The sequence below is a fragment of the Affinirhizobium helianthi genome, from assembly GCF_042680945.1.
In the GTDB taxonomy this organism is placed as follows: Bacteria; Pseudomonadota; Alphaproteobacteria; order Rhizobiales; family Rhizobiaceae; genus Neorhizobium; species Neorhizobium helianthi.
The window spans coordinates 228,959-286,629 of sequence record NZ_JBHUEQ010000026.1 but is presented as its reverse complement, the minus strand read 5'-3'; the positions used below and the strand labels follow the sequence as shown (position 1 = coordinate 286,629).

41 protein-coding genes, 1 tRNA gene and 1 pseudogene (2 of these 43 running past the window's edge) are annotated in these 57,671 nt (G+C 58.1%); 26 read left to right on the top strand and 17 right to left on the bottom strand.

The window, feature by feature from the left end; translation table 11 throughout:
* On the bottom strand, window positions 1-3 hold the beginning of the coding sequence (locus ACFSE1_RS15740; RefSeq protein WP_377403299.1) for a glutamate synthase subunit beta. The gene continues 1,455 nt to the left of window position 1, outside the view; the window shows 3 of its 1,458 coding nt (coding positions 1-3); its start codon is at window positions 1-3; the stop codon falls past the left edge of the window.
* 160 nt (window positions 4-163) lie between these two features.
* A complete protein-coding gene (gene gltB / locus ACFSE1_RS15735) occupies window positions 164-4,837 on the bottom strand; it encodes a glutamate synthase large subunit (RefSeq protein WP_377403337.1) in 4,674 nt (1,557 codons plus the stop codon).
* A 460-nt stretch (window positions 4,838-5,297) separates the two neighbouring features.
* Between gltB and ACFSE1_RS15730 the strand changes: the two genes are divergently transcribed.
* Window positions 5,298-6,350, top strand: a complete 1,053-nt coding sequence (locus ACFSE1_RS15730) for a threonine aldolase family protein (RefSeq protein WP_377403297.1) — start codon at window positions 5,298-5,300, stop codon at window positions 6,348-6,350.
* A gap of 263 nt (window positions 6,351-6,613) precedes the next feature.
* Window positions 6,614-7,090, top strand: a complete 477-nt coding sequence (locus tag ACFSE1_RS15725) for an SgcJ/EcaC family oxidoreductase (RefSeq protein WP_377403295.1) — start codon at window positions 6,614-6,616, stop codon at window positions 7,088-7,090.
* Between the two features lie 143 nt (window positions 7,091-7,233).
* Here ACFSE1_RS15725 and ACFSE1_RS15720 read toward each other — a convergent pair whose 3' ends face one another.
* A complete protein-coding gene (locus ACFSE1_RS15720) occupies window positions 7,234-8,118 on the bottom strand; it encodes an N-formylglutamate amidohydrolase (protein WP_377403293.1) in 885 nt (294 codons plus the stop codon).
* Window positions 8,119-8,294: 176 nt separating this feature from the next.
* Between ACFSE1_RS15720 and cpdR1 the strand changes: the two genes are divergently transcribed.
* The 4 genes from cpdR1 to ACFSE1_RS15700 all read left to right on the top strand — a co-directional run bounded on the left by cpdR1 (window position 8,295) and on the right by ACFSE1_RS15700 (window position 11,505).
* Window positions 8,295-8,657: a response regulator CpdR1 gene (gene cpdR1 / locus ACFSE1_RS15715; RefSeq protein ID WP_377403291.1), complete on the top strand. Its 363-nt coding sequence runs from the start codon at window positions 8,295-8,297 to the stop codon at window positions 8,655-8,657.
* 106 nt (window positions 8,658-8,763) lie between these two features.
* Window positions 8,764-8,838: transfer RNA gene (locus ACFSE1_RS15710), tRNA-Val, on the top strand.
* Between the two features lie 169 nt (window positions 8,839-9,007).
* A complete protein-coding gene (locus tag ACFSE1_RS15705) occupies window positions 9,008-10,546 on the top strand; it encodes an Eco57I restriction-modification methylase domain-containing protein (RefSeq protein WP_377403289.1) in 1,539 nt (512 codons plus the stop codon).
* On the top strand, window positions 10,543-11,505 hold the full coding sequence (locus ACFSE1_RS15700; RefSeq protein ID WP_377403287.1) for a BsuBI/PstI family type II restriction endonuclease: 963 nt from the start codon (window positions 10,543-10,545) through the stop codon (window positions 11,503-11,505). The genes ACFSE1_RS15705 and ACFSE1_RS15700 overlap by 4 nt, the downstream gene beginning before the upstream one ends.
* Window positions 11,506-11,511: 6 nt before the next feature.
* Here the strand turns inward: ACFSE1_RS15700 and ACFSE1_RS15695 are convergent.
* Both ACFSE1_RS15695 and ACFSE1_RS15690 read right to left on the bottom strand, forming a co-directional pair.
* Window positions 11,512-11,775 (bottom strand): annotated as a pseudogene (locus tag ACFSE1_RS15695) (tyrosine-type recombinase/integrase); the annotation flags it as partial.
* A 255-nt stretch (window positions 11,776-12,030) separates the two neighbouring features.
* Entirely contained in the window at window positions 12,031-12,357 is a 327-nt protein-coding gene (locus ACFSE1_RS15690; protein ID WP_377403285.1) for a GCG_CRPN prefix-to-repeats domain-containing protein, read from the bottom strand.
* 271 nt (window positions 12,358-12,628) lie between these two features.
* Here ACFSE1_RS15690 and ACFSE1_RS15685 point away from each other — a divergent pair, with 271 nt between their 5' ends.
* Window positions 12,629-14,419 (top strand): chloride channel protein, encoded by a 1,791-nt coding sequence (locus tag ACFSE1_RS15685; RefSeq protein ID WP_377403283.1) that lies wholly within the window; start codon window positions 12,629-12,631, stop codon window positions 14,417-14,419.
* Window positions 14,420-14,494: 75 nt separating this feature from the next.
* Here the strand turns inward: ACFSE1_RS15685 and ACFSE1_RS15680 are convergent, their stop codons facing one another.
* Window positions 14,495-15,529 (bottom strand): glutamine synthetase beta-grasp domain-containing protein, encoded by a 1,035-nt coding sequence (locus ACFSE1_RS15680; protein ID WP_377403281.1) that lies wholly within the window; start codon window positions 15,527-15,529, stop codon window positions 14,495-14,497.
* 409 nt (window positions 15,530-15,938) lie between these two features.
* Here ACFSE1_RS15680 and ACFSE1_RS15675 point away from each other — a divergent pair, with 409 nt between their 5' ends.
* The 12 genes from ACFSE1_RS15675 (at window position 15,939) to ACFSE1_RS15620 (ending at window position 36,459) form a co-directional block, all read left to right on the top strand.
* On the top strand, window positions 15,939-16,142 hold the full coding sequence (locus ACFSE1_RS15675; RefSeq protein WP_377403279.1) for a DUF2735 domain-containing protein: 204 nt from the start codon (window positions 15,939-15,941) through the stop codon (window positions 16,140-16,142).
* A gap of 360 nt (window positions 16,143-16,502) precedes the next feature.
* Window positions 16,503-19,826 carry a transglutaminase family protein gene (locus ACFSE1_RS15670; protein WP_377403277.1) on the top strand — a complete coding sequence of 1,108 codons (3,324 nt, stop codon included), beginning with the start codon at window positions 16,503-16,505 and terminating at the stop codon, window positions 19,824-19,826.
* Between the two features lies 1 nt (window position 19,827).
* Window positions 19,828-22,239 carry a circularly permuted type 2 ATP-grasp protein gene (locus ACFSE1_RS15665; protein WP_377403275.1) on the top strand — a complete coding sequence of 804 codons (2,412 nt, stop codon included), beginning with the start codon at window positions 19,828-19,830 and terminating at the stop codon, window positions 22,237-22,239.
* A 3-nt stretch (window positions 22,240-22,242) separates the two neighbouring features.
* Window positions 22,243-23,124, top strand: coding sequence for a transglutaminase family protein (locus tag ACFSE1_RS15660; RefSeq protein WP_377403273.1), 882 nt, complete (start codon window positions 22,243-22,245; stop codon window positions 23,122-23,124).
* 114 nt (window positions 23,125-23,238) lie between these two features.
* The gene (locus tag ACFSE1_RS15655; protein ID WP_377403271.1) at window positions 23,239-24,498 is read left to right on the top strand and encodes a vWA domain-containing protein; all 1,260 of its coding nucleotides are present in this window, start codon (window positions 23,239-23,241) and stop codon (window positions 24,496-24,498) included.
* A 229-nt stretch (window positions 24,499-24,727) separates the two neighbouring features.
* On the top strand, window positions 24,728-27,190 hold the full coding sequence (locus ACFSE1_RS15650) for a glycogen/starch/alpha-glucan phosphorylase (protein ID WP_377403269.1): 2,463 nt from the start codon (window positions 24,728-24,730) through the stop codon (window positions 27,188-27,190).
* Window positions 27,190-29,403 carry a 1,4-alpha-glucan branching protein GlgB gene (glgB, locus tag ACFSE1_RS15645; RefSeq protein ID WP_377403267.1) on the top strand — a complete coding sequence of 738 codons (2,214 nt, stop codon included), beginning with the start codon at window positions 27,190-27,192 and terminating at the stop codon, window positions 29,401-29,403. Before ACFSE1_RS15650 ends, glgB begins: the two co-directional genes overlap by 1 nt.
* A 22-nt stretch (window positions 29,404-29,425) precedes the next feature.
* Window positions 29,426-30,688: a glucose-1-phosphate adenylyltransferase gene (glgC, locus tag ACFSE1_RS15640; protein ID WP_377403265.1), complete on the top strand. Its 1,263-nt coding sequence runs from the start codon at window positions 29,426-29,428 to the stop codon at window positions 30,686-30,688.
* A 55-nt stretch (window positions 30,689-30,743) separates the two neighbouring features.
* On the top strand, window positions 30,744-32,189 hold the full coding sequence (gene glgA / locus ACFSE1_RS15635) for a glycogen synthase GlgA (protein ID WP_377403263.1): 1,446 nt from the start codon (window positions 30,744-30,746) through the stop codon (window positions 32,187-32,189).
* A complete protein-coding gene (locus ACFSE1_RS15630) occupies window positions 32,189-33,817 on the top strand; it encodes an alpha-D-glucose phosphate-specific phosphoglucomutase (RefSeq protein ID WP_377403261.1) in 1,629 nt (542 codons plus the stop codon). Before glgA ends, ACFSE1_RS15630 begins: the two co-directional genes overlap by 1 nt.
* Before the next feature lie 53 nt (window positions 33,818-33,870).
* Window positions 33,871-35,853 carry a glycogen debranching protein GlgX gene (gene glgX, locus ACFSE1_RS15625; RefSeq protein WP_377403259.1) on the top strand — a complete coding sequence of 661 codons (1,983 nt, stop codon included), beginning with the start codon at window positions 33,871-33,873 and terminating at the stop codon, window positions 35,851-35,853.
* 117 nt (window positions 35,854-35,970) lie between these two features.
* On the top strand, window positions 35,971-36,459 hold the full coding sequence (locus ACFSE1_RS15620; protein ID WP_377403257.1) for a MaoC family dehydratase: 489 nt from the start codon (window positions 35,971-35,973) through the stop codon (window positions 36,457-36,459).
* Between the two features lie 26 nt (window positions 36,460-36,485).
* Here ACFSE1_RS15620 and ACFSE1_RS15615 read toward each other — a convergent pair whose 3' ends face one another.
* Complete coding sequence (locus tag ACFSE1_RS15615) at window positions 36,486-38,225, bottom strand: methyl-accepting chemotaxis protein (protein ID WP_377403255.1); 1,740 nt, start codon at window positions 38,223-38,225, stop codon at window positions 36,486-36,488.
* Window positions 38,226-38,626: 401 nt separating this feature from the next.
* On the opposite strand from ACFSE1_RS15615, the gene ACFSE1_RS15610 reads away from it, so the two are divergent.
* Window positions 38,627-40,678 (top strand): methyl-accepting chemotaxis protein, encoded by a 2,052-nt coding sequence (locus tag ACFSE1_RS15610; RefSeq protein ID WP_377403253.1) that lies wholly within the window; start codon window positions 38,627-38,629, stop codon window positions 40,676-40,678.
* Window positions 40,679-40,973: 295 nt separating this feature from the next.
* Here the strand turns inward: ACFSE1_RS15610 and ACFSE1_RS15605 are convergent, their stop codons facing one another.
* The 5 genes from ACFSE1_RS15605 to ACFSE1_RS15585 form a co-directional block, all read right to left on the bottom strand.
* A complete protein-coding gene (locus tag ACFSE1_RS15605) occupies window positions 40,974-41,534 on the bottom strand; it encodes a sarcosine oxidase subunit gamma (RefSeq protein WP_377403251.1) in 561 nt (186 codons plus the stop codon).
* Window positions 41,527-44,484: a sarcosine oxidase subunit alpha gene (locus tag ACFSE1_RS15600; protein ID WP_377403249.1), complete on the bottom strand. Its 2,958-nt coding sequence runs from the start codon at window positions 44,482-44,484 to the stop codon at window positions 41,527-41,529. Before ACFSE1_RS15600 ends, ACFSE1_RS15605 begins: the two co-directional genes overlap by 8 nt.
* Window positions 44,481-44,807: a sarcosine oxidase subunit delta gene (locus ACFSE1_RS15595; protein WP_377403247.1), complete on the bottom strand. Its 327-nt coding sequence runs from the start codon at window positions 44,805-44,807 to the stop codon at window positions 44,481-44,483. The genes ACFSE1_RS15600 and ACFSE1_RS15595 overlap by 4 nt, the downstream gene beginning before the upstream one ends.
* A gap of 10 nt (window positions 44,808-44,817) precedes the next feature.
* Complete coding sequence (locus ACFSE1_RS15590; protein WP_377403245.1) at window positions 44,818-46,071, bottom strand: sarcosine oxidase subunit beta family protein; 1,254 nt, start codon at window positions 46,069-46,071, stop codon at window positions 44,818-44,820.
* Between the two features lie 177 nt (window positions 46,072-46,248).
* On the bottom strand, window positions 46,249-47,229 hold the full coding sequence (locus ACFSE1_RS15585; RefSeq protein ID WP_377403243.1) for a zinc-binding dehydrogenase: 981 nt from the start codon (window positions 47,227-47,229) through the stop codon (window positions 46,249-46,251).
* Window positions 47,230-47,526: 297 nt separating this feature from the next.
* On the opposite strand from ACFSE1_RS15585, the gene rpsU reads away from it, so the two are divergent.
* Both rpsU and ACFSE1_RS15575 read left to right on the top strand, forming a co-directional pair.
* Window positions 47,527-47,754 carry a 30S ribosomal protein S21 gene (gene rpsU / locus ACFSE1_RS15580; RefSeq protein ID WP_071004399.1) on the top strand — a complete coding sequence of 76 codons (228 nt, stop codon included), beginning with the start codon at window positions 47,527-47,529 and terminating at the stop codon, window positions 47,752-47,754.
* Between the two features lie 205 nt (window positions 47,755-47,959).
* Complete coding sequence (locus ACFSE1_RS15575; protein WP_377403335.1) at window positions 47,960-48,763, top strand: tetratricopeptide repeat protein; 804 nt, start codon at window positions 47,960-47,962, stop codon at window positions 48,761-48,763.
* Window positions 48,764-48,942: 179 nt separating this feature from the next.
* On the opposite strand, the gene ACFSE1_RS15570 is transcribed toward ACFSE1_RS15575, so the two are convergent.
* The gene (locus ACFSE1_RS15570; RefSeq protein ID WP_377403241.1) at window positions 48,943-49,167 is read right to left on the bottom strand and encodes an aa3-type cytochrome c oxidase subunit IV; all 225 of its coding nucleotides are present in this window, start codon (window positions 49,165-49,167) and stop codon (window positions 48,943-48,945) included.
* A gap of 305 nt (window positions 49,168-49,472) precedes the next feature.
* Between ACFSE1_RS15570 and ACFSE1_RS15565 the strand changes: the two genes are divergently transcribed.
* Window positions 49,473-50,042: a TRAP transporter small permease subunit gene (locus tag ACFSE1_RS15565; RefSeq protein WP_377403239.1), complete on the top strand. Its 570-nt coding sequence runs from the start codon at window positions 49,473-49,475 to the stop codon at window positions 50,040-50,042.
* Window positions 50,035-51,903, top strand: a complete 1,869-nt coding sequence (locus ACFSE1_RS15560) for a TRAP transporter large permease (RefSeq protein ID WP_377403237.1) — start codon at window positions 50,035-50,037, stop codon at window positions 51,901-51,903. The genes ACFSE1_RS15565 and ACFSE1_RS15560 overlap by 8 nt, the downstream gene beginning before the upstream one ends.
* 214 nt (window positions 51,904-52,117) lie before the next feature.
* On the opposite strand, the gene ACFSE1_RS15555 is transcribed toward ACFSE1_RS15560, so the two are convergent.
* Window positions 52,118-53,224 (bottom strand): TRAP transporter substrate-binding protein, encoded by a 1,107-nt coding sequence (locus ACFSE1_RS15555; protein WP_377403235.1) that lies wholly within the window; start codon window positions 53,222-53,224, stop codon window positions 52,118-52,120.
* Window positions 53,225-53,471: 247 nt separating this feature from the next.
* On the opposite strand from ACFSE1_RS15555, the gene ACFSE1_RS15550 reads away from it, so the two are divergent.
* Window positions 53,472-54,230: a gamma-glutamyl-gamma-aminobutyrate hydrolase family protein gene (locus ACFSE1_RS15550; protein WP_377403233.1), complete on the top strand. Its 759-nt coding sequence runs from the start codon at window positions 53,472-53,474 to the stop codon at window positions 54,228-54,230.
* On the opposite strand, the gene ACFSE1_RS15545 is transcribed toward ACFSE1_RS15550, so the two are convergent.
* The 3 genes from ACFSE1_RS15545 to ACFSE1_RS15535 form a co-directional block, all read right to left on the bottom strand.
* Window positions 54,231-55,190: a 2-hydroxyacid dehydrogenase gene (locus ACFSE1_RS15545; RefSeq protein ID WP_377403231.1), complete on the bottom strand. Its 960-nt coding sequence runs from the start codon at window positions 55,188-55,190 to the stop codon at window positions 54,231-54,233.
* Window positions 55,191-55,208: 18 nt separating this feature from the next.
* Complete coding sequence (locus ACFSE1_RS15540) at window positions 55,209-56,231, bottom strand: LacI family DNA-binding transcriptional regulator (RefSeq protein WP_377403229.1); 1,023 nt, start codon at window positions 56,229-56,231, stop codon at window positions 55,209-55,211.
* A 74-nt stretch (window positions 56,232-56,305) separates the two neighbouring features.
* On the bottom strand, window positions 56,306-56,821 hold the full coding sequence (locus tag ACFSE1_RS15535; protein WP_377403227.1) for a MarR family winged helix-turn-helix transcriptional regulator: 516 nt from the start codon (window positions 56,819-56,821) through the stop codon (window positions 56,306-56,308).
* An 88-nt stretch (window positions 56,822-56,909) separates the two neighbouring features.
* Here ACFSE1_RS15535 and ACFSE1_RS15530 point away from each other — a divergent pair, with 88 nt between their 5' ends.
* Window positions 56,910-57,671 carry the 5' portion of a creatininase family protein gene (locus ACFSE1_RS15530; RefSeq protein WP_377403225.1) on the top strand. The gene runs 39 nt beyond the window's last position, so the window shows 762 of its 801 coding nt (coding positions 1-762); its start codon is at window positions 56,910-56,912; the stop codon falls past the right edge of the window.

The window sequence follows — 57,671 nt, the reverse complement described above, 5'->3', positions numbered from 1 at the left end:
CATGTTTCATCCCTCACTTCGAAATGGAAGCCCGGAGCTTCCCGTATCGACGGTCGCCATGCGCGCCCTCATCGATACCATCTGATCCCATTTGATCATGCCGTTCGGAGCCACGCAGCGCGCTTGCCGAACGGTTTGATCCGTGAATGACGGCTGCGGCGCCTTATTCCGCCGCAACGCCCATGCGCATGCGTTCCATTTCCTCCAGTGCACGGCGGTACTCGACCGGCATGACCTTGCGGAACTTCGGACGATACTCGCTCCAGCGATCCAGGATCTCCTTGGCACGGTTGGAGCCCGTGTAGTGCAGATGGTTGGAAATCATCTGGTAGAGACGCTCCTCATCGTGGCGCGTCATGTCCTCGGAAACGTCCACGCGTCCCTTGTGCATGAGGTCGCCACCGTGATGGTGGAGCTTCTCCAGCATGTCGTCTTCTTCCGGAACCGGCTCAAGCTCGACCATGGCCATGTTGCAGCGCTTGGCGAAATCGCCGCTCTCATCGAGAACGTAAGCCACGCCACCGGACATACCGGCTGCGAAGTTGCGGCCCGTTTCGCCGAGAACCACCACGATACCGCCCGTCATATATTCGCAGCCGTGGTCGCCCACACCTTCGACGACAGCCACTGCACCGGAGTTGCGCACCGCGAAACGTTCGCCCGCCACACCGCGGAAATAGCATTCGCCAGTGATTGCGCCGTAGAGAACCGTATTGCCAACGATGATCGAATGCTCGGCTGCCAGCTTGGAATTTTCCGGCGGACGCACGATGATGCGACCACCCGAGAGACCCTTGCCGACATAGTCATTGCCATCGCCCACCAGATCGAAGGTGATGCCGCGTGCAAGGAACGCACCAAAGGACTGGCCAGCCGTGCCGCGAAGCGTGACATGGATCGTGTCGTCCTTGAGACCCTTATGGCCCCAGCGCTTGGCCAGCGCGCCAGAGAGCATGGCACCGGCGGAGCGATCCACGTTCTTGATCGGCACTTCGAAGACCACCGGCTCCTTGTTTTCCAGCGCTGGCATCGATTTTTCGATCAGCTTGCGATCCAGAACGTCGTCAATCGGGTGCTTCTGGCGCTCGGTCCAATAGGTCGCATCCTTCGGAGCTTCCACCTTGTGGAAGATCTTGGAGAAATCGAGACCCTTGGCCTTCCAATGCGCCAGCATCTCATCCTTTTCGAGCAGTTCGGAAGCGCCGATGATCTCGTCCAGCCGGGTGAAGCCCAGCGAAGCCAGGATCTCGCGCACTTCTTCGGCCACGAAGAAGAAGTAGTTGATGACGTGTTCCGGCGTACCCTTGAAGCGCTTGCGCAAGACAGGGTCCTGCGTTGCCACGCCCACCGGGCAGGTGTTGAGATGGCACTTGCGCATCATGATGCAGCCTGCCGCAATCAACGGAGCCGTTGCAAAGCCGAATTCATCCGCACCGAGCAGCGCGCCGATGATGACGTCGCGGCCCGTCTTCAAACCGCCATCCACCTGCAAGGCGATGCGCGAACGAAGGCCGTTCAGCACCAGCGTCTGCTGGGTTTCGGCAAGACCGATTTCCCATGGGCTACCGGCATGCTTCAGAGAAGTCAGCGGTGAGGCACCTGTGCCACCATCGAAGCCGGCAACAGTGATATGGTCTGCGCGTGCCTTGGCAACACCGGCCGCAACCGTGCCGACACCCACTTCAGACACCAGCTTGACCGAGATATCGGCTGCCGGATTGACGTTCTTGAGGTCGAAAATCAGCTGTGCCAGATCTTCAATCGAATAGATGTCGTGGTGCGGCGGCGGCGAAATGAGGCCGACACCCGGCGTGGAGTGACGCGTCTTGGCGACCGTCGCATCCACCTTGTGGCCGGGCAGCTGACCACCTTCACCGGGCTTTGCGCCCTGCGCGACCTTGATCTGCAGCATATCGGCATTGACGAGATATTCGGTCGTGACACCAAAACGGCCAGAGGCGATCTGCTTGATGGCGGAACGCTCCGGGTTCTGTGAACCGTCTGCCAAAGGCAGGTAACGGTCGCTCTCTTCACCGCCCTCACCCGTATTAGACTTGCCGCCGATACGGTTCATGGCAACGGCCAGCGTTGTATGCGCCTCACGGCTGATCGAGCCAAAGGACATGGCCCCCGTCGAGAAACGCTTGACGATATCCACTGCCGGTTCGACTTGCTCGAGCGGCACGGGCTTGCGACCGATCTGCTCGGCGGACTTGATCTTGAACAGGCCGCGAATGGTGTTCATGCGCGAAGCCGTATCGTTCACCATCTCAGCGAACTCGCGGTAACGGTCCTGGCTGTTGCCGCGAACCGCGTGCTGGAGGGAAGCGACCGCATCCGGCGTCCAGGCATGGCTTTCACCGCGCATACGGTAGGCATATTCGCCACCAATATCGAGGTTCGATGCGAGAACCGGATCTTTGCCGAAGGCTGCCTTGTGGCGGGAAACGGTTTCCTCGGCGATTTCCTTCAGGCCCACGCCTTCAATCGTTGTCGCCGTGCCGAAGAAGTACTTGTTGACCAGTTCGGACGACAGGCCGATGGCGTCGAAGATCTGCGCGCCGCAATAGGACTGGTAGGTGGAAATGCCCATCTTGGACATGACCTTCAGAATGCCCTTACCGACCGCCTTGATGTAGCGGTAGACGACTTCTTCTTCGGAGACTTCCTTCGGGAACTCGCCCTTCTTGTGCATGTCGATCAGCGTATCGAATGCCAGATAGGGGTTGATCGCTTCCGCGCCGAAGCCCGCCAGACAGCAGAAATGGTGGATTTCGCGCGGCTCGCCGGTCTCGACAACCAGACCGACCGAGGTGCGAAGGCCCTTGCGGATCAGGTGATGGTGAACGGCAGCGGTTGCGAGCAGCGCGGGGATCGCAATACGATCCGGGCCAAGCTGACGGTCGGAAAGAACGATGATGTTGTAACCGCCGCGAACAGCCGCTTCCGCACGTTCGCACAAACGATCGAGCATTTCCGGCATGCCTTCGGCACCGCGTTCGATGTCATAGGTGAAATCGAGCGTCTTGGTGTCGAAATGGTCTTCCACATGGCCGATCGAGCGGATCTTTTCGAGATCGCCATTGGTCAGGATCGGCTGGCGCACTTCCATGCGCTTGGCCTTGGCCATGCCTTCGTGATCGAGAATGTTCGGACGCGGACCGATGAAGGAGACAAGGCTCATCACCAACTCTTCACGGATCGGATCGATCGGCGGGTTCGTGACCTGCGCGAAGTTCTGCTTGAAATAGGTGTAGAGCAGCTTGGACTTCTGCGACATCGCCGAGATCGGCGTGTCCGTGCCCATGGAGCCGACAGCCTCCTGGCCGGTCGTTGCCATCGGCGACATCAGGATCTTGGTGTCTTCCGACGTGTAGCCAAAAGCCTGCTGACGGTCGAGCAGTGACACGTCACGGCGCAGCGCGCGCGGCTCAACCGGCTTCAGATCTTCAAGAATGATCTGCGTGCGATCCAGCCAGTTGCGATAGGGGTGCTTGGTGGCCAGCTCGTTCTTCACCTCTTCATCGGAAACGATGCGGCCCTTTTCCATGTCGATCAGCAGCATCTTGCCAGGCTGCAAGCGCCACTTCTTGACGATGGTTTCTTCCGGAACCGGCAGAACGCCAGCTTCCGATGCCATGATGATACGGTCGTCGGAGGTGACGACATAGCGGGCCGGACGCAGGCCGTTACGGTCGAGGGTCGCGCCGATCTGCTTGCCATCGGTGAAGGCAACGGCCGCCGGACCGTCCCACGGCTCCATGAGAGCCGCATGATATTCGTAGAATGCCTTGCGCTCCGGCGTCATGGACTGGTTTCCAGCCCAGGCCTCCGGGATAAGCATCATGACCGCATGCGCCATGGAATAGCCGCCACGCACGAGGAATTCGAGCGCGTTATCGAAGCAGGCCGTGTCCGACTGGCCTTCATAGGAAATCGGCCAGAGCTTGGAAATATCGTCACCGAAGAAGGGCGAAGAGACCGACGCCTGACGCGCCGCCATCCAGTTCACGTTGCCGCGCAGCGTGTTGATTTCGCCGTTATGGGCAACCATGCGGTAAGGGTGTGCCAGCTTCCAGGATGGGAAGGTATTGGTGGAGAAGCGCTGGTGGACAAGCGCCACGGCAGACTCAAAACGCGGATCGCTCAGGTCCTTATAGTAGGCACCGACCTGATAGGCGAGGAACATGCCCTTGTAGACAATGGTCGAGGAAGACAGCGAAACCGGATAGAAGCCGGTTTCCTGGCCGCCGAACTGATCGTAGATGCGGTTGGAGATGACCTTGCGCAGCAGGAACAGTTTGCGTTCGAAATCATGGTTCGTCGCGGCGTCGCGGCCAGCGCCGATGAAGATCTGACAGTGATAGGGTTCGGTTGCCGCAATATCCGGCGCCTTTGAGAGCGAGGAATTGTCGACCGGCACATCACGGAAACCGAGGAACTGCTGTCCCTCTTCGGCAATGACCTCAATCATCACCTTCTTGAAGTGCTCGATCTGCTCCGGGTCGCGCGGCATGAAGATGTGACCAACCGCATATTCGCCAGCCTTTGGCAGCGTCACGCCCTGCTTCGCCATTTCTTCGCGGAAGAAGCGATCCGGGATCTGCACCAATATGCCCGCGCCATCGCCCATCAGCGGATCGGCACCAACTGCGCCGCGATGGGTGAGGTTTTCCAGAATGAAGAGACCATCCTTGACGATCTGGTGCGACTTCTGCCCCTTCATATGCGCGATGAAGCCAACGCCACAGGCATCGTGCTCATTGCGAGGATCGTAAAGACCTTGCGCGAACGGCATGCCCGACGGAGACAGACGGGCTGGGATAACGGCTTTCATGCTCTCACCCTCTTGGGGAGTGGATACAGGCTTCGTCATCATTTCCTCCTAGTCACCGCCGGGGCGGAAGTTTCGGTTTCTAGCCCGGCCAACCGACCGACGCCTGAGGCACCGCCACATCCTTCCGGAACAACGAAAGCGGCACCAAGACAAAAATTAGGACAACATATCTGTCCTATTTCCCAAATTTTATGACAGACAACTGTTCAAGGTGCAAGACATTGAGATTGAAATAATTTGTTGACGGACACAGGAAAGTTTCATCACCAAGAGTTCTGGCGACAGAAAGTTTCCCGATCTCAAACCCCTCGTATAAATTCTTGCGAGGAAGCGTGAGCGGAGGGCGAGTTGGAGGCACCGAAATCAGGTCCGCTTCTCAATATGCGAATTTTTTCATTGAACCCCTCGCCGATCTGCTTAGGCTCCAGGCCACCTGCATACAGAACTGGAAAGTCCCTACATGTTTTTTGCTTCCGACAACTGGGCTGGCGCGCATAGCGCCATCAATGAGCGACTGATGAACGAAACGACCCGTTTCGCGGCCGCCTATGGCAACAGCGATCTGGATCGCACCATCGAAGCACGCTTCAATGACATCTTCGAGAAGGAGGTCGCAGTCTTCTTCGTCGCAACCGGCACGGCGGCAAATTCGCTGGCTCTTGCCAATTTCGCCAAGCCCGGCGGCGTGATATTTGCCCATGCGGACGCGCATGTAATTGAAGATGAATGCGGGGCACCTGACTTCTTCAGTGGAATGCGTATTGCACCAGTCGAAGGCACAGCTGGAAAGATTGACCCGGCGCGACTGAAAGCCAGGATTTCCCGCTTCCCGCAAGACGCCGTTCACCACGGCCGCGCCAATTCCATCAGCATCACCCAGGCCACCGAAGTGGGAACGATCTATAGCCTTGACGAGATCCGCGCCATTTCAGCCATCGCGAAAGAAAACGGCCTGCCGCTGCATATGGATGGCGCACGCTTTGCCAATGCTCTTGTTAAGCTTGGCACGACACCTGCGGAAATGACCTGGAAGAGCGGTGTGGACGCACTCTCCTTCGGCGGCACCAAGAACGGTTGCTGGTGCGCCGAAGCCGTCATCTTCTTCGATCCGGAAAAGGCAAAGGAGATGCCCTTTCTGCGCAAACGCGCAGCGCAGCTTTTCTCCAAATCCCGCTTTATCTCGGCGCAATTCGACGCCTACCTGAAAGACGACCTCTGGCTCGATCTGGCCCGCCACGCCAATTCCATGGCGGACTTGCTGCGGGAGGGACTTGCATCATCCAACAGTGTACGCCTTGCCTGGCAGACCGAGAGCAATGAAGTTTTTGCCGTCCTCCCGATTGAGCGCATGCACGCTGCCCACGCAAAGGGTGCGAAGTTCTACGACTGGTCGGAACCGGCAAACATGGCGCAGCCTGTCCAGGAGGGCGAAATGCTGGTGCGGCTCGTTACCAGCTTTGCCACCGAGCGCAAGGATGTGGAAGATTTCCTTGAAATAGTTCAGGCAGGCTAAAACCTTTCCTGCCGCAACGGATGCCCGCCTTCAAGCAATTGGCGGTGATGGACACGCGTCCCTCACCGCACCCGCCCTTGTCGTCATTTACTGCATCCAGCATTGAATATAACTGGAAAATCACAACTATAAATTCACGATAATTAATAAGGTCTAATATAACAAGGATTTTATTTCCGAAAAATACTTGATCGCGATTGTAGTTTCCGGTCCCGCACTCATATGTACCTGTGTCGTCAAGACAGGATACAAAGGATCGATACATGAAGAAAGCTTATGCCGTTGCCAGTCTGGCCCTCGTGATCGCCGCCGGTGGAGGCGTTGCCGCACAGGCAAAAACGGAGACCTGTGAGCCGATTTCGAAGGCGCAGGTTGAAAACCTCTTCAACGACTTCAACAAGGCCTGGGCCACCAAGGACTCCCAAACAGTCACAGCCCTTTTTGCGAAAGAACCTCTGCTGCTTCCAACGCTCTCCAACAAGCCAAGAAGCACTCCCGATGAGGTGAAGGATTATTTTGATCATTTCCTGAAGAACAGCCCCTCGGCGCGCATCGACACATCCACGATCGAGATCGATTGCCACACGGCCTCCAACGTCGGCACCTGGACAATCAGCCTGACCGATCCGGCAACCGGAAAACAATCCGAGGTCAAGGGACGCTACAGCTTCATCTACCGCTTTGAAGACGGGCAATGGAAAATCGACCATCTCCACTCATCGCTGATGCCGGAGAAATGAAGCATGTCGGCCGCAGCCTGACCTGAGGAGCGGCACCTGACATGGTTGCCGGACGATTGCGATGACGACAATCCATCGTCCGGCACGCTGCACGTGATTGTCATCTCGAAGTCGGACGACGGCCACATGTCGGGGATGGTGGTTCACTCTGCCGCGAGCGTTGCCTCAATGGAGAAAGCTTCGGCAAATTCCACCATCTGACGCATGAAGGTGGAGAGTACACCGGCGATCAGATCGAATTCGGGACGCTTTTCAAGCGTTGCCTCATCCACATAAAGCGAACGGTTGATTTCAATCTGCAAGGCATGCAGCCCGCGAACCGGGCGACCGTAATGCTCTGTGATGAAGCCGCCCGCATAGGGTTTGTTTCGGACGGCGTTAAAGCCCATATCCTCCAGGAACTGGATTGCCGCACGCGACAATTCTGCGGATGCACTGGTGCCGTAGCGGTCCCCGATGATGAAATCGGGCCGTGCATCCGTACCCGCGACCTTGATATTGCCGGGCATGGAATGGCAATCTATCAGGATAGAGAGCCCGAAGCGCGCATGGGTGCGGGCAATCAGGCGGCGCAGGCAAGCGTGGTAGGGCTTGTATATGGTCTCAATGCGCGCCAGCGCATCGGCAACCGGCATTCTGCGCGCATAGATTTCCATGTTTTCCGCAACGATCCGCGGCACGGTGCCAAGCCCGCCCGCAACCCGCATCGAACCGATATTGGCGTAAGACGGCAACGGATCTTCAAACATGCGTGGATCGAGCTCGTAAGGCTCACGATTCACATCCAGATAGGCGCGCGGAAAATGTGCTACTAATAAAGGTGCGCCGAAATGGGTCGCATCGGCAAAAAGCTCATCGACGAAATGATCTTCGGAACGGCGTATCCCCAATGCATCAAGACGTGATGCCGCCAGGAATTGCGCCGGATAATGCCTTCCGCTATGGGGAGAATTGAAAACGAAAGGGATTGTCTGCGTTTCAGGCTCGCGGACCTCAAAGGGTTCAAATTCGCCTGTCAGCCAATCCATCCGGTCTTTACCATGTCGTGAACAACTCAAGACGCCATGTTGCCAGTTGCCTGCTCCGAAGTCCATACTATCTCAATGCCTACCCACGGATGTACTTTGACGACCATCGTTTGCTTGCAAGGCAGATTGGCTCGTAACGAGTTGTCCAGAACCACGAGAAATCAATAACGGTCCTGATGATGCAAAAAATACTTCTCGCAGAAGACGATAATGATATGCGCCGCTTCCTCGTGAAGGCGCTTGAGAAGGCCGGTTACAAGGTCATCTCGTTTGATAACGGAGCCAGCGCCTATGATCGCCTCCGCGAAGAGCCATTCTCGCTTCTGCTGACAGATATCGTCATGCCTGAAATGGACGGAATCGAACTTGCACGTCGCGCGACCGAACTGGACCCGGACCTCAAGGTCATGTTCATCACGGGCTTTGCCGCCGTTGCACTGAATTCCGATTCGAAGGCGCCGAAGGATGCAAAGGTCCTCTCCAAGCCGTTCCATCTGCGCGATCTTGTGGATGAAGTGAACAAGCTTCTGGCCGCCTGAGGCCTATTTGCCGGGGGCTTGAGTGGCGCTGCAAAAAAAGCGTCACAAAGACAAAAAAAGCGGTTGACGGATCGGCCGCTTTTATGGTCTATCCGCCGCCACGGAAGGGCGTGTAGCTCAGCGGGAGAGCACTACGTTGACATCGTAGGGGTCACAAGTTCGATCCTTGTCACGCCCACCATCCTTTTCGAGGGATTAGCGAGAAATCGCTAGGCCCTTTTCTCGTTGATGTTGCCAAATGTTGCCAAGTTCGGACACCCGTTTTAGCCCCAATAGCGGGCGGCTTCCCGATCCGGAACGGAAAATTTTCAGGCTTAGATTTCGCGCCACCAAGTTGGGGAAAGCGACGTTTGCCTGATGCGGGTGATTTGCTTTTGGTCTACGTCTCGAGCATGTCAAAGCAAGAAGCGCCTGTAGCCCTCCTCGATAAAGCAGATCGCATCCGTAAGGACGTCTCTGCGTCAACTGAACAGCGTCACAAATCTAAGCTGGGACAGTTCATGACGCCCGCCCCAACGGCGCGGTTTATGGCATCTTTGTTCCCCAACGCCCACGGGATATGCCGCCTCCTTGACGCCGGGGCAGGTGTTGGCGCTCTCACTTGTGCATTCTTAGATCGCTGGGTGGAAGGCGGATTCCAATTTGATGGCGTCGTTGCTGAGGCTTTCGAAATTGACCCCCGCCTCAATGCCCACCTTAGAGATCATCTTGCTGAATACGCGGAGCGGATGGCCTTCCAGCCAAGGGTCTTTGCAGATGACTTCATCGAAGCGGCAGTTCAGCTCTCGCTAGCAGGGCGGCAAACGTTTACGCATGCGATCCTGAACCCGCCCTATAAGAAAATCAATACGGGCTCGCTTCATCGCGTGGCCATGAGCCGAGCAGGTCTAGAGACGGTGAATTTGTACACCGGCTTTGTAGCTTTGGCACTTGATCTGATGGTCCAGGGCGGAACCTTGGTTGCCATCATTCCTCGTAGTTTCTGCAATGGCCCCTACTACAGACCCTTCCGTGACTGGATTTTCAAGCGAGCAGCAATCAAGCGAATGCACCTGTTCGATAGCAGAAATTCAGCCTTCAAAGATGACAAAGTCCTCCAGGAAAACGTCATCATCGTTCTAGAGCGTGGCGGTCAACAGACAACGGTAGAGGTTTCCACATCTACAGACGACACATTCAGTGACCTTGTGATAACGCGGCACGATTTTACGAAGATAGTGCATCCGGGAGACCGGGAGCGCTTTATTCACATCCCCACTTCGGAAGAGGTCGATCCGCTCGACCTTCCCGGACTGACGCATACGATTGCGTCCCTGGGGCTGACGGTGTCCACGGGACCTGTTGTCGATTTTCGCATGCGCTACCACACGCGAAAGATGCCGGAGGAAGGAACCGTTCCCCTGCTGTATCCAGGCCATCAGATTGGGTACGGGCTAAAATGGCCGGTCGAAGACATCAAAAAATTCAACGCTATTGTAGACGATGATGAGTCCCGAAAGTGGTTGATACCTAACGGTTGGTATCCAGTAGTTCGCCGCTTCTCCTCGAAAGAAGAAAAGAGGCGAATAGTTGCGGGCGTCATTGATCCGAGAGAATTGGCAGGCTTCAGCCGCATAGGGCTGGAGAACCACGTGAACTATATTCACGAAAAGAAACAGCCATTGAGTGAGGAGTTGGCCAAAGGCCTCGCTGTGTTTCTAAACACTTCAGCCGCCGACGCTTCGTTCCGAAGATTTAATGGCCACACCCAGGTTAACGCGGGTGATCTAAAGAGCATGAAATACCCGTCTCGGGAGGTTCTGTGTTCCTTGGGTAGGTGGGTGATGGCGCTAAACAGCACCCCCGATCAAGAGATGGTTGACCGCGCATTTGAAGAGGCAATTAGGTGAGTGAAGATCAAGTTGCAAAGCTCGTTCGGGAAGCCGGGGAAATTCTCGCAGCCCTTGGCCTGCCAAGAGAACAACAGAATGAGCGATCTTCGATCTGTCTCCTATCCATTCTTGACCTTCGACCGGGCAAGACCTGGGCTGAGGCAACCGCCCCGCTCATGGGCATAACGCCAATTATGGATTGGGCACGTGAGCATTGCGGAAAGGAGTGGGCACCCAACACACGGGAGACCATTCGAAGGCGGACCATGCATCAATTTGTTGATGCGGGCTTGGCGCTTTACAATCCCGATGAGCCTACCCGGCCCGTGAATTCGCCTCGCGCGGTTTATCAGATTGAACCGTCCGCCCTGGCATTGCTGCAATCGTTCGGCAGCCCAACGTGGGCGACGAATTTGGCTGACTATTTGGCACTGAGGGAAACCCTCGCGGCCCGATACGCTGCCGAAAGAGAGCAGAATAAAATCCCTGTAACGCTTGCCGATGGGCGCACACTTTCGCTCAGCCCTGGCGACCATAGCGAATTGATCAAAGATATCATTGAGGACTTCGCCGCGCGTTTTGTGCCGGGCGGGCAACTGATTTACGCGGGCGACAAAGGAGAAAAAGTCGGGTACTTCGACACCGAAGCTCTTCGGTCGCTTGGTGTCACGGTCGATAAGCACGGCAAATTGCCGGACGTCGTGATCTACTACCCAGAAAAGAATTGGCTGCTTCTAATCGAGAGCGTCACCTCTCACGGCCCCGTTGACGGGAAGCGCCATGGTGAGTTGGCCAAACTCTTTGCTTCTGCAAAACCTGGGCTTGTCTATGTAACCGCGTTTCCGACGCGGCGACTGATGGCAAGGTATCTGTCGGAGATTGCGTGGGAAACTGAGGTCTGGGTTGCAGAAGCGCCCACGCATCTAATCCATTTCAATGGGGTGCGCTTCCTTGGGCCGTACGACACTAAAGAATAGGCATAGCTAAGTCTTGCCTGACCTCTTTTCCGCATCCAGATCGATCATAACAGCGTGCATGTCATCGGTGATGGTGTGGGTGTAGGTTTTGTGGGTGACGCTAGAACCGGGCGCATGGCCTAGCCGGGGCTGAAGCAGCCTGTCAGAAACGCCCCGCACATGCAGCCATGTCGCCATCCCCTTTCGCAAGATGTGCGGGGTCAGATGCAGGGGCTCGCCGTCCCGCGTCACTCCAGCTGTATTGATTGCCGTCACAAGCGCCTTCCTGAAGTCCGAGCGCTTAACGCCGCCCTCCGCGAATCACCTGACGCGGCTTGCGATCTTTGCGATTGACTGCTGACGCTTGAAGTTATTGTCGCAGCGCTCAGCGCATTTACCTGACAAAAGTGTGTAGCGATTTTCGGTTCGGAAATGCGTAAACACAAAGAGTGTTTCTGTTAGATGCGAAAAGGCTCCAGCCGCTCTCGGCAGACCGCCGCACCCTTTTGTGCGACAGGCCTTATTCGGTACAGGATCAATACCTGCTCAGTACCAGCGCGGCGGTGGCGGGCCCCAATCCCGATGATGGTGACGTGGCCTGTCCCAATCGCGATGGTGATGGCGATGATGTCGCGGCGGGCCCCAACCCCAGCCGGGTGGCGGCGGTGGCGGACGGTAATAGCGAGGAGGCGGAGGCCCCCTGCGGGGCACGCACGCGCCCCAGCGGTTCAACCGCCAGCCGGGACCGCAGGCATAATCCACTTTCTCCACCACGCCAGTGGGTGCGATTTTCGGCTTGACCGCAAGAGGCTGCGCCTGCGTGGAAACCGCGCCTGCTGCAAGCATGGCGGCGGCGAGGACTAACGCTTTCATTTTCGTGACCTCAATTTGAATGCGATTTTGAAAATATGAGCATTCACGTGAATGGCAGGTGAACCTGCTATTCATCGTTCTGCGGGTATAGGCCTGCCAGGAATCAAGGCAGACATCATGGCGGGTTGACGACCGCGAATTAATGACCAATTGCCTGCTTGAAGTTGAAGCCAAACTCTGGTTCCAGACAAGGCGACTTCCGCAGTTTAAGTTCCATCGCACACTCCGGCAAAGAGCGGGCGATCAGCCACCGGGAGGGCAAGAGCGCCCCATGCAGACGCTGTCGGCAACACATATTTTCAAGCTCGGCCAAGCCTGGGGCAAGTTATTCAAGAAGAAGGCCTTTGCGCGCGGTTCGGAAATCGGGCTTATCCTGTCCAGCCTGCTGATCGGGATAGCTGCTGGCTGCGCCGTTAGCGGCATGAGCTGGATTTCCCGCGCTCTACACAGTCTCGTCTACGGGATTGAAATGGGCGAGTGGTTGAGCGCATCGCAAATCGAAAACAAGCTGCTCGTTCTGTGTGGACCGATCGCGGGCGGCATCCTGCTTGGCATCTTCCTGTATATACTGGCACAGCGGCGACGGCGCCCGATCGTTGACCCTATCGAAGCAAATGCCCTCTATGGTGGGCGCATCTCGTTGACGGATAGCATCATCGTTGCGGTTCAGAACCTTATTTCCAACGGTTTTGGCGCCTCGGTAGGCCTGGAGGCCGGCTACACCCAGCTCTCTGCCGGGCTTGCCTCGAAGCTTGGCAGCAAGCTGAAGCTTCGGCGGGAGGATATGCGCATATTGGTCGGCTGTGGCGCGGCGGGCGCAATCTCTGCGGCTTTCAACGCCCCCCTCACCGGCTCCTTCTATGCCTTTGAACTGATCATTGGCACCTACAGCATGGTGGCACTGGCACCTGTGGTTATTTCAGCAATCGTCTCCACTTTCGTGGCGCGCAGCTTCTCCGGTGATAGCTTCCTCATCGAGGTTGGTGAAATCGGCACCATTACGCCAGCAGACTATGTGCCGGCCATCGCGCTCGGGGCGATTTGTGCAGGCGTGGGCATCCTGCTCATGCAAGGCGTCGCTTTCATCGAGGAAACGGCGCGCAAGAGCTCGCTGCCCCCTTATGTGCGACCGGCCCTTGGCGGCATCATTGTGGGCCTCCTTGCCATGATCACACCGCAAGTGCTCTCCGCCGGTCATGGCGCATTGCACATCAACCTCGATTCAAATGCGCCAGTGCAGATCCTGATCGGCCTTTTCCTCTTGAAGTCCGTGGCCTCTGCCGTTTCGATTGGATCAGGTTTTCGTGGCGGCTTGTTCTTTGCCTCACTGTTCATGGGCGCACTGGTGGGGAAGATCTTCTCGGTGCCCGCTGATTTCATCACAACCGGTTCGCTGACACCAACGGTTCTTTCCGTTGTCGGCATGAGCGCTCTTGCGGTTGCCATTATCGGCGGTCCGCTGACCATGACTTTCCTGGCTCTGGAAATCACAGCCGACTTCCCCATTACGGCTCTTGTGCTGGCTGCGGTCATCACCTCATCATTCGTGGTGCGCAACATGTTCGGCTACTCCTTCGCCACATGGCGCTTCCACCTGCGGGGTGAGAGCATCCGCAGCGCCCATGATGTGGGCTGGATCCGCAATCTGACCGTCGACAAGCTGATGCGCTCCGATGTGAAATGCGCCAAGGTCGACAGCGGTCTTTCCGAGTTCCGGGAAACCTTTCCACTCGGTTCCGCCAAACGCGTGATCCTGCTCGATGCGGAAGATAAATATGCAGGCATGATCCCCGTGCCTGATATCTATGCCGATGAGGCGGAAAGCACGCGCCCACGCACGGAACTGAAGGATTTCATCCAGTTCCAGAACGATTTCCTGCTGCCAAGCATGAATGCCAAGCAGGCCGTGGAAATCTTCGATCAGGCCCATGCAGAAGCATTGCCGGTCATCAACAATTTGATCGACCGCAAGGTCATCGGCCAGCTTTCCGAGGCCCATGTGCTTCGCCGCTACAGTGAAGAACTGGATCGCCAGAGACGCGAAGCCGTCGGCGAGATGTGAAAGCCTGAACCAGAACGTGAAAAGGGCGCCGGTTGAACCGACGCCCTTTTTCTTCACTATCCTTGGGAGGATGATTTATGCCGCAGCGGAAGCCGCTGTCGGTACTTCGGCAATCGTGGCCAGAACGCGCGAAGCGATCTGGTACGGGCAGCCCTGGGAGTTCGGGCGACGATCTTCGAGGTAGCCGCGATAGCCATTGTTGACGAAGGAATGCGGCACGCGGATGGAGGCACCACGGTCAGCAACGCCGTAGGAGAACTTATTCCACGGAGCCGTCTCGTGCTTGCCGGTCAGGCGCAGATGGTTGTCCGGGCCGTAAACGTCGATGTGCTCTTTCCAGTTCTTGGCAAAAGCCGCCATAAGCGCTTCGAAATATTCCTTGCCGCCAACTTCACGCATGTAGGTGGTGGAGAAGTTGCAGTGCATGCCGGAACCGTTCCAGTCGGTATCGCCGAGCGGCTTGCAGTGGAATTCGACATCGATGCCGTACTTTTCGCAGAGACGGAGAAGCAGGTAGCGCGCCATCCAGATCTGGTCGGCAGCCTTCTTGGAGCCCTTGCCGAAAATCTGGAATTCCCACTGGCCCTTGGCCACTTCGGCGTTGATGCCTTCGTGGTTGATGCCGGCTGCAAGGCACAGATCCAGGTGCTCTTCAACGATTTCGCGAGCAATGGAACCGACGTTCTTATAGCCAACGCCCGTGTAGTAGGGGCCCTGCGGTGCCGGGTAGCCCTGCTCCGGGAAGCCGAGCGGACGGCCGTTTTCGTAGAAGAAATATTCCTGCTCGAAACCGAACCATGCACCATCGTCATCCAGAATGGTTGCGCGGCTGTTGGACGGATGCGGAGTAACGCCATCCGGCATCATGACTTCGCACATGACCAGCGCGCCGTTGGTGCGGGCCGGATCGGGATAGATTGCAACAGGCTTCAGCACGCAGTCAGAGCTATGACCCTCAGCCTGCATCGTGGAGGAACCATCAAAGCCCCAGAGCGGCAGCTGCTCCAGCGTCGGGAACGCGTCGAATTCCTTGATCTGGGTCTTACCGCGAAGATTCGGCACCGGCTTGTAACCGTCGAGCCAAATATATTCGAGCTTGTATTTCGTCATAGGGATCTCTCGTTTCTTAATTCTGCGCGTTGTCAGCACATCCCGTCCGCATCGCTCCTTCATGGGCGCGCCTTCGGGGACTGGTTTCAACGATGCACAAGCCGTGCCAGATTCGAAATGGACCAAAAGAACGAGGCCAACAAAACCGTGATCCCCGTTTCAGGGAAGCAGCCGGTGAACATTGTTCAGAAATTTATAATGGAACGGCATACCCCTCGTTTCGTTCTGAAGAGTACAGCCGCGCAGGCTCGGCCGCAAAGGCGCAAATCCTGCGAGCCCCTTGCAATCTGGATAAAATATGGGCATTATGCTCAAAGAATCCGCAGACAAAAGATGCAAAATAATGCATAGCGTCTATTTTTTATGCAAACAAACATTCCGGGCGGAAGAATGCACCAAGGATAAGATCATGACGACACCAGCTGAGAGAACCACGGCACAGATCATTCCCTTCCCTGCGGGCGGCCTTCGCGCACGGCGCGAATTCGTTCAACGAATGGACAGGAAGGCTCCGGAGGCAAATCCCGCACTTTGCGATCTGGCATTCGGCGGCAGCTGGTATCATGAGGAAGCGGTGCGGGATTCTGCCTCGCCGAAAGGCAAGCTTAGCTAGGCCTACTGCCTAAGCGCAGGGCACAAATGCCCGTTTTATAAGCAGCAGCCGTGAATCTGTGCAATTTTGTAGCTCAACGAATTTGCACTGTGGTTGTGGCGATTCATTGCTGGCATTCGCCCACTGTGTTTGCATCCGGCAAGAATAAGCACATGCGCCTGTTCTGGGCGGCATGAAAGAGTGCACGCAGGTGAAGTCAAAACCACACGGATCGAAAGACTGAACTTTAACCCTGCTTTGCCAGGTTGAAGCGGATGCTGTTTGCGCCAGCAAAACAGCTTGCTTTGTCGCCTTGCATTGCACAAACTCGCCCGGCAATTTGAGGGTGGGCTCGCACGAGAAGCCCCGGCAAGGAGCTTCATGTCGATCAAGGCCGGTATTTATCATCTCACGCATTACACATACGATCGTCCTGTCCGCCTGGGACCGCAGATCATCCGCCTGAAGCCGGCCCCCCATTCCAGAACCCGCGTCATCAGTCACTCGCTGAAGGTCACGCCCGAAAACCACTTCGTGAACCTGCAGCAGGACCCTTACGGCAATTACCTTGCGCGTTTCGTCTTTCCCGATCCGGTGACAGAGTTCAAGATCGAGGTCGATTTGGTCGCGGACATGACGGTTTACAATCCCTTCGACTTCTTCGTCGAAGAGCAGGCGACCCGATGGCCTTTCGACTATCCGGCAGATCTCGCCGAAGACCTGTCGATCTATCGAACACCGGAAGAGACAGGCCCGCTTCTCAGCCGCTTCCTGGACACCATCGATCACGCCCCCGATCAGCCGACTGTCGACATGGTCGTCAATCTCAATGCACGCTTGCAGCAGCAAATCGGCTATGTCATCCGTATGGAACCCGGCGTACAGACACCGGAGGAAACCCTGGAGAAGGCCAAGGGATCCTGCCGCGATACGAGCTGGCTGCTCGTGCAGATCCTTCGCCACCTCGGCTTTGCTGCCCGTTTCGTTTCCGGTTACCTGATCCAGCTGACGCCGGATCTGAAGGCGCTGGATGGCCCCTCGGGCACCGATCACGATTTCACCGACCTTCATGCCTGGGCAGAAGTCTATCTTCCGGGTGCTGGATGGATCGGGCTCGACCCCACCTCCGGCCTCCTGACAGGCGAAAGCCATATCCCGTTGGCAGCAACGCCCCATTACAGGAACGCCGCCCCCATCTCCGGTGGCTATTTCGGGGAAGCGGAGACCAGTTTCGATTTCGACATGAAGGTTTCGCGCGTTGCCGAGCATCCGCGCATTACCAAGCCGTTCTCCGATGAAAGCTGGGAGGCCCTCAACAGGCTGGGCGAACAGGTCGATGCCGTGCTCCAGGCGCAGGATGTCCGCCTGACCATGGGCGGCGAGCCGACCTTTGTATCCATCGATGATTTCCAGTCGGAGGAATGGAACACGGCAGCGGTTGGCCCCACCAAGCGCGACCGCGCCGATGTGCTGATCCGAAAACTGCGGGAGCGCTTCGCGCCCGGCGGCTTCCTGCATTACGGTCAAGGCAAATGGTATCCAGGCGAAAGCCTTCCCCGCTGGACCTTCTCTCTCTACTGGCGCAAGGACGGCCTGCCGATCTGGACCGACCCGAAGCTCATTGCGGTGGAGAGCCAGAATCACAAGGTAACCCACGAGGATGCGGCCCGCTTGCTGCAGGCCATCGCTCTTGAGCTGGATCTCTCGGCAGATAATGTCACCCCCGCCTATGAAGACCCGGCGGAATGGATCATCCGCGAAGCAAACCTGCCGGAAAACGTCGATCCGGCCAATTCGAAGCTGAAAGATCCGGAAGAACGTAACCGCATTGCCAGAGTCTTCTCGCAGGGCCTGACGACGCCCGCAGGCTATGTGCTTCCGGTTCAGGCCTGGCAGACACGCGCCTCAGGCCGCAGCTGGGTGAGCGAGAAATGGCGCACGCGCCGTGGGCGGCTCTATCTTGTGCCCGGCGATAGCCCCGTCGGCTTCCGCCTGCCGCTTAATTCCCTGCCTTATATTGCGCCCTCCTGGTACCCCTACATCAACCCGGTCGATCCGACAGTCGAGCGCCCGCCCCTGCCGGACTTTTCCACCGAGAAGGGTCGCGTCATGCCAGAGCATTCGCTGCGGCCCGATATCGCCCAGCAGACCCAACTCGGCCAATCCTATGAGGAGATCGGCGGTCGCGTACGCACCGCCATCTCCGTAGAAGTGCGTGACGGGCGGCTTTGCGTTTTCATGCCGCCGACGGCAGCATTGGAAGAATATCTCGATCTCATCGCATCGGCAGAGCGCGCCGCAAGCGCGCTGAACCTGCCGGTTCACATCGAAGGCTACACGCCCCCACAGGATGAACGGCTGAACGTGATCCGTGTCGCGCCCGATCCCGGCGTCATCGAGGTCAATATCCACCCGGCCTCCAACTGGAAGGACTGCGTGGAAATCACTACAGCCGTCTACGAAGAAGCGCGCAACAGCCGCCTCGGCGCAGACAAATTCATGATCGATGGTCGCCACACCGGAACCGGCGGCGGCAACCACGTGGTTGTGGGCGGTGCCAACCCGAACGATAGCCCCTTCCTGCGCCGTCCTGACCTTCTGAAAAGCCTCGTTCTGCACTGGCAGCGGCACCCCTCGCTTTCCTATCTCTTCTCCGGCCTCTTCATCGGCCCCACTAGTCAGGCACCGCGTATCGATGAGGCACGGCACGACAGCCTCTATGAATTGGAGATCGCGCTGTCGCAGGTGCCCGCACCGGGACAGGGCTTGCCCCCGCTGCCCTGGCTGGTCGATCGGCTCTTCCGCAACCTGCTGACCGATGTGACGGGCAATACGCACCGCTCTGAAATCTGCATCGACAAGCTGTTTTCGCCGGACGGTCCGACGGGGCGGTTGGGTCTCGTGGAATTTCGCGGCTTCGAGATGCCGCCGAATGCCCGCATGTCTCTGGCGCAGCAATTGCTGGTGCGCGCACTCATTGCCCGCTTCTGGAAAAACCCGGCGCAGGGCTCGTTTGTGCGCTGGGGCACTGCCCTCGCAGACCGTTTCATGCTGCCGCATTTCGTCTGGGCGGATTTCCTCGATGTGCTGGCCGACCTTCGCCAGAATGGTTTCGATCTGCGGCCCGAATGGTTCGAAGCCCAGCTGGAGTTCCGCTTCCCCTTCTTTGGCGAGGTGGACTATGAAGGCACGAAGCTGGAAATCCGTCAGGCGCTGGAGCCATGGCATGTGATGGGCGAACAGGGTGCCATCGGCGGCACCGTGCGATACGTGGATTCTTCCGTCGAGCGCTTGCAGGTGAAGCTGGAAACCAGCAATCCTGCCCGCTATCGTGTGGCCTGCAATGGCCGCGCTGTGCCGCTTGCACCAACCGGAATCTCTGGTGCAGCCGTGGCTGGCGTGCGCTTCAAGGCATGGCAACCGGCATCCGGTCTGCATCCCGTACTGCCGGTCAATTCACCGCTAACCTTCGACATCTACGACACCTGGTCGAGCCGCTCCATCGGCGGATGCGTGTATCATGTCGCACATCCCGGTGGGCGCAACTACGAGACATTTCCTGTCAATGGCAACGAAGCGGAGGCGCGCAGGCTTGCGCGGTTTGAGCCTTGGGGGCATACGGCAGGCCAATATTACCTGATGCCCGAGCTTCCCTCAGCGGAATTCCCGCTGACGCTCGATTTGCGCCGGCCTGTAGGAGTCTAGTTTGTCCGTCGTTCCAGCCGATGACCGAAGCGAGCAGAAAGGCGAGATCGGGGAGGACCCGATCCTTGGCTATCGCGCCCTGCCCGCCGTATCGGACGAGATGCTGGACAGAGATGGACAGATCCGCCCGGTCTGGCAGAACCTGATCGGCTCGCTGAGCCGCCTCTCCGAAAGCGAACTTATGGAGCGGTTCGCCCGTGCGGATCGTTATCTACGCGATGCAGGCGTCTTCTACCGCTCCTATGGTGGCCAGGGCAGTGCAGAACGCAACTGGCCAATCTCCCATGTTCCGGTTCTGATCGACGAGAAGGAATGGCAAAAGGTCTCCGAGGGGCTGATCCAGCGGGCGGAATTGCTGGAAAAGGTGGTTGCCGATATCTATGGCGAGAACCGGCTGGTGCGCGATGGCATTCTGCCACCTGCCCTGGTTGCCTCCAACCCCGAATTCTTGCGTCCGCTGGTCGGCATCAAGCCCTTGAGCGGCTATCATCTGCACTTCTGTTCCTTCGAAATCGGGCGCGGACCGGATGGCAACTGGTGGGTGCTGGCAGATAGAACGCAAGCCCCCTCCGGTGCAGGCTTCGCGCTGGAAAACCGCGTGGCGACCACCCGAGCCTTCTCCGATATCTATGGCGAAAGCCATGTGCACCGGCTGGCCTCGTTCTTCGGCGCCTTCCGCGATGCCCTTCAGGCGCAAAAACGTTATCCTGATGATCGCATCGCGGTTCTTACTCCGGGTCCTGCCAACGAAACCTATTTCGAACACGCCTATATCGCCCGTTATCTCGGCTTTATGCTGCTGGAAGGGGAAGACCTGACAGTCGTTAACGGGCGCGTGATGGTGCGAACAGTCGCAGGGTTGAAGCCAGTCAGCGTGCTGTGGCGGCGACTGGATGCTCCCTACGCCGACCCGCTGGAGCTGAATCAAAACTCGCATATCGGCACCCCCGGCATGGTAGAGGCGCTTCGTGCGGGCTCAGTAACGATCGTCAACGGCCTCGGCTCCGGCATTCTGGAAACGCGGGCGCTTTTGGCTTTCACCCCTGCCATGAGCCGACACTTGCTGGGTGAAGAATTGAAGCTGCCCTCCATCGCCACCTGGTGGTGCGGCCAGAAATCCGAGCGACAGCATGTGGCTGAGAACATCGAGCAGATGGTCATCGGTCCAGCCTATTCCCGCGCACCCTTCTTCGATGACAACGGCCAATCGGTTCTGGGTGCGGCACGCAAGGCGGAAAAGCATTCCCTGGAAAGCTGGCTGGAAGCGCAAGGCCCGCGCCTCGTCGGCCAGGAGGCGGTAACGCTGTCCACCACGCCCGCTTATGTCAACGGCAGGCTCATGCCGCGCCCCATGTCTTTGCGCGTCTTTGCGGCGCGCACCGAACAGGGCTGGCAGATCATGCCGGGCGGCTTTGCCCGCATCGGCTCCGGCGACGATGTGGCAGCGATTGCCATGCAGGCGGGCGGCACGGCGGCGGATGTCTGGATTGTGTCCGACAGGCCGGTGGAAAAACCGACGCTGCTGCCACCGGAGGAAAGCTTCTCGCGCAATATGCCGGGTAGCCTGCCAAGCCGCGCTGCCGATAACCTCTTCTGGCTGGGCCGCTACATCGAGCGGGCGGAAGGTGCGCTTCGCATCCTGCGATCCTGGCACAGGCGCTATGCGGAAGCAGCCGATGCCGAACAGCCGCTGCTGGCGGATGTTTCCCGCTATCTAGAAAGCGTCGACATCGACATGACAAAGGCAGTTCCGCTGCCTTTGATCCGCAATATCGACAGCGCGATCTATTCCGCCAGCAATATTCGCGACCGCTTTTCCCCGGATGGCTGGCTGGCGCTGAACGATCTGGCAAAGACTGCCCGCCGCTTCCATGAAGGCGTGCAGCATGGAGACGACGCCGCCCATGCGCTGACCGTGCTTTTGCGCAAGCTGGCGGGCTTCGCCGGTCTGGTGCATGAAAACATGTATCGCTTCACCGGCTGGCGCTTTCTCTCCATCGGTCGCTATCTGGAGCGCGGCCTGCACATGACGCGCCTGCTCGGCCACATGTCCGGCCCGGATGCACCGGATGGCGCACTCGACATGCTTCTGGAAATCGGCGACAGCGTCATGACCCACCGCCGCCGTTACAATGTGAACACGGCGCGGCTGACAGTGACCGACCTTCTCGCTCTCGACCCGCTGAACCCCCGCTCGATCCTGTTTCAGTTGAACGAGATCCGAACCGAGGTGGAGCAACTGCCCCACCCCTATGGCACGGGCCAGATGTCGGCACTCGACAGGGAGGCCATGCGCCTTCATTCCGGCCTTGCGGTCATGACGCCGGAGGGCATGACGGACGATATTTACCAGCGGCTGGAGGCAGAGATGGAGAAATTCTCCGACCTGCTTGGCCGAACCTATTTCGGATAGCGCATGCTTTACGATGTCTCGCTTCACATGGGCTATCTCTATGACGTGCCAGCCTCCGGCGCCCGCCATATGCTGCGCCTGCTGCCCCTCTCCATCCCTGATCGGCAAAGACTGATCGCAGGCTCCGTCACGGTTTCTCCAAACCCCGAGGAACGAAGCGACTTTGTCGATTTCTTCGGGCAACAGACGACCTCCATCCTGCTGCGCGCGCCGCATGAGAAACTGGATATCCGCATGCAGGCGCGGGTGATGGTGGAGGCGGCAAACGTTGCCGCAGACCTGTCGCCAAGCCCTGCCGATCTGGCGCGGGAACTGGCGGAACTGCGCTCGGTGGATTGCCAATCTCCCCACCATCTGACGGGTTCCAGCCCAAGATTGCCGGATGATGCGCAGATTGCAGCCTTCGCCCGGGAAACGGCATCAACGGGCAAATCGACACGGGAGATTGCGACCGCCCTTTGTGAGCGGATCTTCCGCGAGTTCAAATACGATTCCGCGGCCACCAGCGTAGACACGACACCCGCCGAAGCTTTCGGGCTGAAACGCGGCGTATGCCAGGACTTTACCCACATCATGATCGTCGCCTTGCGCAGCCTCGGTATTCCTGCCGGCTATGTCAGCGGCTTTCTGCGCACCATCCCGCCTCCGGGCAAAGAGAGGCTGGAAGGAGCCGATGCCATGCATGCCTGGGTGCGTGTGTGGTGCGGCAAGACCACAGGCTATATCGAGCTTGATCCGACCAACAATATTCCCGCCGGGTCCGATCATATCGTCGTGGGCTATGGTCGCGATTATTCCGACGTGGCGCCGGTCATCGGCGTCCTGAAGAGCTATGGCAATCACAGGACGGTACAAGCCGTCGATGTTATACCCATCAAACCGTAAATTCCGCCCCAGATTCAACCGCTTTACTAAAATGCAACCAAAAGCATTAGCGGTTTGCTTAAGCGAAAAGCCTATTTGTGAAAACGTTCTAATGAATGGGACGGGGATCGGGCAATGCAACGCTTCAGCAGGTTCTGGCGTAATCAGGACGGTAATTTCGGTATCATGACAGCGCTGCTGCTGCCGGTCGCTCTGGGTGTTGGCGGCATGGCAATGGACGTGACAGAAGCCGTGCGCGAGCGTTCCAATTTGCAGAACATTGCCGATTCCGCGACACTTGCCGCAGCGTCCAAGATGTCGCGCGATGACATCAGCCCGGCCGAGGCTGAAGCCATGGCCAAGAAAGAGCTGCTGGGACAATACCTCGCCAGCATGCGCCAGAACGGAATGTCTGAAGACGCCATCACGGCAATGGAAGACGAGCTTCTGAAGAACATGGTCGCCACTGCGACGGTTACCTCCGCAGGCGGAAGCAACAAGAATTTCGAAGTAAAGCTCACGCTGAAAAGCAAGATAGCACTCAATGGCCTGACCCGCATTCTGGGCTTTACCTACTTGCCGGTTGCCGTCAACAGCACGTCCGCCAGCGCCCGGGAAGGCAATGCGCTGTCCATGTATCTGGTTCTGGATCGATCCGGCTCCATGGCCTGGGATACGACCACCGTGGATCCGATCAATCCGACCAAGACTGTCACAGGCTGGTATAATTGCGGCTGGAGCCAGTGCTACGGTCCGTATCAAACGACCAATTACGTCACCAAGATCGCAGCGCTTAAAGCAGCCGCAGGCGTTCTGTTCTCCGAATTGCAGAAGGCGTCGGCACCGGACAGCACAAACGCAACTGTGCAGGAGAGTGCGGCCAAGGAACTGATCCGCATCGGTGCGGTGTCCTACACCCACGAAACGCAGACTGAACGGAAGCCCGCCTGGGGAACAACTGCCGCCAGAAGCTACGTGATGGCACTGCCGGAAGTGCCCGAAGGCGGAACGGATGCCAGCGGCGCGATGGCAGTTGCTTTTGCGGATCTGAAATCGCTCAATCCGACCGAGACCGCACAGCACAAGTCAAAGAAGAATCATTCCTTCTCCCGTTTCATCGTGCTGATGACCGATGGGGAGATGACGGGCTACAGCAATAGCTGGAACAAGGGCATTGACGACAAGGTGCGTGCGGCCTGCAACGAGGCCAAGGCGGATGGCATCACGGTTTTCACGGTGGCCTTCATGGCACCAGCCAACGGCAAGTCCCTCCTGCAAGCCTGCGCCAGCAACCAGGAAAGCTATTACGAATCATCCAACATGACACAACTCGTGGCAGCTTTCGGCGATATCGGGCGCAAGGCCGCAAAAACACAGACCCGCCTGACCAATTGACTTTCTGTTTTAGAAAAACACATAGGGCACTTGCAGCAATGCAGGTGCCCTTATCTTTTCCGCTCAATCCCTTGAACCGTTTCAAAGCGCTTTGAAATTCTGTCGTAAAAGCTATTGCGGCGCAGGAACGCATGTGCATCATATCGATTAGTATTTGAGACAAGCAGAAGGCCATTACCCTGAACCGAACGCCTCCTCTCACGTTCCTCCCAGCAAGATTGGCGACCTTATGACGAATACACTCCCGACGGTCGAAATTCCTCAGCCCGCGCCCCGCAGTTCCCGTCCTGAAATCATGGCGGAAGAAATCATCGAGCGCCTGACCTACCGCATTGGCAAGGACGCCAAGGTTGCAAAGCCGCACGATTGGCTGACCGCAACCATCCTGGTGGTGCGCGACCGCATCATCGACAAGTGGATGGAATCCACACGGCGGGTCTACAGCACCGGCGACAAGCGGGTCTATTATCTATCGCTGGAATTCCTGATCGGCCGCCTGATGCGCGATGCCGTGAGCAATCTCGGTCTTTTGGCAGAGATTCGCGATGCATTGACCTCGCTCGGCGTCGATATCGATGTCATTGCGGGGCTGGAGCCTGATGCAGCACTTGGCAATGGCGGTCTTGGGCGTCTGGCAGCCTGTTTCATGGAAAGCATGGCAACCGTCGACATTCCTGCCTATGGCTATGGCATTCGCTATGTGCACGGTCTTTTCCGCCAGCAGATGGCGGATGGCTGGCAGGTGGAACTGCCGGAAACCTGGCTCGCCCATGGAAACCCATGGGAATTCGAGCGCCGGGAAAGCTCCTACGAAATCGGCTACGGCGGATCGGTGGAGAGTGTCGGCGGCTACGACGATCCCCCACGCTTCGTCTGGAAGCCAGCCGAACGCGTCATTGCCATGGCCTATGATACGCCGATCGTGGGTTGGCGCGGCAAGCGGGTCAACACGCTGCGCCTGTGGTCGGCCCAGCCGATCGACCCGATCCTTCTGGATGCCTTCAATGCCGGTGACCATATTGGTGCGCTGCGCGAGAGCAACAAGGCTGAATCCCTGACCCGCGTTCTTTATCCGGCGGATGCGAACCCGGCTGGCCAGGAACTGCGCCTGCGGCAGGAGTATTTCTTCTCCTCCGCCTCGCTTCAGGACATTTTGCGCCGTCATTTGCAGCAGTATCCGGATTTCTCCAACCTGCATGAGAAGGTGTCGATTCAGCTGAACGACACGCACCCGGCGGTTTCCATTGCCGAACTGATGCGTCTTCTCTGCGATGTGCACGGCATGGATTTCGACTATGCCTGGGAAATCACACGGCAGACCTTCTCCTACACCAACCATACGCTTCTTCCGGAAGCACTGGAAAGCTGGCCTGTCCCGTTGTTCGAGCGCCTGCTGCCGCGCCACATGCAGATCGTCTACGCGATCAACACCAAGATCCTGCTGGAAGCGCGCAAGGAGAAGAAGTTCGGCGACAGCCAGATCCGTGCGATCTCCCTGATCGACGAAGGTGGCGAGCGCCGGGTGCGCATGGGCAATCTGGCATTCGTGGGTTCCCATTCCATCAATGGCGTCTCGGCCCTGCATACCGAACTGATGAAGGAAACGGTCTTTGCAGACCTTCACGCGCTCTACCCGGCGCGCATCAACAACAAGACGAACGGCATCACCCCGCGCCGCTGGTTGATGCAATGCAATCCCGGCCTTACCGACCTGATCCGTGAGGCGATTGGCGATGGCTTCGAAGACGACACGGAAGCGCTGAAGGCTCTGGATGGCTTTGCCGATGACACGAACTTCCAGGAAAAGTTCGCGGCCATCAAGCGGCAGAACAAGGTGCAGCTGGCCAATCTGGTTGCCAGCCGCATGGGAGTGCGCGTCGACCCCTCGGCCATGTTCGACATTCAGATCAAGCGCATCCACGAATACAAGCGACAGCTTCTCAACATTGTGGAAGCGGTTGCCCTGTATGACCAGATCCGCTCGCATCCGGAACTGGACTGGGTGCCACGGGTGAAATTCTTCGCGGGCAAGGCGGCACCGAGCTATCACAACGCCAAGCTGATCATCAAACTGGCGAACGACGTGGCGCGTGTCATCAACAATGACCCGGCAGTCCGTGGCCTGCTGAAAGTGGTCTTCATTCCGAACTACAACGTGTCTCTGGCCGAAATCATGGTTCCGGCGGCAGACCTCTCGGAACAGATCTCCACGGCTGGCATGGAAGCCTCTGGCACCGGCAATATGAAGTTTGCCCTCAACGGCGCGCTGACCATCGGCACGCTGGACGGCGCCAATGTGGAAATGCGCGATCATGTGGGTGACGACAACATCGTGATCTTCGGCATGACGGCGGAAGAAGTCGCCAAAACACGCGCGGATGGCCATAACCCGCGCGAGATCATCGAAGGGTCGCGCGAACTTGCGCAGGCCTTGTCGGCCATTGCGTCCGGCGTCTTCTCGCCCGATGACCGCTCCCGCTTCACGGCTCTGATTGACGGCATTTACAGCCATGACTGGTTCATGGTGGCTGCCGATTTCGACGCCTATGCCAAGGCACAGCGCGACGTGGATCAGATCTGGAGCGATCCCGTTTCCTGGTACGGCAAGACCATCCGTAACACGGCACGCATGGGCTGGTTCTCTTCCGATAGAACCATTCGCCAATATGCAACGGAGATCTGGAGAGCCTGATGACCCAGACGCCCAAATCCCTCGGCGAGAACGGACTATCCAAAAGTGAACTCCCGCTGGCCGAGGTCGAGGCGATCATCAATGGGTCACATGGCGATCCATTCGCGGTTCTAGGGCCGCACAAGGCAGGCAATGGCTTTGTTGCCCGCTGTTTCATCCCCGGCGCGGAAGTGGTTGTCGCACTGACGCTGGATGGCACACGCGTGGGCGAATTGAAGAAACGGCATGATGCCGGTTTCTTCGAAGGCCCGGTGAGCATCAGCGCGCGCAGGCCGCTTCGCTATCGTGCCCGGCGCGGTGACGTGGAATGGGCGCTGACCGATCCCTACAGTTTCGGCCCGGTTCTCGGTCCCATGGACGATTATTTCGTCCGTGAGGGCTCCCATCTGCGCCTCTTCGACAAGATGGGCGCGCACCCGATGCGGCATGAGGGGGTCGACGGATTTCATTTCGCTGTCTGGGCGCCCAATGCGGCCCGGGTCTCGGTGGTGGGCGATTTCAACAACTGGGACGGGCGCCGCCACGTCATGCGGCTGCGCATGGACACCGGCATATGGGAAATCTTTGCGCCGGATATACTGGTCGGCAGCACCTATAAGTTCGAAATCGTCAGCAAGACCGGCAAACCCGTACCGCTGAAGGCTGATCCCTACGCCAGACGCGCAGAACTGCGCCCTCAAACGGCCTCCATCACGGCACCCGAACTGGTGCAGAAATGGGAGGATGAGGCGCATCGCAAATTCTGGGCCGAAGCAGATCATCGCAGACAGCCGATTTCCATCTATGAGGTCCACGCCGGTTCCTGGCGCAAGCGCAGCGATGGCAGCTTCCTCAGCTGGGACGAGCTGGCATCGGAACTGATCCCCTATGTGACGGATATGGGCTTCACCCATATCGAGTTCCTGCCCATTACCGAGCACCCCTACGATCCATCCTGGGGTTACCAGACGACCGGTCTCTACGCGCCCACGGCACGTTTTGGCGACCCGGAGGGGTTTGCCCGTTTCGTCAATGGCTGCCACAAGGTGGGCCTTGGCGTCATACTCGACTGGGTGCCTGCGCATTTTCCAACCGACGCACATGGTCTTCGCGAATTCGACGGGACTGCACTCTACGAACATGCCGACCCACGCCAGGGTTTCCACCCGGACTGGAATACGGCCATCTACAATTTCGGGCGCATCGAGGTTCTTTCCTACCTCATCAACAATGCGCTTTATTGGGCAGAGAAGTTCCATCTGGATGGGCTGCGGGTGGATGCGGTCGCCTCCATGCTCTACCTCGATTATTCCCGCAAGGAAGGCGACTGGGTGCCCAACGAATATGGCGGGCGCGAGAATCTGGAGGCTGTTCGCTTCCTGCAAAAGCTGAACACGGTCAGCTATGCGGCACATCCGGGCCTGATGACCATCGCCGAGGAAAGCACCTCCTGGCCGAAAGTCTCGCATCCGGTTCATGAGGGCGGGCTGGGCTTCGGCTTCAAGTGGAACATGGGGTTCATGCACGACACGCTGAACTATCTCAAGCGTGAACCCGTGCACCGGAAATACCATCACAATGAACTGACCTTTGGCCTGATCTATGCCTATTCGGAGAACTTTGTCCTGCCGCTCAGCCATGACGAGGTGGTGCATGGCAAAGGTTCGCTGATTGCCAAAATGGCGGGCGATGACTGGCAGAAATTTGCCAATCTTCGTGCGTACTACGCCTTCATGTGGGGCTATCCGGGCAAGAAGCTGCTGTTCATGGGGCAGGAATTTGCCCAGTGGAGCGAGTGGAGCGAGGCCCGCTCGCTGGATTGGAACCTGTTGCACTACCATCCACATGAAGGGGTGCGCCGCCTCGTTCGCGATCTCAACCTCTGCTACCGATCAAAGCCTGCCCTGCACGCCCGCGATTGCGAGGGTGAAGGCTTCGAATGGCTGATTGCCGACGATTCGGAGAATTCCGTCTATGCCTGGCTGCGCATGGCACCGGAAGAAAAGCCAGTCGCGGTCATCACCAATTTCACGCCCGTCTATCGGGAGAATTATCGCGTGCCGCTGCCGCAGGCGGGACGCTGGCGGGAAATCCTGAACACAGACGCGGAAATCTATGGTGGCAGCGGAAAAGGCAACGGGGGACGGGTTCAGGCCGTCTCTGCCGGGGGAACGGTCTATGCCGAGGTAACATTGCCACCGCTCGCCACAATCATGCTGGAATTTGAAGCCTGAAATTTCGAAGGGGAGGACATTGATGACGACTAAACGTGCTCAGCCATTGGCACGCGATGCCATGGCCTATGTGCTGGCCGGGGGAAGAGGCAGCCGCCTGAAGGAACTGACGGACCGGCGCGCAAAGCCGGCTGTCTATTTCGGCGGCAAGGCCCGCATCATCGACTTTGCCCTCTCCAACGCACTGAACTCCGGTATCCGTCGCTTTGGCGTTGCCACGCAATACAAGGCGCACTCCCTGATCCGCCATCTGCAACGCGGCTGGAACTTCCTGCGGCCAGAGCGTAACGAAAGCTTCGACATTCTGCCCGCCTCGCAGCGCGTTTCCGAAACGCAATGGTATGAAGGCACGGCAGACGCCGTCTATCAGAACATCGACATCATCGAGGCCTATAACCCGGAATATATGGTGATCCTGGCCGGCGATCACATCTACAAGATGGACTACGAGCTGATGCTGCAACAGCACGTGGATTCCGGCGCGGATGTCACCATTGGCTGCCTTGAAGTGCCGCGCATGGAAGCAACCGGCTTCGGCGTCATGCATGTCAACGAGAAGGACGAGATCATCGCCTTCGTGGAGAAGCCCGCCGATCCGCCCGGAATGCCCGACAAGCCGGATTTCGCGCTGGCCTCCATGGGCATCTACGTCTTCCACACCAGGTTCCTGATGGAATGCCTGCGCCGTGACGCGGCAGATGCCGGGTCAAGCCGAGATTTCGGCAAGGACATCATTCCGTGGCTCGTTGCGAACGGCAAAGCGGCTGCGCACCGCTTCACGCAATCCTGCGTGCGCTCCGATTTCGAGCGGCAGGCCTACTGGCGCGATGTCGGCACGATCGATGCCTATTGGCAGGTCAATATCGACCTCACCGGCATTGTGCCCGAACTGGATATCTACGACAAATCCTGGCCGATCTGGACCTATGCGGAAATCACTCCGCCGGCCAAATTCGTGCATGACGATGAGGACCGCCGCGGCTCCGCAGTCTCCTCCGTCGTATCGGGAGACTGCATCATTTCAGGTTCCTCGCTCTATAACAGCCTGCTTTTCACAGGCGTTCGGGCCAACTCCTATTCCCGTCTGGAAGGTGCCGTCATTCTGCCGAATGTTCGTATTGGAAGACGCGCCCAGCTTCGCAATGTCGTCATCGATGCGGGTGTAACCATTCCTGAAGGTCTGGTGGTAGGCGAAGAACCCGAACTCGACGCCAGCCGCTTCCGCCGCAGTGAAAACGGCATATGCCTCATCACGCAGCCGATGATCGACAAGCTGGACCTTTAACGAGAGCTTTGGCTGTCGTCATCCGCGACATTTCAAGGACGCCAAGGGGATGGGAATGAAGGTTCTATCGGTCGCCTCCGAAATATATCCGCTCGTCAAGACTGGCGGTCTCGCCGATGTGGCAGGCGCCCTGCCGCTGGCACTTGCGGGACTGGGGATTGAGATGAAAACCCTCATCCCCGGCTACCCCGCGGTCATGCAGGCGCTGGGCGATGTGACTTTGAGCCTTCATTTCGACGATCTACTCGGCGAACCGGCACGCATTCTTTCAGCACAAGTGGCCGGGCTCGACCTTCTGGTTCTGGAATGCCCGGCTCTTTTCGACAGGCCGGGGGGGCCCTATCTCGATGTGCATGGATACGATCACGACGACAACTGGCGGCGCTTTGCGGCACTTTCGCTGGCCGGCGCGCGCATTGCCTCCGGTGAACTGCCCGGATGGCAACCGGATCTCGTGCATGTTCACGACTGGCAGACGGGCCTCGTGCCCGCCTATCTCCGATTTTTCGACGGTCCGAAGATCCCGAGCGTGATGACAATCCATAACATCGCGTTCCAAGGCAATTTCGGTCCGGATGTCTTCCCGCATCTGGGGCTGCCCCAGCATGCCTTCGATATCGAAGGGGTCGAATATTACGGTCAGGTCGGTTATCTCAAGGCGGGCATCCAGACCGCCTGGGCGGTCACCACGGTCAGCCCGTCCTATGCGGAGGAAATCCTGACGCCGGAATTCGGCATGGGGCTGGAAGGTCTGTTGAACCGGCGGGTTGGCGACTTGCATGGCATCGTCAATGGCATTGATGTCAATGTCTGGAACCCTCAAACCGACAGGGACATTCCCCAGCGCTTCAGCGGTGCCGAGCTGAAGGCGCGCCGCCAGAACAAGCGCGCGGTGGAGGCAGAATTCGGCCTGGTGGACGATGACGCACCTCTCTTCTGTGTCATATCCCGGCTGACCTGGCAAAAGGGGATCGATCTGATCGCGCAAGCGGCCGACGATCTGGTCGCCATGGATGCAAAGCTCGCGGTCCTTGGCTCAGGCGATGCGCAACTGGTCTATGCGCTGCAGGCGGCCGCAAACCGCCATCCGGGCCGCATCGGCATCAAGGTTGCCTATAACGAGCCGCTGTCGCACCTGATGCAGGCGGGCAGCGATGCCATTCTCATTCCCTCCCGGTTCGAACCTTGCGGGCTGACACAGCTTTACGGCCTGCGCTATGGCTGTGTGCCGGTGGTATCGCGCACAGGCGGACTGAACGACACCGTGGTTGATGCCAATCCGGCGGCGCTGGCGGCGAAGGCTGCGACTGGCATCTCCTTTGGACCCGTCACTCTCGATCATTACAAGCGGGCACTCAGACGTGCCGTTCGCCTCTATAGCGACACAAAAACATGGGTTCAGATCCAGAAGCAGGGCATGAAATCCGACGTGAGTTGGGAAAAGAGTGCTGCGCTTTATGCTGAATTGTATTCCAGCCTTCTACCGAAAGGTTCTCATTGATGATCAAGACCGTCTCGACCAAACCCTATCAGGACCAGAAGCCGGGCACGTCCGGCCTGCGCAAGAAGGTGCCGGTATTCGCCCAGGAACACTATGCCGAGAACTTCATCCAGTCGATTTTCGACAGCCTGGAAGGCTTTGAGGGCAAGACGCTGGTGATCGGCGGCGATGGCCGCTACTACAACCGCGAAGTCATTCAGAAGGCGCTGAAAATGGCTGCCGCGAACGGGTTCGGCAAGGTCATGGTTGGCAAGGGCGGCATTCTGTCCACGCCCGCCGCATCACACGTCATCCGCAAGTACGATGCCTTCGGCGGCATCGTGCTGTCTGCCAGCCACAATCCCGGCGGGCCGACAGAAGATTTCGGCATCAAGTACAATATCGGCAATGGCGGCCCGGCACCCGAAAAGATCACCGATGCCATCTATGCCCGCACCAAGGTCATTGACACCTACAAGATCCTCGAAGAACCCGATGTGGATCTCGATACCATCGGCATGTATGCGCTGGGCGACATGATCGTGGACGTGATCGATCCCGTTGCCGACTATGCGGACCTGATGGAAAGCCTTTTCGATTTCGGCGCGATCCGTTCGCTGATTGGCTCCGGCTTCCGCGTCGTGATCGACAGCATGAGCGCCGTCACCGGCCCCTATGCGGTAGAAATTCTGGAAAAGCGCCTCGGGGCACCGGCAGGCTCGGTTCGCAATTCGGAGCCGCTTCCCGATTTCGGCCACCATCACCCGGATCCGAACCTGGTACACGCCAGGGAACTCTATGACGATGTGATGAGCGCGGACGGGCCGGATTTCGGCGCAGCTTCCGATGGCGATGGCGACCGCAACATGGTGGTCGGCAAAGGCATGTTCGTCACGCCTTCCGATAGTCTTGCGATTATCGCGGCCAATGCCACTCTGGCTCCCGGCTATGCCGATGGAATAGCCGGTATCGCCCGCTCCATGCCAACCAGTGCCGCCGCCGACCGCGTGGCGCAAAAGCTCGGCATCGGCATGTACGAGACGCCAACCGGCTGGAAATTCTTCGGCAATCTGCTGGATGCAGGCAAGGCCACCGTCTGCGGCGAAGAAAGCTTCGGCACCGGCTCCAACCATGTGCGGGAAAAGGATGGTCTCTGGGCCGTTCTCTTCTGGCTCAATATCATTGCCGCCAAAAAGAAGAGCGTGAAGGAAATCGTGGAAGCCCACTGGGCCGAATATGGCCGCAACTATTATTCCCGCCACGACTATGAGGAAGTGGATACCGAGGCAGCAAACGAGCTGGTCGCAGCCCTTCGCGAAAAGCTTTCCAGCCTGCCGGGCCAGAGCTTCGGTAGCTTGAAAGTCGAAGCGGCGGATGATTTCGCCTATAACGATCCCATCGATGGCTCGGTTTCAAAGAATCAGGGCATCCGCGTTCTCTTCGAAGGGGGCAGCCGCGTTGTCTTCCGCCTGTCCGGCACGGGTACCTCGGGTGCGACGCTTCGCCTTTATGTGGAACGCTATGAGCCGGATGCTTCTCGCCACAATATCGAGACGCAGACAGCATTGGCCGATTTGATCACCGTGGCGGACGAGATTGCGGAGATCAAAAAGCGGACCGGGCGAAATGCCCCAACGGTCATTACCTGAATAGAAAATTGGGGCGCCGCAAGCGGCGCCCTTTTTGTTATAAAGGATATTGCATGACCTCTTCCCCTCTGGGCGCAACGCTTCAAGCCGATGGCTGCTGGTTCCGTGTTCAATCCCTTCACGCAAACAGGATTGACCTGTGCCTTTTCGATGAGGTCGGGAAGCGGGAAGTGCAGCACCTTGAGATGAACCGCGAAGGAACAGGTCGCTTCACGCTGTTCGTCGAAAACATCAAGCAAGGCACCCGTTACGGCCTGCGCGCCCATGGCGAATACGATCCCGATCGCGGCCTGTGGTTCGATCCATCCAAGCTTCTGATCGATCCCTATGCCAAGCAGCTCGATCACAGCTTTGCCTACGATCCTCGCCTCTCCGAATTCGGCTTCGATACGGCGGCTCTTGTTCCGAAATCCATCTTGACGAAAGACCAGCCAGTCGAGCGAGGGGCAGCGAGGTTCCGCAAAGGCGGATTGATCTATGAACTGGGCGTGCGCCCCTTCACCATGTTGCACCCGGATGTGCCGGAAGCGGATCGCGGCACGTTGCGCGCACTCAGGCACCCTTCCGTCATCACCCATCTGAAACGCATTGGCGTGGACGCAATAGAACTCCTGCCGATTGTCGCCTGGATCGACGAGCGCCATCTGCCAGCACTCGGCCTGACGAATGGCTGGGGCTACAATCCAGTCACCTTCATGGCGCTCGATCCAAGGCTGGCGCCGGATGGAATGGCCGATCTGGCGGAGACGGTGGCGGAACTGCACAGGCATGAAATCGGCGTCATTCTCGATCTCGTTTTCAACCACACAGGCGAAAGTGACCGCTTCGGTGCAACGTTGAGCCTACGGGGCCTCGACAATCTCACCTATTATCATCGCCACCCCGAGGATGCAGGTGCGCTGGTCAACGATACCGGCACCGGCAATACGGTGGCCTGCGATCACCCCACGGTGCGCCGCATGATCGTCGATACGCTGCGCCATTTCGTACTCAATGCGGGTGTGGATGGTTTCCGCTTCGATCTCGGCACGATCCTTGGGCGCAGCATGGAAGGCTTTTCACGTCACAGCGACACCTTGAAGGCGATTGCCGAAGACGATCTGCTGGCAGATCGAATTCTGATCGCAGAACCGTGGGATATTGGCCCCGGCGGCTACCAGCTCGGCAATTTTCCCACCAGTTTTCTGGAATGGAACGACCGCGCCCGCGACGATATGCGGCTTTACTGGCGCGGCGATGAGGGACGCACAGGTAGTCTGGCTAGTGCCTTGGCAGGCTCTTCCGCAACGTTCTCCCGGCATGGCGAAAGCGAAACGCGCAGCGTCAACTTTCTGGCCGCACATGACGGCTTTACCCTGATGGACCTTGTCTCCTACGCCCACAAGCACAACGAGGCGAACGGCGAAGACAATCGCGATGGCCACAACGACAATCATTCCTGGAACAATGGTGCGGAAGGCGAGACCAGTGACCCAGCCATCCGTGCCGCACGCGAGCGGGATGTGAAAGCGCTGCTTTCCACGCTCTTCGCCTCGCGCGGAACCCTGATGCTGACAGCGGGTGACGAGGCCGGACGCAGCCAGCGCGGCAATAACAACGCCTATGCACAGGACAATGCCATCACCTGGATGGACTGGCAGAGCCTGAATGAAGACCTGATCGCCCATACGGCAGAGCTTTCCCATATCCGCAGACGATTTGCAGTTTTTTCGCAGCTTGAATTCTTCTCCGGCCAAGGCGATATCGAGTGGCTGAACCAGTTTGGCGAACCAATGACGGTTTGCGACTGGGAAGACCCGCATCGCACGCAGTTGACCATGATCCTTGCCACACGCGACCTTGAGCAGAACGCAGATGTCACACTCGCCATCGTGTTCAACCGCTCGGGACAAGACCAACAGGCTTGCCTTCCGGAGGGCAGTTGGCTGGACCTTCTCAGCACCGGCACGCAGCCGGAAACGGGATTTGCTGCCCGTTCCGTCACCTGGCTTGTGTCACAGACGAATGATAGAGCACGTCCAGCAAAAGTGCGTTAGCGGTTTTGCGTCCGGACTGCGTAGAAACAAAGATATAGAGTATTTCAAGTGACCCCGTTTTCACCGGAAATGCTCTAGATCCGGGACAACTTCCCCTCACCTCTGACGGAACAATCAATGCAAGTAGAAATTTCTCTGAAGGACGTTCCTGCTCTGGTGGGCACGGAACTCGGCGTTTCAGACTGGATTACCGTCGACCAAACGATGATCGATGCCTTTGCCGATGCAACGCTGGACCATCAGTTTATCCATACCGACCCGGAGCGCGCCGCCAAGGAGAGCCCGTTTGGCGGCACTATTGCCCATGGCTTCCTGACACTTTCGCTGCTTTCAGCCATGAATTACGCGGCTCTGCCCAAGATCCGGGAACAGACGATGGGGCTGAACTACGGCTTCGACAAAATCCGCTTCGGCTCGCCGGTGAAAGTCGGCAAACGGGTGCGCGGCCGCTTCACGCTGAGCGAGGCGCGCTATCGTGGCGCTGCCATGTTGATGACGACCTATGACGTGGTGGTGGAGATCGAAGACGAAAAAAAGCCGGCGGTTTCCGCCAGCTGGATTACCATTGTCCAATTCGATCCGAAGGACCGGCCGGAGACGGATTGATCCGCCTCCGGTTAAAATCCTGCAGATCAGGCAGCCATCGACCACTGCTCCTTTGAAGCACTGAGCTGGAAGCGCGACAGCAATTGCCGCAGGCGCAGCACTTCATTGGTCAGCGTGCCGCTGGCCGCCGTTGCCTCTTCCACCATGGCAGCATTGTGCTGCGTCACCTGATCCATCTGGTTGACGGCGCTGTTAACCTCCGCAAGACCGATAGACTGCTCCTTCGCAGCCGTTGCGATGGCATCCAGCTGACTATTGATCGCGATGACATGCTCGCCGATGACGCGCAGGGATTGTCCCGTAGCCGTAACCAGCTCGACACCGTTTTCCACCTCCTGCGCAGATGTCTGGATGAGGCCGCGAATCTCATTGGCAGCCTGACTGGACCTTTGCGCAAGCTCACGCACTTCCTGGGCGACGACGGCAAAACCCTTGCCCGCTTCGCCTGCACGCGCAGCTTCCACACCGGCGTTCAATGCAAGAAGATTGGTCTGGAAGGCAATCTCATCAATCACGCTGATGATGCTGGCGATCTGCTTGGAGGACTGTTCAATACGGTTCATCGCCTTGACAGCGTTGGAAACGACCTCACCGGAACGCTCGGCTGCGCCGGCTGCATTTCTCGCCCGCAGTTTTGCTTCCTCTGCGCGCTGCGATGAATTGGTAACATTCGTTGTAATCTCGTCGAGCGCGGCCGCGGTCTGCTCAAGGGAAGCCGCCTGACGTTCCGTCCGCTGGGAAAGATCGGATGCGCTGGAGGCAAGCTCCTGGGAGCCAGATTCGATAATGGTCGACGCCTGGGCCACTTCACGCAGAGCCGTTGCCAGCCCGTCAACCGCGAGGTTGAAATTCGTGCGTAACTCCTCAAAATCGTGCGAGAACGGCTCCGACAGACGATAGGTTAAATCGCCTTGCGACAAACGCTCAAGTCCCTGTGCGATGGATCCCGTCGCCTTTGACATTTCCGCAGAACGCTGACGCTCTATTTCGCCTGATCTCAACTGTTCGGACGCAGCGGCTTCACGCATGCGTTCGGTTTCCTCCGTCAGCGACTTGGCGGTAAGCGCATTCTCCTTGAAGACTTGCAGTGAGCGAGCCATCGCACCAATTTCGTCTCTTCGCCTCACGCCCTGGACAACCGTGTTCAATTCTCCTTCGGCCAAACGCTGCATGACCGCGCCGAGATTGGACAAGGGACTTACAATGGTGCGGCGGACTGCCCAGAAACCGAAACCGAGGATCAGTCCTAAGGAAACGAGAGTGAGGCCTATGGAAAATCTGGTTGAGCTGGTGCTAGCCTCCTTCAGTTGCACACTCTCTTTTTCCGCATCATCCACAATCTTGCTAACCACCGTAGTAATTCGTAGTGTCATCTTTGCAAATATGGGCTGGCACACCTCATTATAGCCTTTCATGAGCGCGCCCATATTGGGGCCAGCATCCGTCGTTCTCGCGGCCTGTATAACGGGATCGCAGAATGTCTTGATATCACTCAGTACATCGGCTTTGAGCTGCTGGATTTCGGGCCTTTCCGGTAGAGCATCACTTGCACTCTGGAGATAGGAAGCCAGCTTCTCGATAGCTTTGCCATATTCCTCAATGGCGGCATCACGCGCTGCATTTGTGGGAGAAAGAACCACTTCCGCAACAGTTGCCCGAACGGTCTGGCCGAAGCGATTGGCACGCGCTATGGCGACTGCCGATCGGCTCTCTTGCGTCAGCAAGCCCTGATAATCGTTCGATATCCTGTCGATCTGCGACCCCATGAATAAAGATATGCCAACCGAGCAAACACCGAATGCTGCCATGAGAGCCGAAAATTTTTTGGATATTGCCCAGTTCTGCATGCCTTCTCCGAAAACACTTAAAGATTGCAGCCAGGAAAATTCCATACAGAAGTAAAATAAATATTATCAGAATTTTTAGTGAAAAATATATTAGGAATTAATATAAGAGCAGAGTGCAATCACACCCATTTACCTATAATATTGATCTTTTATGCAATAATCCTAATGCATTCATAGCGGGAATAGGCTGGAAGGCATGAACGTAGACTGCGAGAACCCTTAATCGCAATTTTAATAAAAATAAATATTTGGAATTGAAACGTTGCGAAGCTTAAACAATCGTCATCCTGTCGATAGCAGGCTAGATTTCAGAGGCTTCGATGCGCCACCTACCCATCGCCTACAAAATTCTTACAACAATTGCGATTCTCGGCATTCTCTCCCTAGTGATCGCTGCCTACACCGTCGTGCAAATGAAGAGGGTTGATACATCCTATACTACTCTCCTTGAACGGGAAGTCAGGGCAACTCTATCGACAGCACGCGCAAACCGATTCATGCAGGCCAGCCGGACGTCCGCGGTGGAGATGCAGATTACCACCACGCCTGAAGCCACCAACAGGGCCATGGAGGACTTCAAGAAAAATCGTGAAGCATTCATCGTCGAGGCGGACAAGGCTATCGCTTCCCTTCCTGATAATCAGGACCTCAAGGACTTGAAAATCAAGGGGCTGAACATCCTGGATGAAGTCTGTGGCAATGTCGTCAAGCTGGCTTATGCTGCAAAGACAGACCAGGAGAATCTCAATGTGCAGCGAATATATTTTGCAGAATGCAAGTCTGCATTTGATGCCTACTCAGCCTTGTCGGTCGAAGTTGTCGAAAAGCTCAACACTATCCGAAAAAATCGAAGCGAAGATCTGGGTGCACAAACAGATTCAACGGTAACAATTACCATCTCCGGCGTCATCCTTTCCATCGGCGGCGCCCTGTTGCTTTGCTACCTGTTCGTGCGCTCCCAGATAGTCAGGCCTCTGCGCCAGCTAGCAGAAACCATGAGCATCATCGCCAACGGCAACCTGTCTGCCGATGTAACGGAAACGGACCGCCGCGATGAAGTTGGCCTGATGGCCCGTGCATTGCTGTTGTTCAAGGAAAACGGCCTGAAAGCACGCGCGCTTGAGCAGGAAGCAGCTGATACGCGCAATCAAAGTGAGGCAGAACGCCTGCGCAACGCCGAAGCAGAGCGTGTTCGGGCCGGCCAGATGGCGGAAGCAACAGGCGGTCTTGCGGAAGGACTGCGCCATCTCGCAGAAGGGAACCTCACCTTCGAATTGTCCAAGCCCTTCGCCCAGGAATTCGAGGAACTGCGCGAAAACTTCAACCGCACGGTCAGCCAACTGCGCCAGACCATGAGCGCGGTCAGCGCCGCCACGGCTGCGATCGATAGCGGATCCCGTGAGCTTTCCACCAGCGCCAACGATCTTTCCAAGCGTACCGAACAGCAGGCGGCAGCCCTTGAAGAAACCGCCGCTGCGCTGGATCAGATTACTGCCAACGTTACGAGTGCCTCAAAACGGACCGAGGAAGCGAGAGATCTGGCAGGACAGGCCAATCGCTCGGCACGCCAGTCCGGCGAAGTGGTGGCGAATGCGGTCAACGCCATGGAGCGCATCGAAAACTCGTCAAGTCAGATTTCCAACATCATCGGCGTGATTGACGAGATTGCATTCCAGACCAACCTGCTGGCACTCAATGCCGGCGTGGAGGCAGCACGTGCCGGTGACGCGGGCAAGGGCTTTGCCGTCGTTGCCCAGGAAGTGCGTGAACTGGCGCAGCGCTCTGCCCAGGCGGCAAAGGAAATCAAGGATCTGATCCGCAATTCTGCAGAGGAAGTTGAAAACGGCGTTCGTCTCGTTTCGGCCACGGGCGAAGTGCTGAAGATAATTGAAGAGCATGTCATCACCATCAATTCGCAGCTGGATGCCATCTCGACATCTGCTCGTGAACAGTCGGTCGGATTGTCGGAGGTCAACTCTGCCGTCAACCAGATGGACCAAGTGACGCAGCAGAACGCCGCCATGGTGGAGGAAGCCACGGCAGCAAGCACATCGCTGGCGAGTGAAGCAGATCGCCTGCGCCAACTGGTCAGCCAGTTCCGCATCGATGCCAATGCGGGCGCCACCAGCTATGCCAATGCAGGTGCAACAAGCTATGCCGCCACGGGAACCGGTTCCACCCGTGCCCATGTCGTCACCAGCCCTTCCACTGCCAAACCTGTCACTGCGCGACCCCGCACAGGCGCAAAGCCCGCCCCCGCAGGCCGCAACCATGCCCCGGCAGCTTCGCCTGCTCGCAACATGGTCGGCCACGTCGCCAAGGCGCTGGGCCTGTCATCCGCGGCAGCACAAGATAGCTGGGAAGAATTCTAACGCCTCAGCAAAACCGTTTCGCGCAACGCGGGAAGCGGTTTTGCATCAGCCCTCGCGTGAAAACAAAGCATTGATGGCAACAGGGCTGCTGGCGAAAATGCTCGCTCAATGACAAGGCCCGCTCCTTCGAAAGAGGGAGCGGGCCTTGCTGCACAATCCGTTTGAATGGTGTCAGCAGATTGACTCCATTCCAGAGCATGTCAGAAATGCTCCATATCCTTGTTTCAAAGCAGTCCGGACTCAAAACCGCTCACGCACTTTTGCCGGACGTGCTTTCAAAGAGACCGACGCGGCTTTAAAGAGCCGCGTCCTCAGCCGCCTCACGCAGCAAGCCAAAGGCGTAGTCCGAAAAGGACCGCCAGCATTCCATGCGGAACTCTTCTTCGCCTGTCCGGAGCAAGACCACCTCGATCTTGCCGAACAGAGTGCGAGCACAGGCCCCGACAGGAAATTCTCTCAGAGAAAGATCCAGGAAGCAGCCACCGTTGATGGCAGTGGCCGCACCTGGTCCACTGACCAGAATGGCCGTATTGCGCTGCGACACATCTGCGGCGGAATGAACACTGCCGGATTTGGCCGCGTCAGCCATCAAGCCGTTGACGAGACCTGTATCGCCCTCGTCAATCACGAGCCACTCATCCGGCCCCAACCACAGAGCGGTGCGGGCTCCGGCAGATGCCGAAGTCCTCGGCTCTGTCGGCAGGGAGACGCCAAGCGCTGACGAAAGCGCAGCAATGGCATCTGCTCCGGCACGAAGCGCAATACGATGGGCCGGGGCAGCAGGCTCAAGCTTGACCGTGGCCGAGCCACCATGGAAGCCGGCAAGCGGCAAATTGCGGATGGCAAGATCAGCCATTGATACGGCCCCCTTCCTTGTCGAAGAACACCATGTCCGTCACGGTGGCTGCGATGGTCTTGTCTTTCATCGGGATGTACACGGTCTGGCCCATGCGTTCACGTCCCCCAGCCACCAGCGCGATTGCGATGGAACGGCCGAGATTTTCAGACCAATAGGAGGATGTCACATGACCAAGCATGGTCATCGGCTTCGGCTCGTTCGGATCGGCGACGATCTGGCCGCCCTCCTCCAGCACCTCGGTGGTGTTCTGCGTCAGCAGGCCCACCAGTTGCTTACGGCCTGTACGCATGAGGTCAGGTCGCTTCAAGCCGCGAATACCGACGAAGTCCGTCTTCTTCTTGGAGACAGCCCAGCCATAGCCCGCGTCGTCCGGCGTTACTGTGCCGTCCGTATCCTGTCCGACAATGATATAGCCCTTCTCGGCGCGCAGAACGTGCATGGTTTCCGTGCCATAGAGGCAGGCTCCCACGGCTTCGCCACGCTCGCGAATGGCCTGCCAGACAGAGGCACCGTAATCGGCGGGTACATTGACTTCGAAACCAAGCTCGCCGGTGAAGGAGACGCGGAAGAGACGTGCCGGAATCCCCATGACCGTGCATTCTGCAACGCTCATGTGCGGGAAGGCCTCATTGGAAAGGTCCACACCTTCCACCAGCGGCGCGATGATGTCCCGCGCCTTCGGCCCCTGAACCGCGATAACGGCCCATTGCTCCGTGGTCGAGGTCAGCCACACCTTGAGGTCGGGGAATTCCGTCTGGAGATAATCCTCCATGTGATGCAGAACACGCGGCGCACCGCTTGTTGTGGTGGTCACATGGAAACGGTCTTCTGCCAGACGGCCAACAACGCCGTCGTCATAGACGAAGCCATCTTCGCGCGTCATGATGCCGTAACGGCATTTTCCGGGCTTCAGGGTGTCCCAGGCATTGGTGTACATCAGGTTGAGGAACTTGGCCGCATCCGGCCCCACAACCTCAATCTTGCCGAGCGTGGACGCATCGAAAATGCCCGCCGTCTGACGAACCGTCTTGCATTCCCGGTTGACGGCCTGGTGCATGTCTTCGCCGCGACGCGGGAAATACCAGGCGCGCTTCCAGTTACCGACGTCTTCGAATTCCGCACCAGCTGCGACCAGATCCGCATGCAGCGGGGTCTTGCGGGCCGGATCGAAGAGATCGCCACGTGAATGGGCAATCAGCGTGCCGTAGGTGACTGGCGTATAGGGTGCGCGGAAGGTGGTGAGACCGACCTTGGGAATTTCCTTGCCCAGCATTTCTGCCGCAATGGCCAGACCATGCATATTGGACAGCTTACCCTGATCGGATGCCATACCGTTCGTGGTGAAGCGCTTGATATGCTCGATGGAATGCATGCCCTCGCGCACGGCAAGGCGAATATCCTTGGCCGTCACGTCGTGCTGGAAGTCCACAAAGGCCTTGACCGCTGTTTCCGGCCCGGCACCCTGTGCCGCGCCGATCATCCCGCCGGTCCAGGCATAGGTGCTCTCGCCCGACAGCCGAACCGAGCCGCCGCCCGCCTCTGCCGCTTCGAGCAACAGCTCGTTGATTTCGTCCGTGCCGTTGCAGGCACCGACGGACACGGAATTTTCCGCGTAGATATTCGGCAGGAACCGCTGGTTCTCGGCGTCGAACTTCAACTTGCCGCGCGATTGCGAGAAGAGATGGACCGAAGGCGTCCAGCCGCCGGACATCAAAAGCGCATCCACCGGGATCTTGCGATGGTTGGTGGAGCCGTTGCGGGCAACCGTCATCGACGAAATCCGCAGCTTGCCAGCCGTATCGACCACGGAATAGCCCGTCAGCACCTCAATGCCGAGCGTGCGGGCAACAGAAAGAAGCTGCTCGCTGGGGCGCGTGCGGCAATCGACGATCGCGACCACGTCCACGCCCGCCTTCTTCAGATCGAACGCCGCCTCATAGGCACTATCATGCGCCGTATAGACACCGACGCGGGAACCGACAGCCACACCATAATGGTTGAGATACATGCGAGCTGCAGAGGCCAGCATGATGCCCGGACGGTCGTTGTTGGCAAACACCATGTGCCGCTCGATGGCACCCGTCGCCATCACCACCTTTGCCGCGCGCACCTGCCACAAGCGTTCTCTCGGAAGAGACTTGTCAGGACGCGGCAAATGATCCGTTACGCGCTCCACAAGGCCGATGAAGTTGTGGTTGTAGTAACCGAAAACCGTCGTGCGCGTCAGCACCCGAACATTGGGCATGGCCTTGAGCTTGGCCAGAACGGATTGAGCCCATTCATAGCCCGGCTTTCCGTCGATCACCGTCGAAGTATCGAACAACAGAGCGCCACCGACATCGGCACGCTCATCGACCAGGATGACTTCCGCGCCGGTTTCAGCGGCAGACAGCGCTGCCGTAAGACCTGCAGCACCGGCACCCGCCACAAGAACATCGCAATGGGCGAAGCGGTTGGCATAGTGGTCCGGATCCGCTTCTTTGGGCGCGCTGCCGAGGCCCGCCGCGCGGCGGATCATCGGCTCGTAAAGCTTGGCCCAGGCCTCACGCGGCCACATGAAGGTCTTGTAGTAGAAACCTGCCGCAAAGAAGGGCGAAAACAGATTGTTGATGCCGCCAATATCGAAACTCAGCGACGGCCAGCGGTTCTGCGACTGGATAATGGCACCGTCGAAGACTTCCTGCACACTCGCGCGCACGTTTGGCTGACGGCGTGCACTGTCGCGTGCCACATCGATCAGCGCATTCGGCTCTTCAGGACCGGCGGAAAGAATGCCACGCGGGCGGTGATATTTGAAGGAGCGGCCCATGAGATGCACGCCGTGAGCGAGCAGCGCAGACGCAACCGTATCACCCTCCAGTGCGGTGTAGCTCTTGCCGTCGAAGGTGAAGCGAGCCTGGCGGGCAGGCGTCAGACGGCCTGCACCCTTAATACGATAAGAGGTCATGCCGCACCTCCTTCACCCGCTTGCGTGCCGGCTGGCTCGGTTCCTGGAACCGGCTGGCGCGGAAGCCCTGTCTCGTAGGTGAGCAGAAACTTGTCGCTGACCGTGTCTCGAATGGCATTGAAGAAACGGCCGCAGCCATGGATGTGGCGCCACCGCTCCCAGGCGATACCCTTGGTATTGTCGCGCATGAAGAAATATTCCGCAAATTCTTCGTCGGTAATCTCCGCAATGTTCTGCGGTCTGGCGATATGGGCTTCACCCGCCCAGCGGAACTCGAGTTCGGATCGGTTCTGGCCACAATAGGGGCATTTGATCAACAGCATCGTCTTCCCCTCAGTGTGCAACGGCGGCAGCGGCCGCTTCATCGATCAAACGTCCGGTACGGAACCGGTCCAGCGTCAAGCCCTGTGCCAGCCGGTGAGGCTCGCCCTTGGCAATCAGCCATGCAAACAGGTTTGCAGACCCCGGAGTCGCTTTGAAACCACCCGTTCCCCAGCCGCAATTGACAAAGAGGTTCGGCACGGGCGTCACGCTCTGGATGGCGGAACGATCCGGCGTGTTATCCGTGATGCCACCCCATTGGCGCATCATCTTCACGCGACGGAAAATCGGGAACAGCTCGCAGATGGCATCCAGCGTATGGGTGATGATCTGCAGGCCGCCAGTCTGGGAATAGGAATGATACTGGTCAGTACCCGCACCGATCACCAGCTCGCCCTTATCCGACTGCGAAATATAGGCGTGAACGGTGTTGGACATGACGACGCAAGGGAAGATCGGCTTCAACGGCTCGGAGACAAGCGCCTGCAGCGGATTGCTGGTCAACGGAACGCGCACATCAGCCATCTGCATGATGACCGATGAATGGCCCGCCGCCGAAACACCGACCTTCTTGGCACCAATGAAACCACGGCTGGTTTCGACGCCAATGACCTCGCCGCCCGGCCCGCGGCGGATGCCGGTGACCTCGCAGTTCTGGATGATATGTACACCGCGATCCGAAGCGGCGCGGGCATAGCCCCAGGCAACCGCATCGTGACGCGCCGTACCGCCGCGCCTCTGAAGCGCCGCGCCATTGATCGGGTAGCGCGCAGTGCTGGAAATATCGAGCGGAGGACAGAACTTCTTTGCCTGCTCCGGCGTCAGCCATTCGTTATCGATGCCATACAGCCGGTTGGCATTGATATGCCGCTTGAAGCTCTGAACGTCGTGAATGTTGTGGGACAACATCATGACGCCGCGCGGCGAATACATGACGTTGTAATTGAGATCCTGGCTCAAGCCTTCCCAGAGTTTCAGGGAATGCTCATACATATCCATACTCTCTTCGTAGAGATAGTTGGATCGAATAATCGTGGTGTTACGGCCTGTATTGCCGCCACCGAGCCAGCCCTTCTCGATCACCGCGACATTGGTGATGCCGTGCTCCTTGGCCAGATAATAGGCCGCACCGAGACCGTGGCCGCCACCCCCGATGATAATCACATCGTACGACGCACGCGGTTCAGGAGAAACCCACTGTGGTTCCCAACCCTTGTGGGCGCGCATGGCCTCTCTGGCCACCGCAAAGACCGAATATTTACGCATCTATGCCTTCCGCTCCTTCAGGGTGGGGACCCTGGTCCCACCCCGGCCCTTCAAGCCTTGCATGAAGCATAGAAATCGCAAATCGGCAGGCGTCGCAATGGCTGTTTTGCGACGCATACATGCACCTGTTTCGACACACGCAATTTTGTTTGAATTCGCGCGCCATACCTGCCGCGATCAGGAGAGTTTCAACAGCACCTTTCCCTTGCGCCCTTTTGCACCAGCCGCCTCCATTGCAGAGGCCGCATCCGCCAGCGGAAACACCTGATCCACCTGCAGGCGCAGATCGCCGGACGCAGCCCCCGCCACGAGTTCACCCACAAGGCGCCGCATCTCATCGGGCTGCATCGCTTCCATCAGCTTGGCCAGCCAGAAGCCTTTGACTACCGCCTGCTTGAAGATCACGTCGGCGGCTGAAATTCTCATCGGCTCGCCGGACATGACACCAAAGGAGATGAGTTGACCACCCTCTCCCAAAAGAGACAAAAGATCCCCGGAGGCATCACCACCCACGCCGTCGACGCCAACAGCAATCGGCGCACCGCCGGTCAAGGCTTTCACCTCATCCTTCCAGCCATCGCTCTCGGTCGAGATCACATTGTCGATCCCAAGCTCCTCCATCTCGGCTATGGCATCGGCACGGCGCACAAGATTGATGACGTGAACCCCGCGTGGCTTTGCCAGCTGCGCCACCACCTTGCCCACCGCGCCATTCGCTGCGTTCTGGATCAGCCATTCACCCTCGCTTATGCCTGTAAACTCCAGAAGCTTCAAACCGCTGAGAGGCATGGCGATCAGTTGTGCCGCCGTCTCGTCGTCGATGGAATCGGGCAGCGGCACAGCGGAAGAGCCCTTGCCGATGGCATAGTCGGCCCAGGCGGCCTTCAAGCCACTCAGCGCAATCCTTTGCCCAACATTCAGGTGATCCACACCCTCTCCCAGGGCATCGACAATACCCACGCCTTCACTGCCTGCGCCGGCGGGCAATGGCGGCTTGTATCCATATTGCCCGGATACCGTCAGAAGATCGTGGTTATGGATAGGAGACAACAGCATGCGAAGGCGCACCTCGCCCTTGCCCGGCTGCGGAACATCCCTTTCCTCAACCCGCAAAACTTCCGCAGGCTTTCCGAATTGCGAATAAATCAATGAACGCATCTTCATCTCCTTATCTTCTCATGAAACCAGAGGCATATGAGTCTCCGGTGGATAAAAGGCAAATTACAACCCGGCCCAGCCCCTGCGATCATGGTATAAAATCGCTCTGGGCCCCCTGTATCCGGTGGGTTTTGCGCTTTTTCGCACAGGCCATGCAGGAGGCCGCTAGACTTGGGCAAAGCCTTCTGTTATGTGCCTTCACCAATCGCATGGCTGCGCGCCATGGAAACCTATTGTTTCGCCTTCGGCCAACGCCGTCTGGCGGCTAACTCGAAAAACCAAAGGAACGGGATTCACGTGCAGGTACTTGTCCGCGACAACAACGTCGATCAGGCTCTCCGCGCTCTTAAGAAGAAGATGCAGCGCGAAGGCATTTTCCGTGAAATGAAGATGCGCGACTACTACGAGAAGCCTTCCCAGAAGCGCGCTCGTGAAAAGGCAGAGGCTGTTCGCCGCGTTCGCAAGCTTGCCCGCAAGCGCGCTCAGCGTGAAGGCCTGGTTGCAGGCGGTCGTACCGGCCGTTAATTGGCCGTTTTTTCGACGTTATTTCGTGATGTAAGGGCGGGGGCGAGTTTTCGCCGCCGCTTTTTTTGATTGCCGGACAACTCCTGACTGATACGAGGACCTGCGCCTGATGGCCGCCAAGACCGCAGCAATTTCGCATGAATTCCACGCAGTAACCGTTTTCCAGCAGAACACGCGCCGCCTCCGGTCGGGCGTGGCAGGCTCCATGCTCCTGCTCGCTGGCCTGGCGCTGGCCGGATGCCAGACGACGAATACCAGCTCGGATGTTTTCCGGCTGGACCGCGCGCAAGGCTCCGAGCAAAACATTTCCTCCCTGTCTTCGGTTATCCAGCAGAATCCGCAGGATCCAGAGGGCTATAACGTGCGTGGCGCTGCCTATGGACGCGCAGGCGAGTTCAAGCGCGCCGTCGACGACTTCAACCGCGCAATCCAGCTGAACCCACGCTATTTCCAGGCCTATGCAAACCGCGCCCTCGTCTATCGGAACATGGGCAAGCCGGTCGATGCCGTGAACGACTACAACACGGCTTTGCAGATCAACCCGAACTACGATGTGGCACTCATCGGTCGCGGCAATATCTATCGCCAGGCCGGGCGCACCAATGAGGCCTTCAATGACTTCAACCGTGCGATCCAACAGGATACCACGGATGGCCGCGCCTATCACGGGCGGGGTCTGATCTACCAGCTGCGAAACCAGCATGCACAGGCAATCGAGGACTTCTCCAAGGCAATTTCGCTTTCGTCGGGTTCGCCCGAGCCTTACAATGGACGCGGCGTTTCCTATCTCGCGCTGAATGACGATGAAAACGCCTTCGCAGACTTCAACCACGCAATCGATCTGAACGACAAGATTGCGGAATCCTGGGTGAACCAGGCGCTGGTCTATGAGCGTCGGGGCGACCGGGCGCGGGCCTTCAAGTCCTATAACCACGCCGCGCGGCTCGATCCGAATTACAAGCCGGCCCAGGATGGCGTTGCCCGCACGCGCAGTGGCGGCGGCGCATAGGTCGCAGACTACGTTTAGAGCAAGTCCAGCAAAACTGCGTCAGTGGCTTTGCTGGAAGACTGAGTAAGAACAGATAGAGCGAGCATTTCCGGCGATCCCGTTTTGATCGGGAATGCTCCAGCCCATAAGCAAAGAGCCCGGTCTATGCCGGGCTCTTTTCGTATCGACTGTCAGACATATCAGCGCAGAAGGTAAAACCCGGCTGCATTGAGAATGACGAAGAGAAGCAAACCGCCCAGCAGGCCACCGCCGGCAAAGAAACCGCCCAGCATGGCCAGAAGCAGGACGACCACCATCATCGTTCCCCATTTGCAAGCAGCAAGAAAGCCGTCATAGGTCTTCTCGTGTTCGCGATAATCCATCGGCGCACCCGTTTCGACCGGCCCTGCGTTGTGATCCTTCATGTCCCGTCTCTCCCCATTCGGCGGCGCGGCCAGAGATCCCACGCACCGCAATCCTCGTCATAGGAAGATGGCTACACAAAAAGGCGGCAAAGCGCAATTGTGCTTCGCGCTGGAAGAGCTGCACACAAGGGGGCCGGATGCCTGTCGTTCTGGTAAAATCGCCGCCCGCCTTTGACCGACATGCTGCAAATCTTCAAAACTGAAACAAAATGTTGGAAGCACCCCTGCATCGCCTTTGGTAGCGTTGCGCGATTTGTCGTATTTGTCCTAAAACAAAGGCAAGAATAAAGGGTGGGGGAACTCTCATGACGTTACTTCTTGCTGTGAGCCGCGCAATCGACGCGGTGACCAGCTTCATTGGCCGCTGGGTGTCTTGGCTGCTGCTTGCGGCAGTTCTGATCAGCGCGGGGAATGCCGTCATCCGCAAAGCGTTCGACATCTCGTCGAATGCATGGCTGGAAGTTCAATGGTATCTCTTCGGAACCGTTTTCATGCTCGCGGCAGCCTACGCATTGCTGAAAAACGAACATGTGCGGATCGACATCCTCTCGTCCAGATGGAGCAAGAGAACACGCGACATCATCGATCTCGCGTTGCACATCATCTTTCTGGTGCCCTTTGCGGGCCTGATGACCTATCTCGCCTGGCCTTGGTTCTGGCTTTCCTTCCAATCCGGCGAAGTCTCGTCCAATGCTGGCGGCTTGCCAATCTGGCCAGCCAAACTGGCGGTTCTCGTCGGTTTCGCCCTTCTCTTGGCACAGGCTTTCTCCGAGATCATAAAGCGCTTTGCCATCGTGACAGGCCGCATGGTCGATCCACACGAAGAAGCGCCTTCCGATGCTGCAGCCCCGGCTGCGGAGGTGGCCCATGACTGAGCTTATCCATATTGTCGCACTGAACCTGCCGCTGGTCATGTTCTCCACCGTCATGCTGATGCTTCTGCTCGGCTATCCGGTGGCCTTCACCCTTGCAGCTGGCGGGCTTCTCTACTTCCTCATCGGCGTTGAGCTTTCGCATATCTCGCCGGATATCCGGCTGTTCTGGCCCCTGCTGCAATCGCATCCCGAGCGCATTTACGGGATCATGTACAATGACACGCTGCTCTCGATCCCCTTCTTTACATTCATGGGGATCATTCTTGAGCGATCAAGAATGGCAGAAGACCTGCTCGATACCATCGGCCAGCTCTTTGGTCCGGTGCGCGGTGGTCTTGCCTATGCGGTGATTCTGGTGGGCGCACTGCTTGGCGCAACCACAGGCGTCGTCGCCGCCTCCGTCATGGCCATGGGCCTCATCTCCCTGCCGATCATGATGCGCTATGGCTATAATCGCCCGCTGGTGTCCGGCACGATTGCAGCCTCCGGCACACTGGCACAGATCGTCCCGCCATCGCTCGTGCTCATCGTCATGGCCGACCAGCTGGGTCGTTCCGTCGGCGATATGTATGTCGGCGCACTCTATCCGGCATTGATGATCGTTTCGGCCTACTGCCTTTACATCTTCGCCGTCACCATGGTGAAGCCGGAATGGGCGCCTGCACTTCCGCAGGAAGCCCGGACGCTCGGCAATGGCGTGACATCTCTGTTCGTCATGATCGCGATCGCGGTTGCTCTCTACTATGTCGGGCTGCACATCCTGTTCCTCGGCATACAGAGTGAAGAATGGCGCTTGGTTGCGGCGCTCGCCTTCGCGGTTTTCGCCGTTTATGTGGTGGCGCTGATCAATGGTCGTCTGGACAAGAAGATCATTTCCCGTTTGGCCGAACAGGTCATCATCGTTCTCATTCCGCCGCTCGCACTGATCTTCCTTGTTCTGGGCACGATCTTCCTCGGCATTGCCACGCCGACCGAAGGTGGGGCCATGGGGGCGACAGGTGCGCTGCTGCTCGCTCTGGCGAAGGGCCGCCTCACGCTCGGCTCCATCAAGACGGCACTCGATGCGACAACGCGCCTTTCGGCCTTTGTCATGATGATCCTCATTGGTGCGCGCGTCTTCGGCCTCACCTTCTATGGCATCAATGGCAATGTCTGGATGGAGGAGCTTCTTCTCGCGCTTCCGGGCGGGGAATACGGCTTCCTGATCGTCGTTACCATTATCGTCTTCATTCTGGGCTGCTTCCTCGATTTCTTCGAGATCGCCTTCATCATGGTGCCGCTGCTGGCGCCGGTTGCCGACAAGCTGGGCATTGACCTCGTCTGGTTCGGCATCATTCTCGGCATCAACCTGCAAACCTCGTTCCTCACACCACCCTTCGGCTTCTCGCTGTTCTTCCTGCGCTCGATTGCGCCAGCCGGAAACTGGGTGGACAAGGTTACCGGCAAGACCATGCCGGGCGTGAGGACAACCGAGATCTACAGGGGCGTTTTCCCTTACATCATCATCCAGTTCATCATGATTCTGGTGGTGATCGCCTTCCCCGGCCTCGTCTTGCACTACAAGACCGACCAGCCGGCCGCGACCCCATCCGATGTGCAGATCCAATTGCCGGGCATGGGAACGACAGGGGGAGACGCACCATCCCTTGGTCTGCCTCCTCTGGGAACACCGGGCAGTGACGGTTCTGCGCCACAATTCGGGCTGCCACCCTTGAGCTTCGGCGGCGACAACCAACCAGCACCGCAGAACAACGCTCCGGCTTTGGGTCTTCCGCCAATGGAAGGACTTCCCGGCCAGAGTCCGGCAGCACCGGCCCCGCCGCAGCCGGATCTCAGCCAGCCACCCAAAATCAATCCCTGACGCAAAAGAGCCCCGACCGGGGCTCTTTTCACATCCATCTATGGCAAGCTACAGCATGTCGCGCAAAAGTGTGCCGGTTTTGCGATGACGACATGCGTAAAAACAAGAAGTTAAAGCACGTTGCATGAGGCTGATAAGCCGCAACGTGCTTTAAACATAACAAAAATGCCCCGGAGCATGCGTTCCGGGGCATTGTATTGCAATGAAAGAAAGCTCAGAGCTTGCCGTTGCGCTGCTGGATCATCATGAAGGTGTCATAGGTGTATTCAGAAAGCTGCATCCACAGGTAACCTTCCTTCTTGAAGGCGGCCTGATCGTCATAAATCTTCTTGAACCACTCGTTCTTCGACGAAATATCCGCATACACTTCCTGGGATGCGTTGAAGGCCGCTTCCAGGATCTGCTGGCTGAAGGGACGAAGCGTCGTGCCAGCCGCCACGATCTGCTTGATCGCTGCCGGGTTCTTCATGTCGTACTTTGCCATCATATTGGTGTTGGCGAAGGTGCACGCATCCTGCAACACAGCCTGATAGGCCTTCGGCAGTCCCTCGAACTTTTCCTTGTTCATGAAGGCGTGGATAACCGGGCCGCCTTCCCAGAAGGCCGGATAGTAGTAGTACTTGGCGACCTTGTAGAAGCCGAGCTTGTAATCGTCATAGGGGCCGACCCACTCCGCTGCATCGATCGTGCCCTTTTCCAGCGACGGATAGATATCACCGCCGGCGATCTGTTGCGGCACAACGCCGAGCTTCTCGACGACGCGGCCCGCAAGGCCCGCGATACGCATTTTCACGCCCTTGAAGTCATCGACCGTGTTGATTTCCTTGCGGAACCAGCCACCCATCTGCACGCCGGTATTGCCCGCCGCAAAGCCAATCAGGCCGTGTGTGGCATAGAACTCGTTGAGCAGCTTGGTGCCATTGCCTTCATAGAGCCAGGAATTGGTCAGGCGCTGGTTCGGGCCGAAGGGAATGGCCGTGCCGATGGCGAAGGTCGGATCCTTGCCCACATAGTAATAGGAGCAGGTATGGCACATTTCGACCGTACCGGCGGAGACGGCATCCGCTGCCTGAAGGCCAGGAACGATTTCACCTGCCGCAAAGGTCTGAATGGTGAAGTTGCCATCGGTCGCGGCGGCGACATGCTTGGCAATGTCTTCCGCGCCGCCCCAAATCGTGTCCAGCGATTTCGGGAAGGACGAGGTCAATCGCCAGGTGATCTTTGGCGTTGATTGAGCGATGGCGGGTGCTGCAAGGGCAGTGGCCGCAGCAGCGCCGGTACCTGCGGCAGCGGCCTTTTTGAAGAATGAGCGACGATCCATGAATTACCTCCCGTTATCCTTGGCCAGACAGTCTCTTTCCCCTCTGTCGGCTAGATATTGAAGTAACCATGCCGCCTTGTTCGTGGCAAGCAGAGGGGCTGTAAATCTTCCCTCAAAGATAGACATTCCACCCTATGACTTTCGTCTAAGATGAATAACGGATGCCCGCAGAAAACGAAGAGCAAGGCTTGTGTCTTGACTTGGGCATGTCCGCCTGCTGAAGAATGGCTTTCTGCCGGAGACTGACATGACCCTGCCACTGATCGCCATACCCGCCGACATTCGTCATCTCGACAAGGCAGACTGGCACGCCGTTCAGACGCAATATGTCAACGCAGCCGTGCGTGTCTCGGGCGTTTTGCCGGTTCTGGTTCCTGCACTGGAAAGGGGCATGGATGTGGATGCGGTGCTCGACCGTGTCGACGGTGTGTTGATTTCCGGCTCTGCCAGCAATGTCCATCCGTCTCTCTATGGCGACGAATGGACAGAGGCCGATGGCCCCTTTGACCCTGCTCGCGATGCAACCTCGCTGGAACTGATCCGCCGCGCGATCGATCGCGGCATACCGCTGATTGCGATCTGCCGCGGACTTCAGGAGCTGAATGTTGCCCTTGGTGGAACCCTGGCCCGCGAAATCCAGGATCAGCCCGGCATGTGGGATCATCGCCGTCCGCCGGTGGAAAGCCGCGATGAAATGTATGCGATCCGCCAGCCGGTGTTCATCGCGGAAGGCTCCTGCATCGCACGCTATCTCGGCCAATCTGGAGAAATTCAGGTCAATTCCCTGCATCGGCAGGCCATCGGCACCAAGGCACCACGGCTTCAGGTTGAAGCAAGCGCTGCCGATGGCACGGTAGAAGCCGTTTCGGTGATTGACGCCAAGGGCTTTGCAGTCGGCGTGCAGTGGCATCCGGAATATTGGGCCGAGAACGACGCTCCCTCACGCAAACTGTTCGAAGCCTTTGGCGATGCCGTGCGCGCGCATGCAAACGGGCGCAGATCCTGATTATTTCGGCGGCGTTTCCGGCACGGGAGTCAGAACACGCCCTGTCTTGAACCAATCGATGATATTGTCCACCACAAGATCGGCCATGTCGTCACGGGTCGGCACCGAGGCGGACGCCACATGCGGCAACATGCAGAGGTTGGGCAAATCGAAGAAGCCCGCTGGCACGCGCGGCTCGTCATAGAAGACGTCCAGGCCCGCAGCCGCAATCGTTCCCGATTTCAGGGCTTCCAACAGGTCATCCTCATCGACGCTGGTGCCGCGCCCGACATTGATGAACACGCCGCTCGGTCCAAGCGCCTGCAGCACTTGCGAATTGATGATCTTGTGCGTCTGTGGCGTTGCCGGAATGATGGAGATCAGCGTGTCAACCGATTTCGCCAGTTCCAGAAGCGAAGGAACATAGGTGTAAGCCACATCGTTGCGGGGTGAGCGCGTGTGGTAGCTGATCTTCACCTTGAATGGCTCAAGCCGCTTTGCAATTTCGAGACCGATCCGCCCAAGACCGAGAAGGCCGACATGACGGTTCTTCAAGGATAGCGGCGTCAGCGGGAAGGAACCCTCCTTTTCCCATCGCCCTTCACGCAGATAGGTTTCGGCCACGGGAAAGCGGCGGATCGTGTTCAGCAGAAGGCCAATCGTCGTATCGGCAACCTCATCGTTCAGAACATCCGGCGTATTCGTTACAAGAATACCCCGGCTGGCCGCATGCTTTGCATCCACCCCATCATAGCCGACGCCGAAATTCGCAATCAGCTCCAGATTCGGCAATTGGTCGATCCAATCGGCGGGCATCTGGTTGCCCGTCGCAACTGCGCGGATCCTGCCCCGCTGTTCCTCGCTCAGCTCCATTTCCGAACCGGCGCGTGTCTGGATGAGATCGAAAGCTTCACCCAGCCGTTTCAGAACGCGAGGATGCATACCGCCTGGAACGAGTACGGTGATCTTTTCTTCGGTCATGATTGGTGTCCTTACAGATCAGGCGCGAGGGCGATAAGGGCCGGTAGACTGGCGGATGCGCATTTCCGGCTTGATGAGATGAATGCCATCAGGCTCATGGCTGCCAGCCAGGCGATCGAGTAGCGCGCGGGCTGCCAGACGGCCCACCTCGGTCTGTCCATTCCAGACTGTGGTGAGAGCTGGTGTGGCGATGGATGCCTCTTCCAGATCGTCATAGCCCGTGACGGAAATATCCCGCCCCGGCTGGAGACCGGCACGTGCGACGCCGTTCATAAGGCCGATGGCGACAAGATCGTTCCAACAGACAGCGGCCGTCGGCTTCTGCGGCAGCGAAAGGAAATGCACCGCCGCCTCGAACCCGCCCTGCTTGGTGCGCGGACCGGGAATGCGCAGATTAGGATCCACCTCGATCCCCGCCTTGCGAAGCGCATCGACATAGCCCTGGTAGCGATCGCGCCCCGTGGATGTCTGATCCGTACCGCCGATCATGGCGATGCTGCGATGCCCCAGCCCGATCAGGTGATTGGTGGCAAGGGAAATTCCATAGCTGTCATCGCCGCGATAAGTGGGCAGATCGACCCCATCCATGGAACGCGCCACCAGAATGGCGGGCATGCCGTTCGCCTCTGCCAGCTTCACATCCTCAATGGGGGTGCCAATGGCTGGCGACATGATGACGCCATCGCCGCCCAGCTGCAGCAAGGTTTCGATGAACGTCCGCTGCTTTTCGACCGAGTCATAATGATTGGAAAGAATAAAGGTCTGGCGGCTGCGGTCCAGCTCGCTCTCGATGGCCTTCAGGATTTCGCCGTAGAACGGGTTCATGATGTCATGAACCACAACCCCGATGATACCGGAGCGCGAAGTGCGCAGGCTCGCGGCGCGACGGTTATAGATATAGCCGAGGGCGCGCGCCTGTTCCTTGATCTTCTCCCGCGTATCGACCGCCACAAGCGGACTGTCGCGAAGAGCAAGAGAAATGGTGGCGGTGGAAAGGCCGAGACTTTCGGCAATCGTAGACAGTTTGACCTTTTGAACCACGTCCCCTCCCGGCGGATTCTGCGCTCCGTTCTAAAAGTTTAGTTAAACAATTTAACTCGAGAGCGCAATCTTTGTCATCCGTTTGTCATGTCGACATCTTCGTCGTCGGGCGGGTCCATGCCGCTCAGGTTGCGATCCACCGCTTTCAACAATTTCAGAAGGGTGCGGACTTCCTTTGCAGAGAAGCCTTCCAGTGCCTGTTCCGCGCTGGCGGCAGCGGCGGCATGAATGCGCGCCACCGTTTCCAGACCTGCCGGCGTAAGGTGCACCTTGATCAGCCGGCCATCCGTGCCATCGGCTTTGCGTTGAACAAAGCCCTGCGCTTCCATGCGGCCAACGGTGCGCGTCATGGTGGGCGCTTTCACGCCAAGACGCTGCGCAAGCTGGCCGGGTGTCAGCGCCTCGCCACGAGACAAATGCAAGATAACCCCATCCTGCCCCGCATAAAGCCCCGCCTCCGCCAGGTTGCGCGACAGCACGGTGCGAAGGGAGCGCGCAGCAGATGTCAGCGCGGGCGCAAGATCTTCCTGTGCGGGAATATCCTTCCTCTTGCCGGACTTATCCTTCTTGTCGTTCTTTTTCTTGCTCATTCGCCCGCGCCCCGTTTGCCGCCTCTGGCTTTGCCCGCTATATGCTGATGTTTCCCCATGCATAGCGAAAGCAGGACTTTACCGCCAGATGCCCTTGCCGAAACCGCGCTTCTACCAGAACGATCCGGCCCTTGCCCCTGCTGAGCGGGCAGACTGGATTGCCGTTTTGCCGCTGGGCGCGCATGAACAGCATGGCCCACACCTGCCCTTTGAAACCGACAGCCTGATTGCCGCTGGCCTGACGGAGCGCCTGATTGCACGCCTGCCTGAAGACCTTCCGGCGACATTCCTTCCCGTTGAACGCATTGGCTATTCCATAGAACACATGGATAGTGCGGGAACGCGCAGCCTCACGTTTGCCCAGGCGATCAATCGGTGGCTTGCCATTGCCGAAAGCCTTGCCGATTCCGGAATTCGCAAATTTGTGATGCTGAACGCGCATGGTGGCAATTCTCCGCTCATGACCGTGGTGGCAACCGAGGCACGCGTGCGCTTCAACATGCTGGCGGTTGCAACCAGCTGGACCCGCTTCGGCCAGCCGGAAGGCTGGATCAGCCCGCAAGACAAGGCAATCGACATTCATGGCGGCGATATCGAAACCTCGGTCATGCTGGCGCTCCATCCTGACAAGGTGGACATGGGGAAAGCTTCCGCCTTCCCCTCGCGGCAGAGCGAATTCACAAGGCAGTTCAAGCACCTGCGCGCCTATGGCCCGCATGCCTTCGGCTGGAAGATGTCGGATCTGAGCGAGCTGGGCGTAGCGGGAAATGCCGCTGCTGCGACAGCCGCGCGGGGAGAAGTGCTGCTAGACCATGCGGTGCGGGGCATCCTGGAACTGCTTGAGGATGTG

Bases quoted from the DNA above. Each gene is read 5' to 3' on its own strand.
- gltB (WP_377403337.1), bottom strand. From the start codon at position 4,837: ATGAAAGCCGTTATCCCAGCCCGTCTGTCTCCGTCGGGCATGCCGTTC.
- ACFSE1_RS15730 (WP_377403297.1), top strand. From the start codon at position 5,298: ATGTTTTTTGCTTCCGACAACTGGGCTGGCGCGCATAGCGCCATCAAT.
- ACFSE1_RS15725 (WP_377403295.1), top strand. From the start codon at position 6,614: ATGAAGAAAGCTTATGCCGTTGCCAGTCTGGCCCTCGTGATCGCCGCC.
- ACFSE1_RS15720 (WP_377403293.1), bottom strand. From the start codon at position 8,118: ATGGATTGGCTGACAGGCGAATTTGAACCCTTTGAGGTCCGCGAGCCT.
- cpdR1 (WP_377403291.1), top strand. From the start codon at position 8,295: ATGATGCAAAAAATACTTCTCGCAGAAGACGATAATGATATGCGCCGC.
- ACFSE1_RS15690 (WP_377403285.1), bottom strand. From the start codon at position 12,357: ATGAAAGCGTTAGTCCTCGCCGCCGCCATGCTTGCAGCAGGCGCGGTT.
- ACFSE1_RS15685 (WP_377403283.1), top strand. From the start codon at position 12,629: ATGCAGACGCTGTCGGCAACACATATTTTCAAGCTCGGCCAAGCCTGG.
- ACFSE1_RS15680 (WP_377403281.1), bottom strand. From the start codon at position 15,529: ATGACGAAATACAAGCTCGAATATATTTGGCTCGACGGTTACAAGCCG.
- ACFSE1_RS15675 (WP_377403279.1), top strand. From the start codon at position 15,939: ATGACGACACCAGCTGAGAGAACCACGGCACAGATCATTCCCTTCCCT.
- ACFSE1_RS15670 (WP_377403277.1), top strand. From the start codon at position 16,503: ATGTCGATCAAGGCCGGTATTTATCATCTCACGCATTACACATACGAT.
- ACFSE1_RS15660 (WP_377403273.1), top strand. From the start codon at position 22,243: ATGCTTTACGATGTCTCGCTTCACATGGGCTATCTCTATGACGTGCCA.
- ACFSE1_RS15655 (WP_377403271.1), top strand. From the start codon at position 23,239: ATGCAACGCTTCAGCAGGTTCTGGCGTAATCAGGACGGTAATTTCGGT.
- ACFSE1_RS15650 (WP_377403269.1), top strand. From the start codon at position 24,728: ATGACGAATACACTCCCGACGGTCGAAATTCCTCAGCCCGCGCCCCGC.
- glgB (WP_377403267.1), top strand. From the start codon at position 27,190: ATGACCCAGACGCCCAAATCCCTCGGCGAGAACGGACTATCCAAAAGT.
- glgC (WP_377403265.1), top strand. From the start codon at position 29,426: ATGACGACTAAACGTGCTCAGCCATTGGCACGCGATGCCATGGCCTAT.
- glgA (WP_377403263.1), top strand. From the start codon at position 30,744: ATGAAGGTTCTATCGGTCGCCTCCGAAATATATCCGCTCGTCAAGACT.
- ACFSE1_RS15630 (WP_377403261.1), top strand. From the start codon at position 32,189: ATGATCAAGACCGTCTCGACCAAACCCTATCAGGACCAGAAGCCGGGC.
- glgX (WP_377403259.1), top strand. From the start codon at position 33,871: ATGACCTCTTCCCCTCTGGGCGCAACGCTTCAAGCCGATGGCTGCTGG.
- ACFSE1_RS15620 (WP_377403257.1), top strand. From the start codon at position 35,971: ATGCAAGTAGAAATTTCTCTGAAGGACGTTCCTGCTCTGGTGGGCACG.
- ACFSE1_RS15615 (WP_377403255.1), bottom strand. From the start codon at position 38,225: ATGGGGTCGCAGATCGACAGGATATCGAACGATTATCAGGGCTTGCTG.
- ACFSE1_RS15610 (WP_377403253.1), top strand. From the start codon at position 38,627: ATGCGCCACCTACCCATCGCCTACAAAATTCTTACAACAATTGCGATT.
- ACFSE1_RS15605 (WP_377403251.1), bottom strand. From the start codon at position 41,534: ATGGCTGATCTTGCCATCCGCAATTTGCCGCTTGCCGGCTTCCATGGT.
- ACFSE1_RS15600 (WP_377403249.1), bottom strand. From the start codon at position 44,484: ATGACCTCTTATCGTATTAAGGGTGCAGGCCGTCTGACGCCTGCCCGC.
- ACFSE1_RS15595 (WP_377403247.1), bottom strand. From the start codon at position 44,807: ATGCTGTTGATCAAATGCCCCTATTGTGGCCAGAACCGATCCGAACTC.
- ACFSE1_RS15590 (WP_377403245.1), bottom strand. From the start codon at position 46,071: ATGCGTAAATATTCGGTCTTTGCGGTGGCCAGAGAGGCCATGCGCGCC.
- ACFSE1_RS15585 (WP_377403243.1), bottom strand. From the start codon at position 47,229: ATGCGTTCATTGATTTATTCGCAATTCGGAAAGCCTGCGGAAGTTTTG.
- ACFSE1_RS15575 (WP_377403335.1), top strand. From the start codon at position 47,960: ATGCTCCTGCTCGCTGGCCTGGCGCTGGCCGGATGCCAGACGACGAAT.
- ACFSE1_RS15570 (WP_377403241.1), bottom strand. From the start codon at position 49,167: ATGAAGGATCACAACGCAGGGCCGGTCGAAACGGGTGCGCCGATGGAT.
- ACFSE1_RS15565 (WP_377403239.1), top strand. From the start codon at position 49,473: ATGACGTTACTTCTTGCTGTGAGCCGCGCAATCGACGCGGTGACCAGC.
- ACFSE1_RS15560 (WP_377403237.1), top strand. From the start codon at position 50,035: ATGACTGAGCTTATCCATATTGTCGCACTGAACCTGCCGCTGGTCATG.
- ACFSE1_RS15555 (WP_377403235.1), bottom strand. From the start codon at position 53,224: ATGGATCGTCGCTCATTCTTCAAAAAGGCCGCTGCCGCAGGTACCGGC.
- ACFSE1_RS15550 (WP_377403233.1), top strand. From the start codon at position 53,472: ATGACCCTGCCACTGATCGCCATACCCGCCGACATTCGTCATCTCGAC.
- ACFSE1_RS15545 (WP_377403231.1), bottom strand. From the start codon at position 55,190: ATGACCGAAGAAAAGATCACCGTACTCGTTCCAGGCGGTATGCATCCT.
- ACFSE1_RS15535 (WP_377403227.1), bottom strand. From the start codon at position 56,821: ATGAGCAAGAAAAAGAACGACAAGAAGGATAAGTCCGGCAAGAGGAAG.